We start from the raw sequence: 44543 nt of genomic DNA, 5'->3' as shown, positions 1-44543 counted from the left end.
GTTCCCAGGCATACCAAAGCCAGCGTTGTTGTTTCTTATTAGCCACAAAAGACCACTGTTCATCGACTTCACAAAGGAGTTCAATGTGCAAATTATCAAGCGGTAAAGACGTTACCTGCTTCGGCGAGAGTTTTTTAAAGTACGAACAACCGCATTAATGCTGATATGAAGGGCCCTAGCAGTATCACGAATACCGGCATTATTCATCGTGAGGTCGATAATTTTATCTTTAGTTCCGGGTTGGCAAGCACGATATTTATAATCGAGTTGGAAGCTTCGGCAGCAATCTTGGCAACGATAACGTTGATGACCAGTGCTACCTAATCCATGTTTTTTCACTGGGAGCGTTTGTTGACAAAATGGGCACCTTACATCGACTTTAGCCATGAATATTCTCCGATAAATTACCCTATATTACAGGTTAATCACCGGATTGAATACATGACCTAATAGTAACTGACTTAAATTCAGAGAGTTATCGGGTTTATCAAGATAGGCGAACTAATAGTTCTATCCTCTATGATAATGTCGTTATGGCTATTGACTATAATGACTATAGAGTAGAAGGGAGTCACGGAGGAATTGCCGCAGCATATATGCAATATATTAACGGTAAATGGCAACTTTTATTACAAAAGCAAAAATATAAAATAGAGGGCAATATTGCTATCCCTATTTTTCGAGATGAAAACAAACCATTAGATAGCTATCATGCAAGTGTTAATTTTCTATCATACAAAAAGCGAAAATTTATAGAATATAGGGGTAGGTTACACAAGAGAATATTGAATTTAGCAAAGCTATATAATGTTCCTACAAATGATATAAATAAAGGTAATTTTGAATTTGACGATTTTTCATTAGATAACTTAGCATCTAATCCTTGGGTGGTAATAATAAACAATATAAGCAATAAAATTAACTCGGACTCAATCTTACTTAAACAGCTTTTAAAAAAATGGGAATCTGAATTAAAACATTTAGAATCATTAAGTCTTAACAAGGTAAAAGAAAGAAATAGAATTAATGTTTTAAAAACAAAAACAGCCAAAAATAGAATGTATTTATTATTTATAACAGAAAAATATGAATCTCTTCTTTTAGAAACTCGGGATGCGGAGCGGAGTTGGCTGTGGTATCAAGTCAAAGAAAAAAAAGGGATGGATTGGGTTATTGAACGTAAGTCAATTAAACGACGAAATATCGAGTCTGATCTTTTAATTACAAACCGTTATCATAACTTGGTTTATATCCACAAAAACTCAGCTAATATAAAATTCAAAATAGATTTTAATAATGGGATGCAAAAATTTAGTGAGATTAGCATAGCTTTAGTTAGGGATGATATGACATCTCTACAAATGAAAGAAATATATGTAAATCAAAATTTAACTGCATTAAATAGAGGGGCGTTATATAAAAAAATAGAAGAGTCTGAGCATAAAGAATATATCGATAATATATTAAATAAAACGGAAAAAATTAGCGAGCTTTTTTATTTAAATGGTAGTATAACAAATCGCCTTGCACCACAAGATTTCTATTTGATGCTAGCTGATGATACATCTAATGGGCGGTGTTATCCATTAGTTAGAGCCATGTCAGTTGCATTATCAAACCGAGGAACAAAGGGCGCTAATTTATTAATTGATAGGTTATTTTTTGCTTCAGCAACCCCCAACGAAACGGATTCTGTTTTGTTTAAATCAGCATTAGCTAAATTACATTCTAATATTAGTGCAGTAGAGGCTTCAATTCCCCATGGATATATGGACTTAAATGACATAAAAAATTTATTAACTTTAAAAGAAAAAAACATGATGTTTGCAGTAAATACAAGAACACATTCCATGTTGATTGGTAAAACAGTTACGGATGGTTATACACTATATTATTTTTATGACCCTAACTTTGGGTTATTCTCTTTTGATAAAAGCAAATCTCTTTTTTCTGCGGTAAATAAGTTTATGATAGATAACCAAATGGCGAAGTATTATTCTGCCTTTGGTACAGATAGTACGCCTACTTTTTCAGTGCTGACAATTGTCAATGATGATATGGCATTAGTTCCTGTTGGTAATTATTTAAATGTTGACAATTTAAGTGATGTAGAGTCTCTCAGTACAGCTTCAGAGCGCCAACAATCGGTTGTTCAACTAATTGAACGACAGGATATAGTCGAAGTAGATATTCAGTTAAAAACATCACTTACTATTTTAGATGCACAGCAGTGGGGGAAATCACTAAGTAAATCGATAGAAAAAATATCATCTGAACATCGGTTAGGGAAAAGTTGGCTTCCTTTATTTTCAAATATCGAGGAAATTGAAGATAACCACTATCGGATTCAATTCATTAATAAAGATGATCCACAATCAACCTATTGGGCTGAAACAACAGACAGCTCGTTAATGGCATTTAAAAATTACTATGAAAAAAATATGCTGGCATTTGAGCAATATTATTATATTAATGAAAATAAAGTGGTTCCAAAAGGGGGGGATATCAATACAGTACCTATTGAAGGCTTAAATGCGGGAATAGCAATACAATCTATAATTCAATGGGCTGAAAATAGAACGAAAAAGTTGAGTGAAGATAACGAGAACTCCTCTAATTTATCATTAGCACTTAAATTGCATAGCTATGTTAACTATACGATGACGGCTCATGGGACAATGACCGATGCAGTGAAAATAACGGAATTAGTTAAAACAGTATTAATCGAAGAATCCAATACATCGGCGATGGTAATTAGTGATTTTTCTTTTTCTTTAGCTAATGTAGCAAATGAAGGTGTAGGGCTAATTTTTAATGGTGCAGTTGTTGGCTTTGATATTTATGAACTAGAACATGCAGAAAATGAATCTCAAAAAGTGGTGTTTGGTACTCAATTAGCTTTTGATTCAGTAGGGCTAATTGCAGGGGCTGGTAGTGCGGGGGCAGGTTTTTTAGGTGCAGCGAGTACCTCGATGGCTTTGGGAGGTGCGAGTGTTATATTCGCAGGACTTGGCATTGGGTTTGCGGGGCTAGCACGTAATTTTGCTATTATAGGTGATAATGCAAAAGCAGTTGGTCGTTATTTTTATGCTCTTGATCAAGCTTATAAAGGTAATGGATATGATTATTTAAGTGACAAAAAAGCGTTAGTGCCTCGTTTTGGTGCGGTATTTAGAAAAATTGATTTAAGGTCGAAGCAAATTGAGTTTGATAGCCAATATATTTATCGAACCAGTTCAGTATCAGCCGGTGGTGGAAGGAGAAATTATATTTTTTGGGGTGGCAATTTCCCTACAATGGTAATTGATAAAGATAAAGCGATTAATATTCGTGATGGGATAGGCTATCAAAATAAGGTACATAAATTAGAGACCGAAAATGTAGAAGCGCTAATTTTGCCAGTCATACCTAAATCGTATATTAAATATAATTATAACTTATGGCCAGGAGCAACAATGCGCCATGATTGCGGTTTTGATGTGATTAGGCGCCTAGAAAATGAAGATAACTTTGATTATGATTTTTATATATTCCCGAGTGAGAATACAATTACACAAATTTACCATGAATATGTTGATACACCAATTGAAGTTAGGTTAGATAAACAATATAGGTATTTATTTGTTCCAAAATTAGCCAAGGAATGGCATGGGTATATAAAATATGAAATCCAAGGTGGTGGGGGTGAATATCAAATAAGCATACAAGAAGGCGTTAAAATTAAGTTAATGGATGATGATGGGAAGGCATCTCGTTGGGTGATAAATACAGAGCAACTGAATAACCCAAGCATTAAGTTTCTGGAAAATGGCCTGAATATCGGTGGTGTTGAAATAGAAATTTCATCTTATTTAAATAAAGATAATATTTTTGTATTAGATAAAAATAATGAGCTGAGCAAAGTAAATTTTGAAGCATTAACAGTGAGTGTTGTCAGTGAAGATGCGAGTCAATGGGGAAATAGTCAGCAAACGCTTGTTAGTCATCTTAGGCAATTATCTCATGAAAATAAATTATATGAAAAATATATAGTTATAGAAAATTATAAACACAATGAGATAAACGTCGGGCGTGCTTTTTTTGAAATGGATAAAGAACGATTTATATTCATTAATTCAGAAAAATATAAAAATAATAATATGGTCCTTGGAACGGCACTTGACGAAGTGGCATACTTTTATGTATTAAAAAGTAATGTAATGTTGGGGGTTGATATTAGCTCCGGAGATATTCTGTCTGAGTATAAAATGACTTATCCGGAAACTGCTTCAATTGAAATTATTGATATATGGCAAGAGGATGAAAGTATTTATATTTCATGTGAAATAATGGTAAAAGGTAATTTAGTTAAAACTACCCACTTATTTTATAATAATAAAATACAGTTGTTGAGTATTACCATTGATGTGATATCACAAGAAAATCCCTCTGAATTATTTGATAAGATATCATCAAATAAAACGGTGTCTTTTTTAGCTGAACATATGGTAGGTATTACAGACAATGGTCGGATATCAAACTATACTACTTCTGAATTAGCAAAAATAGTTATGATATCAGAAGAAAGTGAAGGTAAGGTATCACAGCGTTATTGGTATTTTATAGAAAATGATAAAATAATAATTCCTAATTATAATTCTATAAGAGAAAGAGGTGGTTTATCATTAAATCCGACTAAAGAGGATACATCTCTACTTTCTAATTTATTTTTAGTGGGGGGCTTGTTAGATGAAAAAGGAAATGAAGTATTTTATTTTTATAATGATAAGAATAAAATAATCTATCGCCAAGAAAGTTTTGAAAAACAAAATTTAAACTCAACGTCATCAGTCATGGAGAGTATTGAGATACCTGATTTAAAAAATGTTATTCTTTGGGAAAAAAGTATTTTAGCCATAGATGTTTATGGAATAGTCTATCAAATAAATGCAGATGGGAAATCACATCAAGTCGCACTTAATACTTTTTGGTTTGAGCAACACCCTTTTTGGTGGGATAGTTTGAATGAATTATTCGGTGACTTGCCTATACTGACATTATTCGGTATTAAATCGTCAAATGGTAAGGATACGGTACCTGCATGGTATGTAGATAACAAAGTTGTTATCGCCCAAGAATTGTTAACAGGAAACACACTAAAATTATTAGGTAGAAATAAGGACGACTCCGGTGTACTTATTTTTGATACAGTTAGTCGTAAAATTTACATACAAAAGTACGCAACTCCTGAGCAGTTAAGAGACTCGTTTGGTTCCGGTTACCAAATTAAGGAGGTTTCTAGCTTGCCTTCTATTATTGAATTACATCCTAATACTAAGTTTAAAAGTGTCAAAAGAGTCAATTCAGGGGTGCTTCTTTTTACAGAAAATGATGAAATACTTTATCATGATGTAATTTTAAATGGTGAGGATAAACCTAGCCCTGTGGGGACATCATTAATTATCCAAGCAAAAAAAGAGAATGGAATACTTATTCCTCCAGTCATTTCTAATGTTAAAAATTTAGTATTGAGCGGAGGTGAGGGACTAGGTAGGTATGTATTAATCAGATCTGTTTGGCGGCACTATAAGGTAATTGTTATTGATAATTACGCAAATGACTCTTTAATAGATACAATCTCTTTGCCTATTGATGATTTAGATTCTTTACTAGTAAATCAGTACAATGATGATCTGCTTTTAACTGACCCCAGTACGGGGACAATATTAATGTTACGCCAAGTTTTCGGAGAACAATCTCAAACTCATAAACATTTACAGATAAACTGTATTAATAAGTTTGCTTCGTACAACGTGGATGAACTGATTCAGAAAGCATCATTTGAAAGTCGATTGAGTACTGAAGTTAGTTTAAGAAAAAAGCTTGAGAGTGCCCCTTATAAAGGGGAGTTTAGTGATCTTAGTATATCTAGGTTAACTGAAGTGATGGCGCCTTTTAGCAGTGAGAAATCATTTTTAACCAGTGACGCAACAAATCAACATCTTCAAAAACATACATCTGAACAGGTTTTTTCTTTATTTAATGAAAAACAGTAATTGTTAATTATGGATTAAAATACAGCCAGTGTTGTTAGGCTGGCTGACATAAGATGCTAAGCTTAGAGAGGCTTGTTTCTATCGGGGACTTAGGGCAGCATATCTAAGCTACTTTAATCGATAAAGTCGATTATTTATTGTCATTACAATGAAAAAATAGCTAAATTACACAACATAGATCGCAATTTTGGAGTATCCACATTTTCATCCTAATAAATTAACTCTATATTTCACTTCTCGTAAATAAATATTAACAATAAAACTCGAAACTGAATTTGCTTCCGAGCTATGGAGTTTACATGGATGCTTCTGAATCTTTAACACCAGCAGTAGGGCCTGGTCCATCAAACAAGCGGGGTTGGATAATCTTAGCGGTTGATATCGTACTATTGCTGTTACTGTTGAAATACTTGCCATTTGATGACAAAGCTAATGCAGGCCTCGCTATGATGGTCTTTATTGGCGTGCTTTGGTTGACCGAAGCTATTCACGTTACAATCACTGCTTTATGTATTCCAATTCTCGCTGTAGTGCTTGGGTTAATGAATACAGGTGATGCGCTGAAATCTTTTGCGAACCCAATTATCTTTTTATTTTTTGGTGGGTTTGCATTAGCAACAGCATTGCACATTCAAGGTCTTGACAGGCTAATTGCTAATCGTTTACTGATGGCAGCTCGCGGTCGCTTGTCTGTTGCTGTTTTATTATTATTTGGCGTTACAGCTTTACTGTCGATGTGGATCAGTAACACTGCAACTGCTGCTATGATGCTACCGTTAGTGTTGGGTATTTTATCTAACCTAGATGTTCGCCATGAACGTAACACTTTTGTATTTGTATTATTGGGTGTTGCGTATAGTGCCAGTATTGGTGGTTTGGGAACCATTGTTGGTAGCCCACCTAATGCGATCGCAGCTGCTGCATTAGGGTTAGATTTCTTATCATGGATGAAATACGGTATTCCTATCATGGTGGTATTACTGCCAATGATGTTTGTATTGATGTATATGATGCTGCGTCCTAATCTTAAACACCGTTTTGAAATTGAATTAGAACACGTGGAATGGAATGGTAAACGCGTAACAACAATGGTTATTTTCTTATTAGCTGTTGTATGTTGGATCACCAGTACATTTATCAGTGATGCATTCGGTGGTGTTAAAGACTTAGATACTATTATTGCAGTCAGTGCCGCGATCCTAATTGGTATTTCTGGCGTAGCTAGTTGGGCGCAAATTCAAAAGAATACTGAATGGGGCGTGCTAATGTTATTTGGTGGAGGTTTGACCCTGAGCGCAATTTTAAGCTCTTCAGGTGCGAGCCGCATCATGGCAGATTGGATGCAATTAACATTTGGCCAAAGTCACTGGTTTGTGATTATTATCGCCGTCACAGCCTTTATCATCATTTTAACCGAATTTACCAGTAATACAGCGAGTGCGGCATTATTAGTGCCTATTTTTGCGACAGTTGCTGAGGCATTAGGTATGCCAGTTATTGTATTAACAATGATCATTGGTATTGGTGCATCTTGTGCATTTATGTTACCAGTTGCGACACCACCAAATGCAATTGTGTTCGGTTCTGGCTATATTAGGCAAATCGAAATGGTGCGGGTTGGGGCAGTGTTGAACGTTGCTTGTATCATAGTGATTTCACTGTTTGCATGGTTCGTTTGGATGTAACTTAAGCCCAAATTTGAATTAACACACGGCCTCTTATTCGGAGGCCGTTTTGTTTGTTATTTCGTAAGATTGGTATTACTGGGGTGGCTGAGCGATGAGTATTTGTTGGTTTTTACCTATCTTTATAGCACCTTTATCTGAAAGCATAATATCACCGTCTCCACGTACTGAAAGACTCATTGCACTGATAAGGCCTTTAATATCAATTTTATTTTGTGGGCAAAGGAAGTTATCTTGGCATTGGTACTGATGGCTCTCAAGTGTAATATTTCTCCCAGTTAATTTTGCTTGTTCGTCCAGTTCAAATTGGTTTCCTTGGATGTAAGGAATGTCTGTTTTAAACTTTGAGCTATATTTAATGACTGCTTCACTAGGTGACAGTGTACCGATACCGGATGCACTAATATAATTTTGTATAGCTGCATTGATATTGAGAGTGTTTTGTAGCTTTATTTGGTCAGCGAATACATTTATTTTTGACAATAATATAGGGTTACCTTGTTGTTGAGTAATGGTGACAAGGCTATCTGGCTGGGTTGAAAACTTTAGTTGGCTGTAGTCCTCTAACTTTTTTGGTTCAAGTTGGTTATCTTTTTCTTTATTTTTGATATATTGCCTTTCAAACTTTCCTGCTACTAATGACAAACTATTTATATTATTAGTTATGCCATTCTTCCATGAAATACCATTTGGGTTTGCGATAACTAGGTTAGCCCGTTGGCCTTTTATGCCTAAAACTCCTTGTAATTGGCTTTCTTCATTTCCTGTTACTTCAGCAAATATAAGCTTGGCAGCTTTATTATTAAGATTGCTATTGCTGTTTATATCATTGTTAAAAACTAAACCGTCTTCATTGGAAGATAAACTCTCAAAAGTATTGAATGAAATATGGTTTTTAAGTGGAGCTTCAATGTTAATGACTTTTGCTTTATCGATGTTGGGAGGGGTTGAGTTAGAAATAAAAGGTAGAAATAAACTTAGATATGTGGCGGTTTTTACAATTATTAATTTCATATATAACTTCCTTGCTATTATAATGACTCCTGAACAGTGTTGATTATACTTAAAAGTAAGGTTTTTAAAATAACAAAAAAAAACACCATGATAATAAAAAATATCAGTTATTTCCCATGGTGACTGTATGGGGTTTATTTGTTTATTTTTGTTTTTTAGTTGAATTATTTAAATTTATAGTGTTAATTAATAAATGATTAATTAATAGATTATTACATCAAAGGAATGATATAAATGTTGAATGATAAATATAGTTTGCTAGATTTTTTAATTATAAAAAAACATTTTGGGATTAAGCTAATATATGTAGGAAATGTATTAGCACAGAAAATAATGCAAGTTAGCCCCGAATTAATAGCTCAAGTATTGCGGGATAGATCTTTAAAAACGGGCCTTTTGGGGCGAAGGATACAAACAAAAAATGGTCTTGCAAGCCATGATATTCAGCAATTAGCCACAGACCCATTATCCTTTATTAGGCTGAATGCCATTAGTGGCGATAACATGACAAAAATGGGGAAGCTTCCGCCACACGGCCGTGCTCAATTAGTCAAGCTAGCACCAAACAGTTATGCAGCTGAATATCTGTATGAGCCTTCAAGAATGGACCCTAAATTAGCCGTTGAAGCCTATTTTTTAGGCTATAATGGGGCTAATCAGTCAATTAAAACACCTGCTTATGTTGATATACCTATACAAGCAACTGAAAATAGCTTTTTATTTACAGGCTCTTTGACAGGGTGCTCTGTTATTGTCACAAAGTTAAACGAGACAACATACCGTGTTTATCATGATGGCCGAGTAAACAGTTCAGTATTATATGATAACGTAGTAATGGCATTTGATTTTAAAGATTATCAAATATCTGGCACTGAAGAAGGGCTTGCCGTTGCTTATATGCAGTTTAATCATGGTGGGTGGCAATTATTACTACAACGCCAAGAATATGAAGTCATTAATGGCACTCCCACCCCCATATTGCGTAGAAATAGTGCCTCGATTAGTGCTTTATACCCAAATGAGCGGCTTTCTCATGATGTTTTAGATAAATTTAACCTTCATCGTAATGAAATACATAAAAAATTAAAACAAATTGCAAGTGAATTTGGTATTGATACTGATAATATTTTAGATGGCGTGTATTTTGAAGGGGAGTTTTCATTACAGCATCCTGCTATTACGCCTTGGTTAAATTTACGTGATGAGATAAAAATTCAAATTGCTAAAAATATTAATATACTAAATAATAAAATAGAAGAAATAAATTTAGAATTGACAGCGTTAAATAGAAAAGAAACACATAGTAATGAGGATTCGATTAGAATTGCACAATTTAAAAAATCTATTGAGGAACATAAGATTACACGTGGATACTATAGGCAGAAGTATGGTTCTATTTTGGCAGAAGCATTAGTCGTTGAACGCAATTGGTTATGGTTACAAATAAAAAAACAACATGGGGAATCTTCAATTATTCAAATGGAAGACCCGAGTATCCAGAGTGGAATTAATTTTAAAACCCAGCCAATTGAAAAGCTTTATGAGCTGGTGTTATATAATGACATAGTAAAACATAATGTTAAATTTAATGATGGTATTGAACAATATGATCAGATAGTTATTGATGGTTTTAATGATGATATGTCATCATTAAAAATGAAAGAGTTATATATTAAGAGTGAATTAAGTATTGAAAAGAGGGGGGCTTTATACCAACATATAATTAGAAAGGAGAAAGCAGAGTTTGAAAGTAATATTTTAAGCTTCACTTTGAAATCTAATTCATTGTTTCGAGACGCGGGGGGGATTGACCAACGAATTGCTCCCCAAGATTTTTACTTGCCTTTAATGGGGGATAATTCGGGGGGGCGTTGTTATCCTTTAGTTAGGACGATGTCTGTTGCATTAAAGTCAGAGGGGATGATAGGTGCAAATAAATTTCTTAATAAAATGTTTTTTGCAGCAGCATCACCTGAAGATAAAAACTCAATTTTATTAAAATTTGCACTGGAGAATCTCCATTTAAATATAGAGGCGACTCAGGCATCAACAGTTCTTGGTACATTTGAATTAAATAAGGTAAAAGAAATTCTGGTTGATTCTAAAGGATCAAATATGTATGCACTTAATAGTGTTACACACTCGATGCTATTAGGGAAAACGATAATTAATGATGAAACAAATTATTATTTTTATGATCCTAACTTTGGTATTTATGCTTTTGATGATCCTGATAAATTATTTTCTGCTTTGAATAAATTTATGTTTGAAAATAACATGGCTCAGCACTATTCAGTTGTCGGTGGTCAATTTGAAATGGTATCAATTGATACAGAGCAAATGTCTGATGTTCAAATTGGTAGCCGTTTAACTGTTGCCGATTTAGTTCAGTCGGATGATTTAACGGAGTCTATTCACCAAAGCGAGGAGGTATCAGAGATAATTGCTCGTCAAGACTTAATCGCAAGAGACAAGCAAATACAGGCTTCCTTAGCCATTTTAGAGTCAGAGCGGTTGGGAGAACGCCTTGAATCGGCTCTTTATGAAGTGATTAATAAACATCAATTAGATGAAAAGTGGTTACCCGTTTTTGAAAATGTTGAGAAATTGAGCGATGACCGATACCGCATTCAATTTATTCACCAAGACGTAGAAGCAAAAACACGGTGGATTGAAACAGAAAACGCAACATTTTTTGAATTTAAAGAATATTTTCATAAACAGATAGCAATACTAAAGAAAAATTATTCTTTTAATGGTAAGGAGTTACAAAGAAAAAGTGGTATTGGGGAAGCGGAACATGTAGATGGCCTCAATATAGCAATGGGTATACAAGCAATAATTCAATGGTCTGCAAATCGAAATCGCAAGGCAGCGGCTTCTTCGGAACAGCCATCAAATCTAGAAACAGCATTAAGTATTCATACTTACATTAGTTATTCAATGATGGCACATGGGGTGATCAATGATGCTGCTAAAGTAGGGAAAATAGCTTACTCATTGTGGCGAGAAGGAAGCGTAGCGGCTAAAACAATGATGAACAATTTTTCTTTATCGCTAGTACGTATGGCAAATGAAGGGCTTGGTATTCTTTTCCAAGGAGCAATGGTTGTATTTGATATTTATGAGTTAGCTAATGCACAAAATGAAGCACAAAGAGCCGTGTTCGGAACGCAATTGGCTTTTGACTCAGCGTCACTCGGAGCTGGTCTTGTCGGTATAGGTGCCTCTATACTCGGTGCTGAAACCGTCGCAGGTATTACTGGGCCATTATCTGTACCGATTATGGGGGTAGGGATTGGTTTTACTGCTTTAATCAATATTAATGAACGCCACGCACAAAAAGCAACTGCTGTTGGTCTGGAATTTACGGCTTATCAGCAAAGTTACCAGAATGCGGCAATAGCTTATGATGATGAAAAAAAACTTTTAATCCCAACTTATGGAGTAGTAATAGAAGAAATTAACTTTCAAAGAGGTTTTTTTAAACTGGGGAGTCAATATATCTACCGTGGTGAAAACATGACATGGACTATTCCGCATTGTTGTATGAGTGATTTTCAGTCAGCGCCACGAGCAGATATTGATAGAAAGAATGCCATTAATATTAGGGAAGCGGTTGGCGTTGTAGATAATCAGGTCAGCTTTGATGGGGGACAGTCTCATATTATTGTGTTGCCCGTCGTTCCGCAATCTTATATTCGTTATAACTACAGTGTTCTTTTCGGGGGAACAGTACGTAATGATAATGGCTTTTCAATATTGCGGAAAATGGAGGAAGACTACCAATTTTATTTTGATTTTCTCTATTGTAGTGCCGAGTACATAATCTCAGAATTAGTGCATGAGTATGTCAATACTAAAATTCAAGTTACGCTTAACACTGAAAATAAACATTTGGTTGTTCCACTAATGCCTGAACCATGGCGAGGTCATATAGAACATGTTGTTAAAGGGAATGGCGGGGAATATCAAATTACAGTTAACCATGGTGCTTCCTTGCGGCTAATGGAAGACTTAAGCAGTGATAAGCTATCCCAATGGATACTTGATACAAGTCTGATTGATGATGGTAAAGAACTTAATGTTTCATTTTATGATGACCATATTAAAATAAATGGGTTTACGATTGGAATTGATGCTACAGCTAAATCAAGCCTGATAAAAATTATTAATAGTAAGAATGAGCTTAATATAATTAACTTTAGTGCTCAAACAATTGAACCCATTAGTTTAGATGGACACCGATGGAGTGTAAAAGGCCAATCTATTGAACAACACCTTAATGAATTAGCGGATAAACATGAATTACATGGGCAATATGTAGTAGTTAATAGTTATCAGCATAATGGCTTAGATGTTGGGCGTGCTTTTTATGACGTTGCAACAAAACGTATGTTATTTACGAATTCATTATCAGAAGAAAACCAAACAGCAGAATTAATCGGCGTTATTGGTGATGTGGTTTATTTCTATTCGAGAGAAAAAGCGATAGCTTGGCAAGCCAATGTTAAGACCGGCGATATTACCCATAAAATAGAGGCTTCATCAGTTTTAGGTAGTGGAGCAGAAATTGTTCATGCTTCATTAGAATATAATCAATTTAATATTACATTACGTCAAAATTATCTGGGGCAGAAAATAGATAGCACTTATCGAGTGCTTAGAGATAAATTAGAGCTAACAAAGGTATTTAATAATAGAAAGTTAATTAATATGCTTCATAATACCCCGACTATATTATCTCAAGAACAACGTCAAAAACTGTTACAACATGACTACTTAGTTTTTTCTGATGAAGTAATAAACTCTAGTTCAGATTTATACATGCCTATTGAGCCAAATGTTAGGAAAGTCGTCATACTCACAGAACAGGAGCAAAACCACGAAAGGGAACAAGGTTTTACTTATCATCCTGAACATATTGGAAACCCTAGTTCACAGACCGAAACTTCCGTTGGGAAAATCGTAAAGCTAATAGGGACAGACAAAGGTTTTACTTACCGTTATTGGTTACGAAGTGAGAGTGGGACATTAATTAAGTGTAATTTAGCCAGACCTGATAATTATGATAGCCAGCTAAGTTCACAGTTATTACGGCGATATTCCATAACGGCAGAAAAACAAGTCGAAATTGATTTGCTATTAGCTAAACCAGGTATACCACTAAAAACAATTATGGAAAGTTCTCATTTTGGTATATCACAAGAACACTTAATACGAGCTGAGAATTTATTTAAAATTAGTGGAAAGAAAGCAACCTTAGCCAAGGTTTTGGGGGTAGTTCACGATCTCTATGACTTGAGAAGCGACCAGTGGGTATGGCAATCACCTGAAGATTTAATATTGGTTGGTAGCCTGTTTAATCAAAGTGGACAGGAAGTATTCTTTTTTTATAGTCGAAAAGAAGATGTAGTTTTTTACCAAGAGGGGCTTGGGCAAGATATTATTGAACCAAATAACCCAACGGCTTTACGTTTAAATTTCCGCCAGATAGAGAACGTTATTAACTGGCAGAATAATATTTTAATTATTCAATATGATGGCACAGTAAAGCAACTTAATGCTGATGGCACTGCTGATACAGTTGCCCTTAATAAAAATTGGTTTAATAAGTCAATTTTTAAGTGGAGTAATTTCAACCAATTTTCAAATGAAAAACACCCTATTGCGTTATTTGGGTTAAAAGGTGCTGATGGGAAACGTATATTACCTGCATGGTATTTAAAAGGTAAAATTATCATATCACCATCATTTTCACCGGAGAGTGAATTACAAATCATGGGGTTTGATGATGCTAAACAGCAGGGCATAATTTTTGATACAAAATCAAAGAAATTATATCAAGTAAAGGCAATTGACTCTGCTCAATTTGACCGCATTTTTGATCATAATAGGGTTATGATACACCCTGAGAACCTACCTGAATATATGGATTTATACCCAAACCTCAGCTTTAAGTCCGTAAAAAAAATAGCGGGTGGTTTAATGCTACAAATAGATAGTGATGAAATTATATATCACCCAATTTTGCAGAATAATAAACAGCTAAGTTCATCGTTAATTATAAAAGGAACAAGGGGTGATGATAATTTAAAGTTAGAGGAATTCAGAAATACATTTGTTTTGATTATTAGCTTAGGTGAAGGCTCAGATACGTATAATTTCGAGAAAGCAGATTGGCAGTATTATAAAGCGATTATTATCAATAATTACTCGGCAGATCGGGTTGTTGATCGGCTAGTTCTCCCCATAGAAGCTCAACTGGGGGATATATATGCTAGTCGCCAAGGGGAGGATTTAATCATTACGGACCCAATAAACAATACATCGTTATGTATATATAAAGCTTATAGCTCACAGGCTGACTCCTACCGTCACCTACAAATTCAAATTGGTGAAACTGAACAATTTATTGATATTAGTATTCTTGCTGAACGTCCTCAGGTTCGTCATGGCTTAATGTATTTATCCGCTTATTTTAATGAGCAGCTAAGAATAAATGACGAAATCGCGCTATTAGGGGGATTTACAACTCAAATGGCTGTGGATGATGGAGTCAATACGTTGCAGAAATTAGCCTTAGGGCAAGGGCAACGTTATTCCGATACATTATTATTCGATACAGTGAATCAACATTAAATAGTGATCAGGTTGAAAAAAAGAGCCACGTAAGTGGCTCTTTTTAAGTCTTATAGGTAATTAATGCGAAGCTGGTGGATGGCTGTGTTCAATATCTTCAGACTTCTTAGAGAAACGGCGACGGATCACCACGAAGAAGACTGGGACAAAGAAAATAGCCAGTGAAGTTGCTGCGAACATACCACCCAGAACACCCGTACCTACTGAGTTCTGAGATGCAGAACCTGCACCATTACTAAATACCAGTGGAATAACACCTAGCATAAATGCCAGTGATGTCATCAGGATTGGTCGTAAACGCATCTTAACTGCGTCAAGTGTTGCCTCGACTAACCCTTTCCCTTCTTTTTCCATTAAGTCTTTGGCGAATTCAACAATCAATATTGCGTTTTTCGCCGAGAGCCCAATGGTTGTTAGTAGACCTACTTTAAAGTAAACGTCATTATCTAAGCCTCGAACTGAGGTGAAGATTAATGCCCCGATAATACCTAGCGGAACGACTAACATAACAGAGAACGGAACTGACCAACTTTCATACAGTGCTGCCAAGCATAGGAAGACGACTATCAAGGAAATCGCATATAGAGCAGGGGCTTGGTTACCTGCTAAACGTTCTTGATAAGACATCCCCGTCCACTCATAACCAATTCCTTTTGGCAGGTTTTCAGTCGTGAGTTTTTCCATTAGCAGCATAGCATCCCCGGTACTTTTACCTGGGGCAGCCTGACCTTGAATGTTCATTGATGGGACACCGTTATAACGCTCTAAACGTGGTGAACCAAACTTCCAAGGGTCTTGGGATGTGTCCAAAAATGCAGAGAATGGAACCATTTTACCTTGGTTGTTACGAACATACAGGTTACTGATATTTTTTGGCAGCATGCGGCTTTCTGCGTCACCTTGTACGTAAACTTTCTTCACACGACCGCGGTCGATAAAGTCATTCACGTAGGCTCCACCGAAGATCGAGCTTAATGTTGCGTTAATATCACTAATCGCAACACCTTGTGCCTGTGCTTTTTGTTGGTCGATATAAATACGGTACTGTGAGGTATCATCCTGACCATTTGGACGGACACCTTGCAGCATTTCTGGGTGCTGAGCTGCTAATCCAAGTAACTGATTACGGGCTTCCATTAATTTTTCATGCCCTAAGTTAGCTTTATCTACAAGCTCGAAGTCGAACCCGTCGGCGGTACCTAACTCAACAATTGCCGGTAGGTTAAATGCGTAGATTAGCGCTTCTTGTTTTTGTGACAGCGCGATATTAGCGCGTTGTACAATCGCATCGACGTGGTTTTCATCACCTTTACGCTCGCTCCAGTTTTTCAGAACGATAAAGGCTAGACCCATATTTTGTCCTTGACCTGCGAAGCTAAAGCCCCCAACGGTAAAGACTGACTCAACGTTTGCTTTTTCTTCGGTAAGGTAGTAGTTGTTAACTTCATCCAATACCGCTTGCGTTTGTTCTTGGGTTGATCCAGGTGGTAATTGGATCATTGACAGGAATACCCCTTGGTCTTCTGCTGGTAAGAAAGAAGACGGCAAACGCACAAACATAAAGGCCATGCCCGCCACTAATATCAGGTAGATGACAAGATAACGGCCTGTACCGTTAAGCATGCGGCTTACACTGTCAGTATAATGGTGAGCTTGCTTTTCAAACATTCGGTTAAACCAACCGAAGAACCCTTTCTGGCTACCGTGACTGCCTTTTTCAATCGGCTTCAACATGGTTGCGCACAGTGCTGGCGTTAAAATCATTGCCACCAGAACTGAGAATACCATTGATGATACAATCGTGATTGAGAACTGACGATAAATAGCCCCCGTAGACCCTCCAAAGAAAGCCATTGGGATAAATACTGCCGAAAGTACCATTGCGATACCGACTAATGCACCTTGGATTTGACCCATTGATTTTTTGGTCGCTTCTTTTGGTGACAAGCCTTCTTCTTGCATTACCCGCTCAACGTTTTCAACAACAACGATGGCATCATCGACCAGAAGACCGATGGCAAGAACCATGGCGAACATCGTCAGGGTATTTATCGAGTATCCGAATGCCGATAAAATAGCAAAAGTACCCAATAATACGACTGGAACGGCAATTGTAGGTATTAAGGTTGCACGAATGTTTTGTAGGAACAAATACATTACCACAACAACTAGCATGATTGCTTCAACCAACGTTTTAACCACTTCGTTAATCGAAATTTTAACGAATGGGGTTGTATCGTATGGATAAACAATTTCTAACCCTTGAGGGAAGAAAGGTTTCATATCTTCAAGAGCTGCGCGCACGTTATTAGAGGTATCTAATGCGTTTGCACCTGTCGCCAACTTAATACCAATACCAGCAGCAGGTTTACCATTAAAACGGGCAATCGTGCTGTAGTTTTCTGCACCTAATTCGACATCAGCAACATCTTTAATGCGTACTTGTGAACCATCTTGGTTTACACGCAGCAAAATATTGCTAAATTCTTCAGCATTATTTAAACGTGTTTGTGCAATGATAGAAACGTTTAAACGCTGGTTAGCAATTGAAGGTGAACCACCGAGTTGCCCTGCTGCTACTTGGTTGTTTTGAACCTTGATAGCATTAATGACATCCGTTGTGGTCATGTTGTATTTAACGAGCTGTTCTGGTTTTAACCAGATACGCATCGCATATTGCGTACCAAATAGTTGCGTTTCACCGACACCATTTACTCGGCTAAGTGGGTCTTTAATATTTGACCCAACATAGTCAGCAATGTCGTATTGCCCCATTGAGCCATCATTAGAAACGAAACCGGCAACCATTAAGAAGGAACTAGTTGATTTATCAACACTAATACCTTGCTGCTGAACCTCTTGTGGCAGCAATGGCATTGCCAGTTGCAATTTATTTTGTACCTGTACTTGCGCTATATCACCATCAGTACCTGCTTCAAACGTTATTGTGATGCTAGCAGAACCTGATGAATCACTGCTCGATGACATATATACCAAGTTATCGATACCGTTCATATTTTGTTCGATAACCTGAGTTACGGTGTTCTGTACAGTCTCAGCATCCGCTCCCGGATAGTTAGCTGAAATAGAAACAGCCGGTGGCGCGATGGTTGGGTACTGTGAAACAGGTAACTGGATAATTGCCAACAGACCAGCAAGCATGGTGATAATTGCAATTACCCACGCAAAAATTGGTCTTTCTATAAAAAACTTAGGCATTAATCAGCCGCTCCCTTATTTAGACTTTTCTTCAGGTTTTGCCTGATTGTCTATGGATTGCGTTTCTAAGTTAGCTTCCTTAGGATTCACAACAATTCCTGGTTTGATTTTTTGTAAGCCGATGACAATGATGCGATCACCTTCTTGTAAGCCATCAGTTATCAGCCATTTATTGCCAATAGCTTGACCAGCTTTAACCGCCCTGACTTCAACTTTATTCTCAGCGTTGACGACCATAACTTGAGAAGTCCCTTGAGCTGTACGGGATAACCCTTGTTGTGGCACCAAAATCGCTTTTTCAATTATGCCATCTTCTAATACCGCACGAACAAACATACCTGGAAGTAACTCTTTGTTCGGATTAGGGAAAACGGCTCTCATTGTGATAGAACCTGTTGTTTCATCAACAGTCACATCAGAGAACTCGAGAACACCTTTTTGTGCGTATTCTAGGCCATCATTACTGATTAAGCTTACAGGGGCTTGACCAGATTCTCTTTGGACAGCACCTTTGGCTATCTCATTTTTTAGACGTAAAAAATCATCGCTTGATTGAGTGACGTCTACATAGATAGGGTCTAGTTGCTGAACACGCATTAACTCAGTTGCTTGACCAGTAGAAACTAATGCCCCTTCAGTGACATTCGATTTACCAGTACGACCACTGATTGGCGCAGTTACTTTGGTATAGTTCAGGTTAATACGTGCAGTTTCAACTGCGGCTTCAGCCGCTTTAACAGCAGCAAGAGCTTGTGCATAAGTTGATGTTGCTTGGTCGTATTCCTGACGGCTAATGTAATTAGTGCCTAACAATGGTTTATAACGTTTAACTGTCAATCCTGCTAAATTTGCATTTGCTTGCGCTTTCGCTAATTCAGCTTTTGCACTGTCATAGGTTGCTTGGAATGGTGCAGGGTCAATCTGGTACAAAGATGTGCCAGCTTCGACATCGCTACCTTCTTTATAGTTGCGCTTCAAAATGATGCCACTAACTTGAGGACGAACCTCAGCAACACGAAATGCAGATGTACGGCCTGGTAACTCGGTTTTGAGCGTCAGAGGTTCGGCTTTAAGCGTAACAATTCCTACTTCAGGCGCCGGGCGTTCTCCGCCACCTTGTTGTTCGTCGTTACAACCGGATAAAGCTAAGCCACCTGAAAGAACCAACAGAGCCAGAGGTAACACCCCTCTGTTTTTTCGCATAAGTTAACCTCAATTAATCAATATGAGTTCAAAACAAAAATAAGAAAAATGGTAAACAATATGATTTATCACTGTGCTATAGTACAAACATACACGATTGTATGTAAATCAGCTTTCGATAGAAACGGGTCACAATGGCACGAAAAACTAAACAACAGGCTGAAGAAACTCGTCAGGAAATATTAGATGCTGCTATCAAAACATTCTCTGAACGAGGCGTTTCTGCCACATCATTAGCCGATATTGCAAAAGCCGCCGGGGTTACCCGTGGGGCGATATATTGGCATTTCAAAAATAAAGTTGATCTTTTTTATCAAGCCTGTGAGTTTGGTGATAACCAAATTGTACAAGCTGAAGAATATTATCGTTCTAAATATACCAATGATCCACTTTCAATACTAAGAGAATTGTTAGTTTTTATTTTAACTGATTTCATTGAAAGCCCTAAAAACCGCGCTCTGATGGAAATATTTTTTTTGAAGTGCGAATTAGTCGGTGAAATGGCGGCGCTAGTTGATTTTAAACGGGCTAATTATGTTGCTAGCCAATGTCGAATTGTTGAAAACTTACACTCGTGTATTGCGGCAGGGCAATTACCGGCAGACCTAAATGTCGACTGCGCTGCTATTATGATCCGTTCTTTGATGTCAGGTTTATTGGAAAACTGGCTACTCCAGACAGAAAACTTCAATATAAATCAACACACCATTACATTGGTTGATACACTATTAGAGACTTTAAAAAGTAATGCCGCAATACGGCTTAAACCAATTCAAACTGAATAATTGGAGTGTAAAATGTCATCTATCCTGATTATTGCCAATGGCGCACCTTACGGCAGTGAAACATTATTTAACTCATTGCGTTTGGCGATCACCTTAAAAGAGCAAAATTCACAGTTGGATTTAAAAGTTTTCTTAATGTCAGATGCAGTGGCTGCGGGCTTGGCTGCGCAAAAACCCAAAGAAGGTTATAATCTTCAACAGATGTTAGAAATTTTAACCGCACAAAATGTTCCCGTGAAATTGTGTAAAACATGTACGGATGCACGAGGAATTAGCGAACTTGCTTTAGCGGACGGTGTTGAGGTTGGGACGCTTGTTGAACTCGCCAGTTGGACATTAAGTGCTGAGAAAGTATTAACGTTCTAGTCTGGGGTCGTGCAATATTTACCTAGTGTGCTGATAGTTGTTTATCAGCACTTTGTGTAATAAAACAATATGTGAAAGCTTATTATGAGTATATAGGGATGTTGTTATGATGAAACAACAACGGAATTGGCTACATTTAATTAGCATAATCTTATTATTTGCCACAGTGCTTTTTTCCTATCCTGTTAACGCATTAACCACGAGTCATTTACCGAGTAAAAATGAGATTAAAAGTGCACTCGATGCATTGAATAAAAAAAGTACCTTGAATGAAGATGATAAATTAGCGTTAGCGGATTTAGAAAAAACATCTGATTTTTATGAGGAACTGAGTAAATTAGAACAACGAACTGAAGAACTACAAGAAAAACTCAACAATACCAGTGAAGATTCGAGAAAAGCGGTTCAAGGTTTACAGCAAATAAAAAAAGAAAATAAACAACTTGCAGCAAACTTCGCTGAACAAATTCAAAAAAGCACACTTTCCCAATTAGAAGCATTGAAATCATCTTACCTAGAAAACCTTCAAGTTGAACACAGTGACCTCGCTACCTACAGTAGTCAATTGATAGGGTTACAAACTCAACCTGAACGAGCCCAAGCGCTGATGCTAGAAAATGCGAAGCGTTTGCAAGATATTCGTAATGAATTAAATAATACACAAGACGATGTGGTGAGCTTAAGGCCAACCCAAATCAATATGCTACTGGTAGAACAATATCTATTACAGCAGCAAAATGAGTATCAAAAACGCATTCTACAAAGCAATACCCAATTGCAAGATGTATTGCAAAAACAACGCGATTATACCGCGGCTTATATTGAACAGCTCGAAGTCTACATTCAACAGATCCAAGCTGAAATTAGCCACCGTCGGCTTAATGATTCCCAATCGACGGTACGTGAAGCATTGAGTACCTCTGAAACAGATATTAACGTTCAACAAAACCCGATTATTCAAAAAGAAATTGCGATTAATAATACATTAAGTGATCGGCTTATTGCGGTGACAGAAGACAGTAATAAATTAGTACAAAATGGTATACGAGTTAAAACGTGGCTTGAAAGAGCGACACAATCAGAGCGAAACTTAAAAGAACAGATCAATGTATTACGAGGTAGTTTGTTGTTATCTCGAATTTTATTTCAACAACAAATTGATTTACCCGCTAATATTTTAACTAAAAACTTACCTACGACAATTGCTGATTTGCGCCTTGAACAATTTGATATTAATCAGCAGCGTGATGAACTATACCAACCCAGTGATTACATCACTAAATTAGAACAGCAATTAGAGGTTAAAACGGGGGATGACCCAGAAGCGTCAACCTTATTATCAGAGGAAGACAAAGCAGTTTTAATAAAACTGTTGGAAGTTCGCCGAGGGTTGTTAGATGAGCTGAATCAACAACTCGGAGGGCAAATTTCACAAGCAATTAATTTAGAGTTAGATCAAAACCAATTATTGAGTGTTGTGAGTTCTCTTGAAAACATATTGGCACAGCAAATATTTTGGGTGAACAGTAATAAACCGATTGATTTAGAATGGCTGAAAGCCTTTCCCGAAGCGGCGACTGCACAATTCGACAATGTTGATTTATCCATTTCAAGCCGTAGCATTATGAAGGGCGTCAGTAACTCTTTGCTGGTGGTTATTCCGTTAGTGTTAGTCGCGCTAATTTTTATTTGGTTTAACCGTAAGATTAATCGACGATTACAGGATATCGACCAGCACCTTTCAAGTTTACGTAGTGACAGCGTATTAAGTACACCATTTGCCTTATTATTAACGTTAATGCAGACCTTGCCAGTATCATTGTTTTTATTAGCTATTGGTTATTGGTTTTTGAAAACAGGTAATGCTCAAGGGCCCTTTGTTTGGAAATTTTGTCAGCAATTAGCCATCTTCTGGGTGTTATTTGAGCTAACTTATCGGGTACTTAAACCCCAAGGTATCGCGCAAAAACACTTTGCTATCGAAAAAGAGAAAATAACACTTGCTCGACGTGGTCTGTTCAGATTATCTATCCCTTTGTTACCGCTTATTTTCTTTTCGACTTACGGAATTAGCAATCCATTAAAAGTGTCAGAAGATGTGATTGGTCAGCTAGTAGTGTTAATTTCCTTAGTGCTACTGTGTATTTTTACCACTCCATTTTGTAAGCGGGTTTGGCAAGAAAGGGGCAGTCATTTAACTCGGAGTATTGTTGTGGCACTACTGACATTTTCACCATTGATTTTAGTGGGGTTGATGATGGCGGGGTACTACTACACCACATTACGTTTGACGAATCGTTGGATAGACAGCTTATATTTATTGTTGCTGTGGCATATCACTTATAATGCCTGCTTGAGGGGGTTGACATTAGTCGCTCGAAAGCTTGCGTATCAACGAGCTATTGAACGACGTGCGATGTCTAAGCAAGAAGAGACAGAAAATGAGCCAATTAAAGAACCCCCTATGGCCATTGATTTAATTAGCCAACAGTCGTTGCGCTTAATGACAATGGTCTTATTTATTATCTTTGCACTAGCGTTCTATGCTATTTGGTCTGACTTTATTACGATTTTTTCCTTCTTAGACAGCGTGAATTTGTGGGGCTACACGGCGACTTCGGCGGAAGGTGGCAATATTTTACAATACGTGACGCTTGCCAATTTAATTTTAGCGTTAGTGATTATTGTTGTGTCATGGGTGATGACGCATAACTTACCTGGGTTATTGGAAGTTCTGGTATTATCTCGTTTGAAGTTGCGTCAGGGCTCAACCTACGCCATTAAAGCCATATTAACTTACAGTATTATTGGTATAGGAGCGATTGCTTCGCTGGGGATGATTGGCGTAACTTGGAATAAATTACAGTGGTTAGCCGCTGCTTTAACCGTTGGCTTAGGGTTTGGTTTACAAGAAATTTTTGCTAACTTTGTTTCTGGGATCATCTTATTATTTGAAAGGCCAATTCGTATTGGTGATACGGTGACGATCGGCGAATATTCAGGGACGGTGAGTAAGATCCGCATCCGAGCGACTACCATTGTTGATTTTGATCGTAAAGAGGTCATTATTCCCAATAAGGCTTTTGTGACTGAAAGGTTGATCAACTGGTCGCTTTCAGACACCGTCACACGGGTAACGATAGCAATTGGTGTTGCTTATGGGTCAGATCTCGACAAAGTTAAGCAAGTTTTATTATCTGCGGCGACCAGTAACAGCAAAGTAATGACAGAACCTGCACCTAATGTTTATTTTACTAGTTTTGGCGCGAGTACTTTAGATCACGAATTGCGTTTTTACGTACGCCAAATTGGTGATCGGTCTGTAACGAATGATGAAATAAACCGAGCGATAGACAAACTATGTAGAGAAAATGATATTGATATTGCCTTCAACCAACTAGAAGTTCATTTGCATAATAGCCAAGGGGATGAAGTGCAAGAAGTCAAGCGTACATTAAAAGACGGTGATGGCAACTTAGCTAATTAGCGGTCTTTCGTGCAGGTGGCTTGGGCCGCCTGCATTTGCTTCGAAATATAGTCATTTCTAACAATATCAAGGGCTTTTAGTACGATATCTGTGTCTATTTCTGAGGTTTCTAATAAATAAATCAAATCAACGGCAAGCTGTATTTCTAGCGGTGCATCTTTAAGCGAAGACATGGCAATTCCTTTTGTCGTTAATGTTGATTAATCAAAATATTGGTTTTCTTGGTGCTCAATAGCTTTTTCTATCCGTAACAGTGCTTGTCGGCAACGGTATAAACGGCCTGCCAATACGGCAAGTTCTTTTTGGCATTGGTGCTGTAAACGATGATCCGTTAGTTGGCTTAGGTGAAGTTCTTTTTCACTGACCATTGACTGCAAACGGCGTTCGTAGTCTTGATGTTGTGATAAACGTTCATATAAATCAATCTGCTCTTTCTTCTTGGTAAATGTTGATTCTTTCTCTCGCAAGGGTTGTGTCGAAATCTCACGAGAAATTGCCTGTATCTGGTGAACGATTTTTTCTGTGAGGAAATTGACCTGCTCTGCATGGTTTAGCGTGACACTATGGCAAAGCTGTAGATAAAGCGCTTTTAACTCGTTTTGGCAATCACCAAGGCGCGTCGACTTACGATTAAATAATTGCACATCAAAGCGGGAATGCGAAAACTCAAGGTCCTTTATTGGGCTCACTCGCGTCTCTAATTCATCAATCTGCTTTTTTAACGCATCTAAAAGAGCGGGGATTTTCATTTTTTATTCTCATTAAATGTGAAAAATAGCGTAATATTGATATTCAGCAACAAAAGCAACTGCAAATAGTCGGCTTCTTGTTGCATTTTTATGGTACTTTACATAAATTCTACACTTTCGTGTTTACTATATTGGCTTTTATTATGACCGCTAAAGAGCAACAACTGCAATTGATTAAAGAAAGTATCGCATCTATTCAAGATTATCCAATCGAAGGTGTGATTTTTCGTGATATCACGACTTTGTTAAACACCCCAGCAGCATACCAAGCAACCATTGATATGTTAGTTGAGCATTACCAAAATAAAGGGGTTACTAAAATTGTAGGGACTGAAGCACGTGGTTTTCTATTCGGTGCACCTGTCGCATTACGTTTAGGTGTTGGTTTTGTTCCTGTACGTAAAAAAGGGAAACTACCGCGTGAAGTATTAAGTATGACTTATGACCTTGAATACGGTACCGATACCCTTGAAATCCACAAAGACAGCATTACCCCAAATGATAATGTATTGGTTGTTGATGACCTATTAGCAACTGGTGGCACTGTCGAAGCAACAGTTAAAATGATCAAGCAGCTCGGTGCTAATGTGGTTGAAGCCGCATTTATCATTAGCTTACCTGACCTTGGTGGTGTGGAGCGGCTACAAAAAGAAGGCGTATCTTCTTACAGCTTAGTTGAATTCCCTGGGCACTAATCTTTATTTTCCCTCTATTTTTATCACAACCTCGCCGTAAGGGTTGAGGCTGTGGTAGCATGTACTAAGATTATATTTATTCACGTATCATGTTAAATTACTGTGGGAACCATGAGCTATCAGGTACTTGCCCGTAAGTGGCGACCTCAAAAATTTTCAGACGTTGTTGGCCAACAACACGTCTTGACTGCACTTGCTAATGGGCTGGAGCACCAGCGGCTTCATCACGCCTATCTTTTCTCGGGCACACGAGGCGTAGGGAAAACGACGATTGCTCGCCTTTTTGCCAAAGGTCTTAATTGCGAAAAAGGGATCACGGCATCCCCTTGTGGTCAATGTGTCAACTGCTTGGAAATTGAACAGGGCAGGTTTGTCGACCTAATTGAGATTGACGCAGCTTCACGAACTAAAGTGGAAGATACCCGCGAATTACTCGATAACGTCCAATACGCACCAGCACGCGGTCGCTTCAAAGTCTACTTGATTGATGAAGTCCACATGCTGTCACGTCATAGCTTTAATGCCTTGTTGAAAACACTTGAAGAGCCGCCAGAACACGTAAAATTTCTTTTGGCGACGACTGACCCACAAAAACTTCCCGTGACTATTTTGTCACGTTGCTTGCAGTTCCATCTAAAAGCGTTAGATGTCACTCAAATTAGCGAACAACTTGAATTAATTCTTAATGCTGAAAATATTGAACATGACCTGCGTGCTCGCCAGCTGATAGCGAGAGCCGCTGATGGTAGTTTACGTGATGCATTAAGTTTAACAGACCAAGCCATCGCGATGGGGCAAGGCAAGGTAACTGCTGACATAGTGAGTCAAATGCTTGGCACACTGGATGATGAGCAACCATTAGCTATCATTGAGGCATTAGTCCGTGCTGATAGCATCGCCGTGATGACCCAAGTGGAGCAAGCGGCTAGCCGAGGTGCGGACTGGGAGAATTTACTGGTTGAAATTTTAACCCAGTTACACCGCATCGCGATGATCCAACTTCTTCCTGCGGAGCAAGAAACAGACCCATCTTCGATAGACGGGCGCTTGCGGCAAGTTGCAAGGGTTATTTCTCCAGCAGATTTACAGCTTTTCTACCAAACCTTGTTGGTAGGAAGAAAAGAATTGCCCTATGCACCTGAGCGGCGTATGGGGGTAGAAATGGCCTTATTGCGAGCACTGGCATTTCACCCTAAAAGTGTAATCGAAGAAATTGAAGCGCCTCCTCGGGTGATCACACAAACGGTAACACAGAGTGCACCTCAAAGGGGAGCGCCGCCACAAACTCGTGCAGAGAATTTGCCAGAAAATAGCCCAACCTTGCAGTTATTAAAAGCTAGGCAGACCCTGCAATCACCCCAAAGCGAGGACCCTGGCCTAAAAAAGGCTAAACCGGCGACGTCTGAAAAGGCTAAGCCGGCGGTATCAGCACTAGAAAGGCTGGCCGCCGTGACCAGCAAACACCAACAAAATGTGGAAAACAAAGCTTCACAAGGGGTGAAAGCTCAGAAACCAAAGCCGTATCAGTGGAAAGCTCAGAACAAAGAAACAATGGCTCAAAAAGATGCCGTTACGACGCCAAGTGAGATCAAAGAAGCGTTAGAATATGAGAAAACCCCTGAATTAGCAGTAAAAATTATTGAAGAAGGGCGGGAGCGAGACAGCTGGTCCGGGACAATAGCAAAATTAAATATTCCTAAGCTGGTTGAACAATTAGCTTTGAATTCATATATAGAAGAATTAAGTGAGTCGCAAATTGTTTTACATTTGCGTTCATCTCAGAAGCACCTCGATAAGCCCCAAGCGCATAAAGCGCTAGAGGAAGCTCTGAGCGAGCAGTATGGTCGTTCTGTTGAACTGAAAATCGTTCATGATGATAATAGTGATGTGAAAACACCACTAGAATGGCGACAGGCGATTTATGAAGAGAAACTGGCGCAAGCTCGTCAGTCAATTATTGCGGATAAGACGATTCAAAAACTTCGCTCTATGTTTGATGCGCAGTTGGATGAAGAAAGTATTCGCCCCGTTTAACGCTACAGTATATTGGTTAATCTGTAGCCTCAGTTGTGAGAGAAAACTATGTTTGGTAAAGGTGGATTGGGTAACCTGATGAAACAGGCCCAGCAAATGCAAGATAAAATGCAAAAAGTTCAGGAAGAAATCGCTCAACTTGAAGCTACAGGCGAGTCTGGTGCTGGCTTAGTGAAAGTGACAATTAATGGTTCGCATAATTGCCGCCGTGTTGAGATCGACCCTAGCTTGTTAGAAGATGACAAAGAAATGTTAGAAGACTTGATTGCAGCGGCATTTAACGATGCGGCTCGACGCATTGAAGAGACACAAAAAGAGAAAATGGCGAGCGTTTCTAGTGGTATGCAATTACCACCAGGCTTTAAGATGCCATTCTAATGCAAACAAGTCCGCTTCTTGAATCATTAATGGAAGCGTTGCGCTGTCTTCCCGGCGTTGGGCCAAAGTCAGCGCAGCGTATGGCTTTCCATCTTCTACAGCGTGACCGGAGCGGTGGGATGCGTTTAGCGCAATCTCTCACAAGTGCAATGTCTGAAATTGGTCATTGCCGTGATTGCAGAACGTTTACCGAACAAGAGGTTTGTAATATTTGTGCGAATCCGCGTCGTCAGCAAAATGATTTAGTTTGTGTTGTCGAAAGCCCAGCAGATATCTATGCCATTGAACAAACTGGGCAATTTTCAGGGCGCTATTTTGTTCTTATGGGGCATTTATCGCCATTGGACGGTATTGGTCCGATAGATATTGGCCTTGATAGGTTAGAAGAACGCTTAGCGGTAGAGACGATCACAGAAGTGATTTTAGCGACAAACCCGACGGTAGAAGGTGAAGCAACAGCAAACTATATTGGGGAAATGTGCGCACAATATGGGGTGGCAGCGAGCCGAATTGCTCATGGGGTGCCTGTGGGTGGGGAATTAGAGTTAGTCGATAGTACGACGCTGTCTCATTCGCTCTCCGGCCGCTCTCGATTGTAATATCCTCGTCATATTTCAAGCTGTAGGGGTGTTGGCTGCACTCGGCGACTCGGGTCACATACTGATGTATGCTCCCCGAGATCTCCTCATTTACCGCCTACCTACAACTTGAACTATTTAGAGGATAGTATTGATTTCGTTTTTCTAAAATCACCCTACAGAATTCAGTTACTAATTTGAGTCGTGGGGGCTACACTCGGCGACTCGGGTCACATACTGATGTATGCTCCCCGAGATCTCCTCATTTGCCGCCTACCTACAACTTGAACTATTTAGAGGGTAGTATTGATTTCGTTTTTCTAAAATCATCCTACAGAATTCAGTTACTAATTTGAGTCGTGGGGGCTACACTCGGTGACTTGGGTCACATACTGGTGTATGTTCCTAGGGATTAACGTATTTGACGCCTAGCTACAGCACAAATTATTTAGAGTATATGATTGGAGATGAGTAGAATTATTCCTTTCATTAACTATCTTTAAAATGATTGCGGTTGTTATTATTTCCTTTCTAATCATTGGTTTTGGTTTTTTCTTCAGTAAATTTTTTTGTCTTTATCGCTTGAATTTTTGTTTTTCGCCCCCAACTAATCTGCATCGATAAGTCAAACCTATCCAATTAGATTGATGAAATAGAGGCGATTAATGAGTATGAAAGGACAGGAAACGCGTGGTTTCCAATCAGAAGTTAAGCAACTCCTCCAATTAATGATCCACTCTCTTTATTCGAATAAAGAGATTTTCTTACGCGAATTGATCTCCAACGCATCAGATGCGGCGGATAAACTGCGTTTTCGTGCGTTATCTAACCCAGAACTGTATGAGAATGATGGTGAATTGCGTGTACGTATTAGCGCAGATAAAGACCAAGGTACATTAACGATTAGTGATAACGGTATTGGTATGAGCCGTGAAGAAGTTATTGATAACTTGGGGACTATCGCAAAATCAGGTACGAAAGCATTTTTAGAATCTCTAGGTACTGATCAGGCAAAAGATAGCCAAATGATTGGTCAATTTGGTGTTGGTTTCTATTCAGCTTTTATTGTCGCAGATAAAGTCACAGTACGTAGCCGTGCAGCAGGAGCCCCTGCGGATGAAGGTGTTTTTTGGGAATCTGCGGGTGAAGGTGAGTATACTATTGCCGATATTGAAAAAGCGGAACGCGGTACAGAAATTACGTTGCATTTACGTGACGATGAAAAAGAATTCCTTGATAACTGGCGTCTACGCTCAGTAATTAGTAAATATTCAGACCATATTGCTTTACCTGTTGAAATTGAAGATAAAAATGAAGAAGACGGTACGGTAACGTGGGAAAAGATTAACCAAGCTAAAGCACTATGGACACGTAGTAAGTCTGAGATCTCTGATGAAGAGTATGTTGAATTCTATAAACATATTTCCCACGACTATGCTGACCCTTTGACTTGGACGCACAACCGCGTTGAAGGTAAACAAGAGTATACCAGTTTACTGTATGTTCCTTCTCAAGCACCATTCGACTTATGGAATCGTGACCAACAGCATGGCCTGAAATTATACGTTCAACGCGTATTTATTATGGATGACGCTGAACAGTTTATGCCAAATTACCTACGGTTTATTCGTGGTGTATTAGATTCCAATGATTTGCCATTGAACGTTTCTCGTGAAATATTGCAAGATAGCGCATTAACACGCAGTTTACGTAGTGCATTGACTAAACGTGTTCTACAAATGCTTGAAAAATTGGCGAAAACAGATGCGGAAAAATATCAAACTTTCTGGCAACAATTTGGTTTAGTGATGAAAGAGGGCCCTGCGGAAGATATGGCAAATGGTGAAACCATTGCTAAACTTCTGCGTTTCGCGACCACTCAAACAGATAGCAGCGTGCAAAATGTTTCTTTAGAAGACTACGTTAGCCGTATGGTGGAAGGGCAGGATAAAATTTACTATATCACCGCAGATAGCTATGCGGCGGCAAAAGGTAGCCCACACCTCGAATTATTCCGTAAAAAAGGTATTGAGGTATTGTTGTTATCCGACCGTATTGACGAATGGATGATGAACTATTTGTCTGAGTTTGATGGCAAACAATTCCAATCAGTCAGTAAAGCTGATGAGTCATTAGATAAACTTGCGGATGAAAACAAAGCTGAACAAGAAGAAGCGGATAAACAATTAGCACCATTTGTTGAGCGTGTAAAATCATTCTTGGGTGAAAGGGTTAAAGACGTCAAACTGACGCATCGTTTAACCGATACTCCAGCGATTGTCACTACAAATGCTGATGAAATGAGCACTCAGATGGCGAAATTATTCGCTGCGGCTGGTCAAGCTGCGCCAGAAGTGAAATACAACTTCGAATTAAACCCAGCACACCCATTGGTGAAAAAAGCGTCTGAAGTGTCAGATGAGTCTGTATTTGCTGATTGGGTTGATGTGTTATTGGATCAAGCATTATTGGCCGAGCGTGGTACATTGGAAGATCCAAATTTATTTATACGAAAAATCAACGAATTGCTTTTAAAATAAGTTAATTTTGTACTTTCGTTTTTGAACATAAACCACGCTTTTGCTTGTGCTTTAGCGTGGTTTTTTTCTTTTGCGAAAAAAGATAAATGCGAAAACGTTTACGTGTGTTCTTGAGTAAAGCGCCATGCTAATGGTATGGTAGCTTGTTTTCTTTTCAAATTATAAAAATCTAAATAGCAAGGGGTTTACGCAATGCGTATCATTCTGCTTGGCGCTCCAGGCGCTGGTAAGGGCACTCAAGCTCAATTTATTATGGAAAAGTTTGGGATCCCTCAAATTTCAACAGGTGACATGCTACGTGCAGCTGTTAAGTCAGGGAGCGAACTTGGTTTGCAAGCTAAAGAATTAATGGATAACGGTAAATTAGTGACTGACGAATTGGTTATCGCATTAGTTAAAGAGCGTATCAAACAAGATGATTGCCGTAATGGGTTCTTGTTAGATGGGTTCCCTCGCACAATTCCGCAAGCGGATGCCATGAAAGAAGCGGGTATTACCGTTGATAACGTCCTTGAATTTGATGTACCAGACGAAATCATCGTTGAGCGCATCATTGGCCGTCGTGTACATGCACCATCTGGTCGTGTTTACCACATCAACTTTAATCCACCGAAAGTGGAAGGTAAAGACGATGTAACCGGTGAAGAATTAACGATACGTAAAGATGACCAAGAAGATACCGTACGTAAACGTTTAGTTGAGTACCATGCATTAACGGCTCCTTTAATTGCTTATTATCAAAATGAAGCAAAACAAGGTAATACGAAGTACTTCAAATTGGATGGTACACGTAAAGTTTCTGAAGTTAGTGAAGAATTAGCAAAAATTTTAGGTTAATATTGGCACTCCTTATGCTTCTTGTTACTGTATAACAGTAACTTGCATTATTAAGGGTGTAAGCCAAGTATAAGGCAGCGAGATCGCTGCCTTTATTGTTATACCACTTGGTGATAAAAATAGTTATTTAACTATGTTAATGTTGGGAATGATTATCAATTAGGAGTTGTTTCATGTCAGAAAAAAAATACGGCATTTTATTGGCTAACCTAGGAACACCTGATGCCCCAACAACCTCAGCAGTTAGACGCTATTTAGCAGAATTTCTTAGTGATACTCGCGTTATTGATGTACCTCGTCTAATTTGGAAACCTATTCTATATGGTGTAATTTTGCCTATTCGGTCGTCGAAAGTCGCGAAATTATATCAATCTATTTGGTTAGAAGACGGCTCCCCATTATTGGTTTACTCTTTACGCCAAAAGCAAAAATTAGCCGCTTTGTTGCCTAATATTCCAGTAGATATAGGGATGAGCTACGGTTCACCATCAATTAAAACTGCGATTGATAACCTGATGGAGCAAGGGGTTACTGATTTAGTGGTCTTACCTTTATATCCACAATATTCATGTACCACAACTGCTGCGGTTTATGATGCAGTTACAAGGGCATTTCAAGGTCGACGTACTATTCCGTCAGTTCAATTTATTCGGAGTTATGCCACTCATCCTGCGTACATTAAAGCACTGGTAACTTCTATTGAAGCTAGTTTTGCCAAGCACGGTGAACCAGATAGGCTGGTATTGTCTTTCCACGGCATTCCTAAGCGTTATTGTGATACAGGTGATATCTATCAGCAAGAATGTGAAAAAACCGCTCAGGCATTGCGTGAAGCCTTAAATTATCCAAGTGATAACGTGTTACTCACTTACCAGTCACGTTTTGGACGAGAGCCTTGGCTCATGCCCTACATGGATAAAACAATGCATGAATTACCCAGCCAAGGTGTAAAATCAGTTCAGGTTATTTGTCCTGGGTTTTCAGTTGATTGTTTGGAAACATTAGAAGAGATAAGCGAACAAAATAAAGAGTTCTTTATTAGCAGTGGTGGTCATAAATATAATTACATATCGGCTTTAAATGATAATCAAGATAGTATTAGCATGATTAATTTAATAATTGAAGATGCATTAAAGTAGTCAATGCATACAATTAATACAAAAAAGTTAGCTTATCGATATATCAAAAATTCGATTATAGACTATAATAACTTATCTGAAATTAAAAACGATTAAACAAATTTTATGTCTTTTGGAATTAATATGAGCAATGAGCAACCGCCACGAGGCAATAATATAGAGCAGAAATCAAATACTGCTCCTCAGTTTCATTTACAGCAGAATGATGAAATTGACCTCATGGCATTATTTTCGATTTTATTAAAGCATAAGCTCTTAATTATTATTTTTACTGCTTTCTGTATTGTGTTGAGCGCGGGGATTGTCAGCTTTTTACCCCAAAAATGGAGTAGTACAGCAATTGTTATTCCTCCTACATCTGAAAACATCCAAGAAGTAAACAAATTAAAAGCGCAATTAGACGCACTAGAAATCCCTATTGATTTAAGTGCTCAGCGCATTTTTAGCGTGTTTGTTGATCAGTTTCGTTCAAAAGTTAACCAGAGCGAATATGTAAAAAGTACACGGTATTTTCAGCAGTTAGCGCAAAATATCGAACCGAAAGATGATGTTGCTAGTCAACAACGGTTAGTGAATCAAATCATTACCAACGATATCCAAATTCAAGACCAATCGAAAGAAAAAAACAGTACCTCCAATGACATTGTTTTAAAGTTTACGGCGTCTTTACCTATCGAAGCACAAGACTTACTTGAGGGGTATATTCGCTATAGTGCATCAAAAGTGAGGCAGCAAATTAAAGTTGAGATAGATAACACTGTTTCTCAGCGGTTGATCTTTGCTAGCGAATCACTGAAACGCGAAGTCAGTAAAATCCAAACGGAATATGATGTTAAAGTTGAACGCTTAAAGCGAGCTGTTGACATCGCGAAAGCTGCTGGGATAGAAAAACCGATTGCGAGTGATTCTGTAACGATCAACGATGACCCTGACTACCCAATTGCGCTTGGTACAGAAGCCTTAGAAAAGAAATTACTCATTGAGACACAAAACCGTGATTTAGCTTTAATGAGCGAAACCTTGCAGAACCGTCAAATTTATATTGATGAACTTAATGCGTTAACGAGCAAGGAGTTAGACTTTGCACCCGTGATGTTTATTTTGACACCGGATTTCCCACTACAAAAAGATTCACCTAAATCATCGCTTATTGTGGCATTGAGCGCAGTTCTCGGCTTTATATTGAGCTGTTCATTTGTATTGAGTCGCCAGTTATATCGTGATTATAAACAGCAAAATGTGTAATTATTCAGCTAGATGATAGTAATCAAGCCAGCACTTTCTTTTGAGGTGCTGGCTTAGCTTTATCGTGTTAGAATAGGGAGATGTTCCATTTTTAATCTCCTAATTATGAAATTCCCCGGTCAGCGTAAGTCAAAACATTACTTCCCTGTTAGTCTCAGAGATCCGCTTTTACAGCCCCTAAAAGAAACGTTGGCTGATGAAGAAAACTGTAAATCCTATATTGTTGGTATCGACCAAACTTTGGTCGACATCGAAGCAAAAGTGGATGATGAGTTTATTCAACGCTATCAATTAAGCAAAGGGCACTCACTGGTTATAGAAGATGCTATTGCTGAGGCGTTATATAAAGAATTAACAGATAACGCATTGATTACACATGAATTTGCGGGTGGTACGATTGGTAATACATTGCATAATTATTCTGTCTTAGCGGATGATCGCTCTGTCCTGTTAGGCACAATGTGTAACAATATCCAAATTGGCAGTTATGCTTATCGTTATTTATGTCATACCTCTAGCCGTATGGATTTAAATTTCTTGCAAGGTGTTGATGGCCCTATTGGGCGTTGTTTCACGCTAATTACTGAAAATGGTGAGCGGACGTTTGCTATTAGCCCTGGCCATATGAACCGCTTACAGCCTAGTAGTATCCCTGAAGATATTATTGCAGGGGCTTCTGCATTAGTATTAACGGCCTATTTAGTACGTTGTAAGCCAGGTGAGACCATGCCTGAAGCGACGATGCAAGCCATTACATATGCGAAAAAACATAATGTGCCAGTGGTATTAACTTTGGGGACTAAATTCGTTATTGCTCAGGACCCACAGTTTTGGCGTGATTTTCTCGCCGAACATATTTCAGTAGTCGCGATGAACGAAGATGAAGCACAAGAACTAACCGGTTTAAGTGACCCTCTATTAGCCTCGAATATGGCTTTAGATTGGGTTGATTTAGTGCTTTGTACCGCTGGGCCGTCAGGGTTGTATATGGCTGGGTACACAGAAGAAAGCTATAAACGTACAACACAGCACCCATTGTTACCAGGGGCGATTGCAGAGTTTAATTTGTATGAGTTTAGTCGTGCAATGCGCCAGCAAGATTGCCAAGTACCATTACGGATTTTTTCTCATATTGAACCTTATATGGGGGGGCCGGAAAAAATAATGAATACGAATGGTGCAGGAGACGGCGCATTATCTGCATTACTCCATGATATCACAGCAAATTCTTATCACCGTTCAAACGTCCCAAACTCCAGTAAACATGAACGCCAATACTTAACATATTCATCTTTAGCTCAAGTGTGTAAGTATGCTAATCGTGTTAGTTATCAAGTGTTAACACAGCATTCACCACGGTTAACTCGCGGGTTACCTGAAAAAGAAGATAGTTTGGAAGAATCCTACTGGGATCGCTAAGTTAAAAATGATATTCAATATTTATATTATTGAAGTATGTTAAGTTAATTGACCCCAATATAAATATTGGGGTTTTTTATATCAATATATAACATCTATATATTAATTGATTAATATATTAATTAATTAGTAACAAATTATGAGATAAATTGTGAATAATGATGACAAGAAATAAATCATGGGGCATTAACTAAATGTAGTTAATGGATGAATTTTGGCATTTAAAAGCGACGAATAAATAAAAGCTGCATCCTACTTTATGGGTATAGACATTTCAAATGCAGCTAATCTCTAATAATAATTATATAAACATAACTAATGTGAATTATTTTTATTTAGTGGTAGCAAGTTGGTGCTCTACCTCCACCTTTTCAGATTCTTTTGCATCTTCCTCTTCATAGCGCATAGCTTGAGGGACTGATATTTTGATTGCAATAAATACGGCTAAGGCCCCACCGACCAATTTACCAAGTAAAATGGGGAGAACAAGCGTGGGTTGGAAATTTGCGGTAAAGGCTAAGTGATCACCAATGGTAGCCTGTGCACAAACACCGAATGCAACACATAATACTTTATCTCTTGCACGCATATCTTTGAATAAGTGATAAGTTGCAATGATGTTTGCCATTACCATAATAAAACCTAACGAACCGGTATCACTCAATTTTAAACGGTTACTTAATGCGCGAACTAATGGTTTACAGTAACGTTGGAACAGGTAACAAATTGGGAATGTCCCTGCCAGCATGATACCAATATAACCTGCAATTTCGATTGCACGGAATAGCTCATTTTGATCTGCAAACAGTGGGTCAAAGCCCCATGCACCGAAGACTTTACTAAATACGCCAGTAAAATGCTCAACAATAGAGAATGCTAAGACTAATTTCACAAATGCATCCATAATCTTACCGAAAATTAAAAAACCGGTAACCATTAGCATTGGGCGATATTTTAACCCAGCAGCGAGTAAGAAACAGAATACAAACAGTGGCATCAAGTATTGCAACATCGTGAAGAAGTCTAAGGTTAATTGATGCGCTGCGGGTGAGTTAGTCGAAATAATGTCTCTAACTGGAATATTATTGAATGTAATTAACAACAGGGATGCCAGTACGCCAAAGGGGATCGAGATCAGACCTGCCATCGCACCCAGTGCTAGATATTTATGATCTTTACGATTTAACATGGTTAAACCAACAGGGATCAAATAAACAATGGTGGCACCAGAGGTATAGCCGATCAACATGGCCGTGATCCACATATCGCGGTTTGTTGTGAGTGCATCAGCTAATTGATAGCCGCCCATATCGACTGCAATAATTGACAATGCAGCAATTGAAACATCTGACCCTACAGATGAAAAAACAGGGCCAAGCACATAGGATATTAACTGTGATAGTAACGGTACGGCTGCCATAATCCCTGCTTGTGCAAGGAAAACGGGACCAATAGAGAATATACCATTAACAAACTCTTTTCCGAGGTCACTTGTTGGTCTAACAATAGATGCGACTGCGCCTATAATCGCACCGCACATGATTAAATAGATAATGTAATTTCCGAATTCAGCCATGGTAGGGTCCTTTTATTATTTTAGTGTCTTAATTGGCGAGAACGGGCAATGATGTCGCGATACTGTTCCATCACGCCTTGCATGTTGGTTCCATCTGGGCGTGTTATGGTTGCATTGCGTCTAACTGCCATTTCGTGAGTGATACCTAGGCCTTTACGAGCCAATAAGGCTGCGCCTAATGCTGTTACTTCACGGTTTGCTGGTGCTTCAATATTTTTTTGTAATAAATTGGCTAAAAACTGCTTAAAGTATTGATTTGAAGATAACCCTCCATCGACTGAAATTGACTGACCTAAAGGTGAAACTTGCTCCATTGCAAAAATAACTTCCGCTGAACGAGCTGCTATTCCTTCAAGAACGGACTGCATCATATCTTTTTTATCGGTATCTAGAGAAAGCCCCGCCCATAACCCCGCGGCACTCCGATCCCAGTAAGGGCAGCCTAAGCCAGATAATGCAGGTACGAATGCAAGGCCGCGTTTAATTGCTGGTTCAGTTCTAAAATCGGTGAGTTCATCGAATGAGTCGAAAAGGCCAATTTTACGCGCCCAATTAATGGCTGATGCTGCGTTATATACCCCTCCATCTAATCCGAAAACGGCAGGTGTACCCGGAAATTTCCAGCACAAGGTTGGTAATAATCCACTTTCGTGAGTTTTAGGAATATCAGCCCCTGTCAGTGCTTGTAAAAAAGCGCCTGTACCGAAAGTAATTTTTGCATCCCCTTTTTCACGGCAGCCATGACCGTATGTGCCGGCAAACTGGTCAACAATGATTGCCGTGACAGGGGTTAAATGCCCATCGAGGTTGATGGCACCAAAATCACCAATATTGTCTTTAATAGGTGGCAAACAATGAATAGGCACACCAAAAATGTCACATAGTTGTTGATCCCACTCTAAAGTGTGAATATTGAGTAGTGAGGTTCGTGATGCGGAATTATAGTCAGTGACAAATACACCACATAAACGGTCGAGGAAAAAAGCATCCATTGTGCCTATCCGTAGCTGGTTTTTATCCGCTAGCGTTTTCGCTCCCACCACATTCTCAATAATCCATCCCATTTTGCTGGCGGAAAAATAAGGGTCTAGTGGCAAACCTGATTTAGATTGCACTAGTGGTTCCAAGCCTGCTTCTTTCAGCCGTGAAATGGTTTTTTCAGTGCGTAAATCTTGCCAAACGATCGCATTGTATAAAGGGCGCTTACTTTGAGCATCCCATGCGACAATGCTTTCACCTTGATGACAAAGACCAATCGCATCAACAACCTCGCAGCTATTTAAGCATTTAATAATATTTGCCAAGATTTCCTCAGGGTCATGTTCTACCCAACCACTGTTCAACGTGATTTGTTTATGAGGAATGCTCATTGGGGAGTGATAATGGCCGCCTTCTTCAAAGACAACGACCCGGGTTCCCGTTGTTCCCTGATCGATAGCCGCATAACGTTGATTGAGCATCGCAATATTCCCAGTGTTGTAAATGTTGTAAATTAGTCTGTTTTTTTGCTTACTATCGTTTAATCGGAAATAAAATCCACAAAAAACTCACAATAAGTTTCACTAATGTGATAAAACTCACAATATTGTAACAATGTGAATAATATTTTTGTTAATGTTGTGGTTTGTGTTGTTTTATTTGTTGTGGTTGTGGGAATTATGTGGTTTTATGTGTGCAAGTTAGAAATTAAGGATCTCAGCCATGGATATTAATAATAAAAAAATTTGGGATGTCATTGTCATCGGCGGTGGTGTCATTGGCTGTGCTGTGACACGTAAATTTACACTAATGGGTGCCAAAACACTGCTGTTAGAGCGTGGTGGAGACATTCTTTCGGGAGCAAGTAAGGCAAATAGTGCACTATTACATACGGGTTTTGACGCCACACCAGGGAGTCTGGAACTTGAATGTATGCAAGATGGGTATCGTGAATTCATTGAAATCAGAGAAAAAATGAATTTACCGTTACTCGAAACCGGAGCATTAGTTGTTGCATGGAATGAAGAGCAATTGAGTAAACTCCCTGCGATTGTTGAGCAAGCACACACTAACAATGTATTAGATGTGGCAATCATCGATAAAGAGGAGTTATATCGCCGAGAACCACATTTGGCTCAGGGCGCGCTGGCTGCGGTTCATGTCCCCGGTGAAGCGGTTATCGACCCTTGGAGTACGCCACTGTCTTATTTAACTCAAGCAGTGAAACATGGTGCTGAATATCGTTTTCATTGTGAAGTAAAAAACGGTTCGCTAAACAATGGGGTGTGGGATTTAACCACATCAAAAGGTGAGTTTTCTGCCCGTTTGGTAATTAATTGTGCTGGTATTAACGGTGATATTGTGGAGTCGATCTGCCACCCATCACCATTCCAAATAAAACCACGCAAAGGGCAGTTTTTGGTTTATGACAAAGCCGCCGCTGCCGATATTAATGCGATCATTTTACCAGTGCCAACCGCAATAACTAAAGGCGTACTATTATCAAAAACTATTTTTGGTAACTTATTATTAGGCCCAACAGCAGAAGAACAGGATGACCGTTGGAAAGCGGAAGTGAAACAAGAAGTGCTAGAGGGTTTAATCGCCCAAGGCTCTCAGATGTTACCTTCATTACATAATTATAGTGTAACGGCAACTTATGCGGGACTGCGCCCTGCAACAGAAGAAAAACATTATCGTATAAATGATTATCCTGAAAAACACTGGATATGCGCAGGCGGGATCCGTTCAACGGGGTTAACCTCTGCTTTAGGTGTTGCTAACTACTTGGCAAAACTATACCAACAACACTTTACGCCATTATTTGAGCTTTCTCCTCCAGAAACGCTAATTTGGCCAACAATGCCAATGATATCCGAATATCACCAACGGGATTATCAGTGTAAAAGTAATGGTGGCATCGTATGTCACTGTGAGCTTGTTACGCAGCGAGAAATTGAAGCTGCGTTTGACTCCGATATTCCGCCTGAATGCTTAGGGGCATTGCGACGTAGAACGCGCGTGATGATGGGGCGTTGTAATGGGTTTTATTGTAGCAGTCAGGTAGCAGAAATAATCAATGGCCGGTTTGACCATACATTAGCAGTGGAGGCAGTAAAATGAGTTTGAATTATGATGTGGTTATCATAGGCTCAGGGCCTGCTGGGGTTGCTGCTGCGTATTCGTTGCGCCGTCGCGGTATTCAACGTGTTGCTATCATTGAACGTGAAGCTGATGCTGGCGGGGTTCCGCGTCATTGCCAGCACCCAACATTTGGGGTACTTGCCTTTAAGCGCCCAATGAAAGGGAACCAGTTCGCTAAAAAGATTGTAGCTCAACTGGGAGACACGCCTATCTTTACCCGTAGTACGGTGACTCAGCTTCACCCTAATGGGCATTTAACCATTTCTACTCCTGATGGGCTTGTAGAGGCGCAAGCAAAACGTGTTTTAATTGCAACAGGAGTGCGGGAGACACCAAGGCATCCACGCTTGGTATCAGGGTTGCGTCCCCAAGGTATTATCACTGCGGGGGCATTACAGCAATTTGTGTATCTTAATGGTAAAAAACCGTGTCGTAACCCAGTTATTGTGGGGAGCGAACTGGTAAGCTTTTCTGCTTTATGGACACTAAAAAATGCAGGCGTTAAAGCGCAGGCTATGATTGAAAGTGGTGATCGCATTTTGGCCTTTAAGCCAGCCACATTATTTGCCAAAGCAATGGGAACGCCAGTGTTTCTTAATAGCCAAATTACTGAAATTGGTGGATTAGAGCGTGTAGAGTATGTGGTAGTTGAAAGTGCCGGTAAAACTCACAAAATTATGTGTGATTCGGTCATTTTTACTGGGCAATTTGTTGGGGAAAATACATTAATTCGCAAAAGCCACCTTGATTATGATGCGGCGACAGGCAAACCTGTAACGGACCAACGGGGTCGTTGCTCTGATACGAGCTACTATGCTGCTGGTAATATGTTACACCCTGCAGATATGGGTGATCAGTGTTACCAAGAGGGGCTTTGGGTAGGTGAACAGATTGCAGATGACCTACTGGCGAATCATCACCAACAGCAACTAAAAGAGACTCAACGGCTCCCAGTGCATCTGGATGATAAAATTTGCTTTAGTGTGCCTGCTTGCATTGATATTAATGATAATTCAATAAATAAAATTAATTTTAATATTAAAGTCGAGCACGCGGTGAATGGCACTATTAAGGTTATGGCTGGCAGTACATTATTATATGAAAAGCACCATCGAGGTTTGCCAACTAGGCGTATTTTGCTGAAAAATATCGATTTAACAAAAATACAACGAGATGCTACTGAAATTAGTATCGCTGTTGTATAGTGCTAGAAATGTAAATGGTCAAGAAGGGTTAAACTATGTGTGAAGGGCGTTCCTCAAAAGTACGTCATCAAACCATCATTGAGTTACTTTCTACTCAGGGTCAGGTGTATGTACAAGAGCTCGCAAAGCATTTTAATGTCGCGCAAGAAACTATCCGTCGAGATCTGAGTAAGCTCGAAACTCAAAAATTACTTAAGAAAATTCATGGTGGCGCAGTTAATATTCAGTCAAAGTTTGAACGTAATTTTACTGAAAGGGCTCAAGCCGCGGTTGATGAAAAAAAAGCGATTGCAGCGAAAGCGGCTGAATTTATTAAACCGGGTGATACGTTGTTTATCGATTTTGGTACAACAACATTTGAATTTAGCCAGCGAGTAAAGCTAATTGATAACCTAACAATAATTACTAACTCACCGCTATTAGCGAATATATTGCAGGAAAACCCAACAATTGAAACTATTTTAATTGGTGGGCAATTTAATGCAGCGCAAAATGCCTGCTTAGGGGCTATTGCGCTAAAGAATATTGCTGAATTTTTTGCTGATTATGCGGTTATAGGTGCAGGGGCTATTCATTCATTACATGGGGTTATGGATCAACATGTTGATGAGGCTGCTATTGCGCAAAAAATGATGGAAAATAGTGACAAATTAATGGTATTAGCGGACGGCACAAAAGCCAATAAGCATGCCATTAATTTTGTTACAGGTTGGGATAATATTGATTATTTAGTGACAACCAGCAAAGACTTTAAATTACCTGAAAATAAAAAACGACCAAAAACAAAGATTATTATTGCAGAGCTTGAATAAGCTGTAGTTTTAAAAATTAAATTTTAGTTCTCCCTATGGAAAATAATGAATTATTTTTTATAGGGTTGCTTTATCCAAAATACGTTATTGCCAACACTAGGAATTATTATGAGCCTTTATTTTATTGCTTGCCCTTACTCAGACCCTGATAGCAATGTTGTGGAAATGCGCTTTCAGGAGTGTACAAAATTTGCCGCTGAACTCGCCCTTCAAGGGATTGCAACTTATAGCCAGATCACAATGACTCATCCAATAAATCAATTTCTTGCAACACAAGGACAAAAAGTGGCTTGGTCTTCCATCGATATGGAATTCTTGAAACGTTGTGATGGGTTAATTGTATTGACGTTACCCGGCTGGGAAAAGAGTGGTGGTGTTGCGGCAGAAATTCAATTTTTTAAAGATAAAGGCTTGCCTGTTTGGACTGGCGACGAGTTTAAGGCACAAATGGAAAAATAATTTCCAGCCATAAAATAAATCGGTCCATAACCTATTGTTGTTATGGACTTTTTATTTATGCCAATTATTTAATAATATTCGTACTGATATTTGAACGTTTCAATTAAAGTATCAGGTAGATTGCTACGTGAATTCGTTAACTTTTCTGTTAGGCAGTTACCAAATTTATCAGTTTCTAAACACTCAATAGTGGTGGAGACTTCCTCATTATTGAGTTTGATTTTACGTATTTCTTGTTTAAAAAAACCGTGAGTGTCATAACTAAACTGGCGGATATCTTGCCCTGAATTACCGACCATTGAGACCAGTTTTCCTTGGTCATCATAGGAATATTGGTAAAATACTTCGACTCCTTCAGTAAAGCCCTTTGTGGAATCTATTTTGCCATTTTTGTACGTGGTACTGACTGTATAGTCATTACCTGCTTGGTCATGGGTTTTGACTGTGGATATTTTCCCGGATGGGTCTTGCTCAAAGGTGAACTTACCTTCGATACTCTGTATTGGCTGGCCGAATGAAATAATATTTACCATTTCATAGGTTGGATTTTTTTGGATGGTTCTCTTTAGTGATGAGTTTAGTTCTTTGTCTAAAAACCATTTTGACTCACTTTGATAGCTTTCTAAAGCACCACAAGTTGAAAACTGCATTTGTAGCGTTTTTGTATCTAGAGGCGAGCCTGTGGGAGTTGATGCATAGCTTACTGACTTTATTGATTTAATAGGGCCATAGACTATCTTTTGAGTCATTAAATGCAAGTTTTCACGATGTGTGTTTCGTAACTCATCACGACAGTCATCTACTGCATAAGCCGATGAAATAAATAATGACAATAAGCAAAGCAGGTGGTTTTTTTTCATTTATTATTTTCCTGAATTTTAACGAGTAGGAAATAATATAGAAGGTGTAATCAAAAAGTTTGTGTAAAAAAGCCGTAACTCGAGTTACGGCTTTAAAGGGGGAATAAAGCTCTAGTGGCTAGGTTTTAGGTATTCCGCTAAATTCTTGCCTTCACCTTTTTTATCGTTGTCACCATCAATAAAATCATCGACAGAACAGCCAAATTCCTCTACATCGTGGCACATGAGTGTCGCCATTGATTTGGCAATTTCATGTTCACCAATAATGATATGGTCAGCACCGCGTTCTTTGATAAAGCTGACTTCGTCATCATAGTGAGCACGAACAATCACAGTAATGTTAGGGTTCATTTCTTTAGCTGTTGCCACAATTTCACCTGCTTCATAACCATTAGGAATGGTTAGCAGTAACGTTTTGGCACATTCGATGCGGGCAAGGCTAATAATGTCTTTATTCG

General features: G+C 38.6%; 28 protein-coding genes and 1 pseudogene (1 of these 29 running past the window's edge). 19 read left to right on the top strand and 10 right to left on the bottom strand.

The genetic code is table 11. The features are described 5' to 3' along the window. Positions 1–387, bottom strand: a pseudogene (locus tag ACIPUA_RS14900) (IS1 family transposase); the annotation flags it as partial. Positions 388–533: 146 nt separating this feature from the next. On the opposite strand from ACIPUA_RS14900, the gene ACIPUA_RS14895 reads away from it, so the two are divergent. After that, entirely contained in the window at positions 534–6035 is a 5502-nt protein-coding gene (locus ACIPUA_RS14895) for a TcdA/TcdB pore-forming domain-containing protein (protein WP_449059823.1), read from the top strand. Positions 6036–6334: 299 nt separating this feature from the next. After that, on the top strand, positions 6335–7720 hold the full coding sequence (locus tag ACIPUA_RS14890) for an SLC13 family permease (RefSeq protein WP_449059822.1): 1386 nt from the start codon (positions 6335–6337) through the stop codon (positions 7718–7720). Positions 7721–7795: 75 nt separating this feature from the next. On the opposite strand, the gene ACIPUA_RS14885 is transcribed toward ACIPUA_RS14890, so the two are convergent. Next, positions 7796–8734: a two-partner secretion domain-containing protein gene (locus ACIPUA_RS14885; RefSeq protein WP_042848169.1), complete on the bottom strand. Its 939-nt coding sequence runs from the start codon at positions 8732–8734 to the stop codon at positions 7796–7798. 234 nt (positions 8735–8968) lie between these two features. Between ACIPUA_RS14885 and ACIPUA_RS14880 the strand changes: the two genes are divergently transcribed. Beyond that, positions 8969–15376, top strand: coding sequence for a TcdA/TcdB pore-forming domain-containing protein (locus ACIPUA_RS14880; RefSeq protein ID WP_449059821.1), 6408 nt, complete (start codon positions 8969–8971; stop codon positions 15374–15376). A 60-nt stretch (positions 15377–15436) separates the two neighbouring features. On the opposite strand, the gene ACIPUA_RS14875 is transcribed toward ACIPUA_RS14880, so the two are convergent. Further along, entirely contained in the window at positions 15437–18595 is a 3159-nt protein-coding gene (locus tag ACIPUA_RS14875) for an efflux RND transporter permease subunit (protein ID WP_042848167.1), read from the bottom strand. Between the two features lie 15 nt (positions 18596–18610). Next, complete coding sequence (locus ACIPUA_RS14870) at positions 18611–19798, bottom strand: efflux RND transporter periplasmic adaptor subunit (protein WP_042848165.1); 1188 nt, start codon at positions 19796–19798, stop codon at positions 18611–18613. A gap of 134 nt (positions 19799–19932) precedes the next feature. Between ACIPUA_RS14870 and acrR the strand changes: the two genes are divergently transcribed. From acrR to mscK, 3 genes are all read left to right on the top strand, one after another. Beyond that, on the top strand, positions 19933–20583 hold the full coding sequence (gene acrR / locus ACIPUA_RS14865) for a multidrug efflux transporter transcriptional repressor AcrR (protein WP_042848164.1): 651 nt from the start codon (positions 19933–19935) through the stop codon (positions 20581–20583). Between the two features lie 12 nt (positions 20584–20595). Continuing rightward, the gene (locus tag ACIPUA_RS14860; RefSeq protein ID WP_042848163.1) at positions 20596–20949 is read left to right on the top strand and encodes a DsrE/DsrF/TusD sulfur relay family protein; all 354 of its coding nucleotides are present in this window, start codon (positions 20596–20598) and stop codon (positions 20947–20949) included. Positions 20950–21055: 106 nt separating this feature from the next. After that, entirely contained in the window at positions 21056–24436 is a 3381-nt protein-coding gene (gene mscK, locus ACIPUA_RS14855) for a mechanosensitive channel MscK (protein ID WP_210815357.1), read from the top strand. On the opposite strand, the gene ACIPUA_RS14850 is transcribed toward mscK, so the two are convergent. Both ACIPUA_RS14850 and priC read right to left on the bottom strand, forming a co-directional pair. Further along, a complete protein-coding gene (locus tag ACIPUA_RS14850) occupies positions 24433–24609 on the bottom strand; it encodes a DUF2496 domain-containing protein (protein ID WP_042848160.1) in 177 nt (58 codons plus the stop codon). The two genes, mscK and ACIPUA_RS14850, sit on opposite strands and share 4 nt — an antisense overlap. A 27-nt stretch (positions 24610–24636) precedes the next feature. Next, positions 24637–25185 carry a primosomal replication protein PriC gene (gene priC / locus ACIPUA_RS14845; protein ID WP_042848158.1) on the bottom strand — a complete coding sequence of 183 codons (549 nt, stop codon included), beginning with the start codon at positions 25183–25185 and terminating at the stop codon, positions 24637–24639. A 143-nt stretch (positions 25186–25328) separates the two neighbouring features. Here priC and apt point away from each other — a divergent pair, with 143 nt between their 5' ends. The 9 genes from apt to ACIPUA_RS14800 all read left to right on the top strand — a co-directional run bounded on the left by apt (position 25329) and on the right by ACIPUA_RS14800 (position 36050). Beyond that, positions 25329–25880 (top strand): adenine phosphoribosyltransferase, encoded by a 552-nt coding sequence (gene apt / locus ACIPUA_RS14840; RefSeq protein WP_042848155.1) that lies wholly within the window; start codon positions 25329–25331, stop codon positions 25878–25880. Between the two features lie 111 nt (positions 25881–25991). Then, positions 25992–27914 (top strand): DNA polymerase III subunit gamma/tau, encoded by a 1923-nt coding sequence (dnaX, locus tag ACIPUA_RS14835; RefSeq protein ID WP_048608071.1) that lies wholly within the window; start codon positions 25992–25994, stop codon positions 27912–27914. A 48-nt stretch (positions 27915–27962) separates the two neighbouring features. Next, the gene (locus ACIPUA_RS14830) at positions 27963–28292 is read left to right on the top strand and encodes a YbaB/EbfC family nucleoid-associated protein (protein WP_004260403.1); all 330 of its coding nucleotides are present in this window, start codon (positions 27963–27965) and stop codon (positions 28290–28292) included. Further along, positions 28292–28891, top strand: a complete 600-nt coding sequence (gene recR / locus ACIPUA_RS14825; RefSeq protein ID WP_449059820.1) for a recombination mediator RecR — start codon at positions 28292–28294, stop codon at positions 28889–28891. The genes ACIPUA_RS14830 and recR overlap by 1 nt, the downstream gene beginning before the upstream one ends. Positions 28892–29541: 650 nt before the next feature. Further along, entirely contained in the window at positions 29542–31410 is a 1869-nt protein-coding gene (htpG, locus tag ACIPUA_RS14820; RefSeq protein WP_165568297.1) for a molecular chaperone HtpG, read from the top strand. A gap of 192 nt (positions 31411–31602) precedes the next feature. Then, a complete protein-coding gene (gene adk / locus ACIPUA_RS14815; RefSeq protein ID WP_004913624.1) occupies positions 31603–32247 on the top strand; it encodes an adenylate kinase in 645 nt (214 codons plus the stop codon). A gap of 173 nt (positions 32248–32420) precedes the next feature. Beyond that, positions 32421–33386, top strand: a complete 966-nt coding sequence (hemH, locus tag ACIPUA_RS14810; RefSeq protein ID WP_449059819.1) for a ferrochelatase — start codon at positions 32421–32423, stop codon at positions 33384–33386. A gap of 123 nt (positions 33387–33509) precedes the next feature. Then, on the top strand, positions 33510–34631 hold the full coding sequence (wzz(fepE), locus tag ACIPUA_RS14805; protein WP_225832991.1) for an LPS O-antigen length regulator Wzz(fepE): 1122 nt from the start codon (positions 33510–33512) through the stop codon (positions 34629–34631). 105 nt (positions 34632–34736) lie between these two features. Then, a complete protein-coding gene (locus ACIPUA_RS14800; RefSeq protein ID WP_048608064.1) occupies positions 34737–36050 on the top strand; it encodes an inosine/guanosine kinase in 1314 nt (437 codons plus the stop codon). 331 nt (positions 36051–36381) lie between these two features. Here ACIPUA_RS14800 and eutH read toward each other — a convergent pair whose 3' ends face one another. Further along, positions 36382–37626, bottom strand: coding sequence for an ethanolamine utilization protein EutH (eutH, locus tag ACIPUA_RS14795; RefSeq protein ID WP_042848141.1), 1245 nt, complete (start codon positions 37624–37626; stop codon positions 36382–36384). A gap of 20 nt (positions 37627–37646) precedes the next feature. Continuing rightward, positions 37647–39086, bottom strand: a complete 1440-nt coding sequence (locus ACIPUA_RS14790) for an FGGY family carbohydrate kinase (RefSeq protein ID WP_042848140.1) — start codon at positions 39084–39086, stop codon at positions 37647–37649. A gap of 241 nt (positions 39087–39327) precedes the next feature. Here ACIPUA_RS14790 and ACIPUA_RS14785 point away from each other — a divergent pair, with 241 nt between their 5' ends. The 4 genes from ACIPUA_RS14785 to ACIPUA_RS14770 all read left to right on the top strand — a co-directional run bounded on the left by ACIPUA_RS14785 (position 39328) and on the right by ACIPUA_RS14770 (position 43225). Next, complete coding sequence (locus ACIPUA_RS14785) at positions 39328–40728, top strand: NAD(P)/FAD-dependent oxidoreductase (RefSeq protein ID WP_042848137.1); 1401 nt, start codon at positions 39328–39330, stop codon at positions 40726–40728. Next, positions 40725–41954, top strand: a complete 1230-nt coding sequence (locus ACIPUA_RS14780) for an NAD(P)/FAD-dependent oxidoreductase (RefSeq protein ID WP_042848135.1) — start codon at positions 40725–40727, stop codon at positions 41952–41954. Before ACIPUA_RS14785 ends, ACIPUA_RS14780 begins: the two co-directional genes overlap by 4 nt. 35 nt (positions 41955–41989) lie before the next feature. Next, positions 41990–42766, top strand: a complete 777-nt coding sequence (locus ACIPUA_RS14775; protein WP_042848132.1) for a DeoR/GlpR family DNA-binding transcription regulator — start codon at positions 41990–41992, stop codon at positions 42764–42766. Positions 42767–42874: 108 nt separating this feature from the next. Then, positions 42875–43225: a DUF1937 family protein gene (locus ACIPUA_RS14770; RefSeq protein ID WP_042848131.1), complete on the top strand. Its 351-nt coding sequence runs from the start codon at positions 42875–42877 to the stop codon at positions 43223–43225. Positions 43226–43293: 68 nt separating this feature from the next. On the opposite strand, the gene ACIPUA_RS14765 is transcribed toward ACIPUA_RS14770, so the two are convergent. Next, entirely contained in the window at positions 43294–44085 is a 792-nt protein-coding gene (locus ACIPUA_RS14765; RefSeq protein WP_131680958.1) for a hypothetical protein, read from the bottom strand. Between the two features lie 111 nt (positions 44086–44196). Beyond that, positions 44197–44543 carry the final stretch of a YbaL family putative K(+) efflux transporter gene (gene ybaL / locus ACIPUA_RS14760; protein ID WP_042848129.1) on the bottom strand. 1405 nt of this gene lie beyond the right edge of the window, so 347 of the gene's 1752 nt are visible here — the last part of the coding sequence; its start codon lies beyond the right edge, outside the window — the gene reads right to left on this strand; the stop codon is at positions 44197–44199.

This window comes from Providencia sp. AGC89 (genome assembly GCF_053543535.1).
This window is presented reverse-complemented; position numbering and strand designations above follow the sequence as displayed.

Coding starts and splice junctions, on each gene's coding strand:
- priC (WP_042848158.1), bottom strand. CDS start 25,185: ATGAAAATCCCCGCTCTTTTAGATGCGTTAAAAAAGCAGATTGATGAA.
- ACIPUA_RS14880 (WP_449059821.1), top strand. CDS start 8,969: ATGTTGAATGATAAATATAGTTTGCTAGATTTTTTAATTATAAAAAAA.
- eutH (WP_042848141.1), bottom strand. CDS start 37,626: ATGGCTGAATTCGGAAATTACATTATCTATTTAATCATGTGCGGTGCG.
- ACIPUA_RS14895 (WP_449059823.1), top strand. CDS start 534: ATGGCTATTGACTATAATGACTATAGAGTAGAAGGGAGTCACGGAGGA.
- mscK (WP_210815357.1), top strand. CDS start 21,056: ATGATGAAACAACAACGGAATTGGCTACATTTAATTAGCATAATCTTA.
- ACIPUA_RS14830 (WP_004260403.1), top strand. CDS start 27,963: ATGTTTGGTAAAGGTGGATTGGGTAACCTGATGAAACAGGCCCAGCAA.
- ACIPUA_RS14885 (WP_042848169.1), bottom strand. CDS start 8,734: ATGAAATTAATAATTGTAAAAACCGCCACATATCTAAGTTTATTTCTA.
- hemH (WP_449059819.1), top strand. CDS start 32,421: ATGTCAGAAAAAAAATACGGCATTTTATTGGCTAACCTAGGAACACCT.
- ACIPUA_RS14790 (WP_042848140.1), bottom strand. CDS start 39,086: ATGCTCAATCAACGTTATGCGGCTATCGATCAGGGAACAACGGGAACC.
- ACIPUA_RS14870 (WP_042848165.1), bottom strand. CDS start 19,798: ATGCGAAAAAACAGAGGGGTGTTACCTCTGGCTCTGTTGGTTCTTTCA.
- apt (WP_042848155.1), top strand. CDS start 25,329: ATGACCGCTAAAGAGCAACAACTGCAATTGATTAAAGAAAGTATCGCA.
- ACIPUA_RS14800 (WP_048608064.1), top strand. CDS start 34,737: ATGAAATTCCCCGGTCAGCGTAAGTCAAAACATTACTTCCCTGTTAGT.
- ACIPUA_RS14775 (WP_042848132.1), top strand. CDS start 41,990: ATGTGTGAAGGGCGTTCCTCAAAAGTACGTCATCAAACCATCATTGAG.
- ACIPUA_RS14780 (WP_042848135.1), top strand. CDS start 40,725: ATGAGTTTGAATTATGATGTGGTTATCATAGGCTCAGGGCCTGCTGGG.
- ACIPUA_RS14785 (WP_042848137.1), top strand. CDS start 39,328: ATGGATATTAATAATAAAAAAATTTGGGATGTCATTGTCATCGGCGGT.
- recR (WP_449059820.1), top strand. CDS start 28,292: ATGCAAACAAGTCCGCTTCTTGAATCATTAATGGAAGCGTTGCGCTGT.
- acrR (WP_042848164.1), top strand. CDS start 19,933: ATGGCACGAAAAACTAAACAACAGGCTGAAGAAACTCGTCAGGAAATA.
- ACIPUA_RS14850 (WP_042848160.1), bottom strand. CDS start 24,609: ATGTCTTCGCTTAAAGATGCACCGCTAGAAATACAGCTTGCCGTTGAT.
- ACIPUA_RS14875 (WP_042848167.1), bottom strand. CDS start 18,595: ATGCCTAAGTTTTTTATAGAAAGACCAATTTTTGCGTGGGTAATTGCA.
- ACIPUA_RS14860 (WP_042848163.1), top strand. CDS start 20,596: ATGTCATCTATCCTGATTATTGCCAATGGCGCACCTTACGGCAGTGAA.
- dnaX (WP_048608071.1), top strand. CDS start 25,992: ATGAGCTATCAGGTACTTGCCCGTAAGTGGCGACCTCAAAAATTTTCA.
- ACIPUA_RS14890 (WP_449059822.1), top strand. CDS start 6,335: ATGGATGCTTCTGAATCTTTAACACCAGCAGTAGGGCCTGGTCCATCA.
- ACIPUA_RS14765 (WP_131680958.1), bottom strand. CDS start 44,085: ATGAAAAAAAACCACCTGCTTTGCTTATTGTCATTATTTATTTCATCG.
- ACIPUA_RS14770 (WP_042848131.1), top strand. CDS start 42,875: ATGAGCCTTTATTTTATTGCTTGCCCTTACTCAGACCCTGATAGCAAT.
- htpG (WP_165568297.1), top strand. CDS start 29,542: ATGAAAGGACAGGAAACGCGTGGTTTCCAATCAGAAGTTAAGCAACTC.
- adk (WP_004913624.1), top strand. CDS start 31,603: ATGCGTATCATTCTGCTTGGCGCTCCAGGCGCTGGTAAGGGCACTCAA.